General features: G+C 54.4%; 51 protein-coding genes and 1 pseudogene (2 of these 52 cut by a window edge). 24 read left to right on the top strand and 28 right to left on the bottom strand.

Annotation, left to right across the window (positions count from 1 at the left end):
- Positions 1 to 1,360: the 3' portion of an amidohydrolase family protein gene (locus tag ACN9MQ_RS17435; protein ID WP_182268866.1), read on the top strand. Its footprint begins 20 nt before the window's first position; only the last 1,360 of its 1,380 coding nucleotides appear in the window; the start codon falls outside the window, past its left edge; its stop codon occupies positions 1,358 to 1,360.
- 18 nt (positions 1,361 to 1,378) lie between these two features.
- Here the strand turns inward: ACN9MQ_RS17435 and ACN9MQ_RS17430 are convergent, their stop codons facing one another.
- On the bottom strand, positions 1,379 to 2,299 hold the full coding sequence (locus ACN9MQ_RS17430; protein ID WP_426021192.1) for a LysR substrate-binding domain-containing protein: 921 nt from the start codon (positions 2,297 to 2,299) through the stop codon (positions 1,379 to 1,381).
- 281 nt (positions 2,300 to 2,580) lie between these two features.
- Here ACN9MQ_RS17430 and ACN9MQ_RS17425 point away from each other — a divergent pair, with 281 nt between their 5' ends.
- The 5 genes from ACN9MQ_RS17425 to ACN9MQ_RS17405 all read left to right on the top strand — a co-directional run bounded on the left by ACN9MQ_RS17425 (position 2,581) and on the right by ACN9MQ_RS17405 (position 7,362).
- Positions 2,581 to 3,912, top strand: a complete 1,332-nt coding sequence (locus ACN9MQ_RS17425; RefSeq protein ID WP_068794943.1) for an MFS transporter — start codon at positions 2,581 to 2,583, stop codon at positions 3,910 to 3,912.
- Positions 3,913 to 3,948: 36 nt separating this feature from the next.
- On the top strand, positions 3,949 to 4,698 hold the full coding sequence (locus ACN9MQ_RS17420) for an SDR family NAD(P)-dependent oxidoreductase (protein ID WP_014171297.1): 750 nt from the start codon (positions 3,949 to 3,951) through the stop codon (positions 4,696 to 4,698).
- Positions 4,699 to 4,710: 12 nt separating this feature from the next.
- Complete coding sequence (locus ACN9MQ_RS17415) at positions 4,711 to 5,556, top strand: transketolase (RefSeq protein WP_020883879.1); 846 nt, start codon at positions 4,711 to 4,713, stop codon at positions 5,554 to 5,556.
- Positions 5,556 to 6,554, top strand: a complete 999-nt coding sequence (locus ACN9MQ_RS17410) for a transketolase family protein (protein ID WP_014171295.1) — start codon at positions 5,556 to 5,558, stop codon at positions 6,552 to 6,554. Before ACN9MQ_RS17415 ends, ACN9MQ_RS17410 begins: the two co-directional genes overlap by 1 nt.
- Before the next feature lie 73 nt (positions 6,555 to 6,627).
- Complete coding sequence (locus ACN9MQ_RS17405; RefSeq protein WP_410377356.1) at positions 6,628 to 7,362, top strand: class I SAM-dependent methyltransferase; 735 nt, start codon at positions 6,628 to 6,630, stop codon at positions 7,360 to 7,362.
- On the opposite strand, the gene ACN9MQ_RS17400 is transcribed toward ACN9MQ_RS17405, so the two are convergent.
- Entirely contained in the window at positions 7,356 to 7,958 is a 603-nt protein-coding gene (locus tag ACN9MQ_RS17400; protein ID WP_025203409.1) for a short chain dehydrogenase, read from the bottom strand. The genes ACN9MQ_RS17405 and ACN9MQ_RS17400 overlap by 7 nt on opposite strands.
- A gap of 97 nt (positions 7,959 to 8,055) precedes the next feature.
- Here ACN9MQ_RS17400 and ACN9MQ_RS17395 point away from each other — a divergent pair, with 97 nt between their 5' ends.
- The 3 genes from ACN9MQ_RS17395 (at position 8,056) to ACN9MQ_RS17385 (ending at position 10,815) form a co-directional block, all read left to right on the top strand.
- A complete protein-coding gene (locus ACN9MQ_RS17395; protein WP_032680434.1) occupies positions 8,056 to 8,964 on the top strand; it encodes a LysR family transcriptional regulator in 909 nt (302 codons plus the stop codon).
- Positions 8,965 to 9,029: 65 nt separating this feature from the next.
- Entirely contained in the window at positions 9,030 to 10,211 is a 1,182-nt protein-coding gene (locus ACN9MQ_RS17390; RefSeq protein ID WP_223398827.1) for a PLP-dependent aminotransferase family protein, read from the top strand.
- Between the two features lie 85 nt (positions 10,212 to 10,296).
- Positions 10,297 to 10,815, top strand: a complete 519-nt coding sequence (locus tag ACN9MQ_RS17385; RefSeq protein WP_032680436.1) for a DUF6622 family protein — start codon at positions 10,297 to 10,299, stop codon at positions 10,813 to 10,815.
- Positions 10,816 to 10,817: 2 nt separating this feature from the next.
- Here ACN9MQ_RS17385 and ACN9MQ_RS17380 read toward each other — a convergent pair whose 3' ends face one another.
- Positions 10,818 to 11,237, bottom strand: a complete 420-nt coding sequence (locus tag ACN9MQ_RS17380; RefSeq protein ID WP_020883886.1) for a hypothetical protein — start codon at positions 11,235 to 11,237, stop codon at positions 10,818 to 10,820.
- Positions 11,238 to 11,306: 69 nt separating this feature from the next.
- On the opposite strand from ACN9MQ_RS17380, the gene ACN9MQ_RS17375 reads away from it, so the two are divergent.
- On the top strand, positions 11,307 to 12,065 hold the full coding sequence (locus tag ACN9MQ_RS17375; protein WP_333177557.1) for a helix-turn-helix transcriptional regulator: 759 nt from the start codon (positions 11,307 to 11,309) through the stop codon (positions 12,063 to 12,065).
- Here ACN9MQ_RS17375 and nudI read toward each other — a convergent pair.
- From nudI to ACN9MQ_RS17350, 5 genes are all read right to left on the bottom strand, one after another.
- Positions 12,037 to 12,462, bottom strand: coding sequence for a nucleoside triphosphatase NudI (nudI, locus tag ACN9MQ_RS17370; RefSeq protein ID WP_410377357.1), 426 nt, complete (start codon positions 12,460 to 12,462; stop codon positions 12,037 to 12,039). The genes ACN9MQ_RS17375 and nudI overlap by 29 nt on opposite strands.
- Before the next feature lie 170 nt (positions 12,463 to 12,632).
- Complete coding sequence (locus tag ACN9MQ_RS17365) at positions 12,633 to 13,802, bottom strand: HlyD family efflux transporter periplasmic adaptor subunit (protein ID WP_410377369.1); 1,170 nt, start codon at positions 13,800 to 13,802, stop codon at positions 12,633 to 12,635.
- A 10-nt stretch (positions 13,803 to 13,812) separates the two neighbouring features.
- Entirely contained in the window at positions 13,813 to 16,008 is a 2,196-nt protein-coding gene (locus ACN9MQ_RS17360) for a type I secretion system permease/ATPase (protein ID WP_063156767.1), read from the bottom strand.
- Positions 16,005 to 17,408, bottom strand: a complete 1,404-nt coding sequence (locus ACN9MQ_RS17355; protein ID WP_426021193.1) for a TolC family outer membrane protein — start codon at positions 17,406 to 17,408, stop codon at positions 16,005 to 16,007. Before ACN9MQ_RS17355 ends, ACN9MQ_RS17360 begins: the two co-directional genes overlap by 4 nt.
- A gap of 79 nt (positions 17,409 to 17,487) precedes the next feature.
- Positions 17,488 to 28,662, bottom strand: coding sequence for a BapA/Bap/LapF family large adhesin (locus ACN9MQ_RS17350; protein WP_426021194.1), 11,175 nt, complete (start codon positions 28,660 to 28,662; stop codon positions 17,488 to 17,490).
- A 769-nt stretch (positions 28,663 to 29,431) separates the two neighbouring features.
- Between ACN9MQ_RS17350 and ACN9MQ_RS17345 the strand changes: the two genes are divergently transcribed.
- The 3 genes from ACN9MQ_RS17345 to ACN9MQ_RS17335 are packed head-to-tail and all read left to right on the top strand — an operon-like array spanning position 29,432 to position 31,285.
- Positions 29,432 to 29,959 (top strand): tetratricopeptide repeat protein, encoded by a 528-nt coding sequence (locus ACN9MQ_RS17345; RefSeq protein ID WP_032678808.1) that lies wholly within the window; start codon positions 29,432 to 29,434, stop codon positions 29,957 to 29,959.
- A 7-nt stretch (positions 29,960 to 29,966) separates the two neighbouring features.
- On the top strand, positions 29,967 to 30,500 hold the full coding sequence (locus ACN9MQ_RS17340) for a sigma-70 family RNA polymerase sigma factor (RefSeq protein ID WP_426021195.1): 534 nt from the start codon (positions 29,967 to 29,969) through the stop codon (positions 30,498 to 30,500).
- Positions 30,497 to 31,285, top strand: coding sequence for an anti-sigma factor family protein (locus tag ACN9MQ_RS17335; protein WP_426021196.1), 789 nt, complete (start codon positions 30,497 to 30,499; stop codon positions 31,283 to 31,285). Before ACN9MQ_RS17340 ends, ACN9MQ_RS17335 begins: the two co-directional genes overlap by 4 nt.
- Here the strand turns inward: ACN9MQ_RS17335 and ACN9MQ_RS17330 are convergent.
- From ACN9MQ_RS17330 to arsH, 7 genes are all read right to left on the bottom strand, one after another.
- Positions 31,277 to 31,834, bottom strand: coding sequence for a YceI family protein (locus ACN9MQ_RS17330; protein ID WP_059306110.1), 558 nt, complete (start codon positions 31,832 to 31,834; stop codon positions 31,277 to 31,279). The two genes, ACN9MQ_RS17335 and ACN9MQ_RS17330, sit on opposite strands and share 9 nt — an antisense overlap.
- 68 nt (positions 31,835 to 31,902) lie before the next feature.
- Complete coding sequence (locus tag ACN9MQ_RS17325) at positions 31,903 to 32,247, bottom strand: cupin (RefSeq protein ID WP_221716798.1); 345 nt, start codon at positions 32,245 to 32,247, stop codon at positions 31,903 to 31,905.
- 87 nt (positions 32,248 to 32,334) lie between these two features.
- Entirely contained in the window at positions 32,335 to 32,691 is a 357-nt protein-coding gene (locus tag ACN9MQ_RS17320; RefSeq protein ID WP_014171277.1) for a hypothetical protein, read from the bottom strand.
- Positions 32,692 to 32,911: 220 nt separating this feature from the next.
- Entirely contained in the window at positions 32,912 to 33,352 is a 441-nt protein-coding gene (locus ACN9MQ_RS17315) for a carboxypeptidase-like regulatory domain-containing protein (protein WP_426021197.1), read from the bottom strand.
- A 318-nt stretch (positions 33,353 to 33,670) separates the two neighbouring features.
- Entirely contained in the window at positions 33,671 to 33,985 is a 315-nt protein-coding gene (locus tag ACN9MQ_RS17310; RefSeq protein ID WP_262485910.1) for a hypothetical protein, read from the bottom strand.
- A 768-nt stretch (positions 33,986 to 34,753) separates the two neighbouring features.
- Entirely contained in the window at positions 34,754 to 34,972 is a 219-nt protein-coding gene (locus ACN9MQ_RS17305) for a hypothetical protein (protein WP_010434242.1), read from the bottom strand.
- 300 nt (positions 34,973 to 35,272) lie between these two features.
- Positions 35,273 to 35,971, bottom strand: coding sequence for an arsenical resistance protein ArsH (arsH, locus tag ACN9MQ_RS17300; RefSeq protein WP_367980020.1), 699 nt, complete (start codon positions 35,969 to 35,971; stop codon positions 35,273 to 35,275).
- 85 nt (positions 35,972 to 36,056) lie between these two features.
- On the opposite strand from arsH, the gene ACN9MQ_RS17295 reads away from it, so the two are divergent.
- From ACN9MQ_RS17295 to arsC, 3 genes are read left to right on the top strand one after another with little or no spacing between them, the layout of a single operon-like run.
- Entirely contained in the window at positions 36,057 to 36,377 is a 321-nt protein-coding gene (locus ACN9MQ_RS17295; protein ID WP_032938043.1) for a metalloregulator ArsR/SmtB family transcription factor, read from the top strand.
- A gap of 44 nt (positions 36,378 to 36,421) precedes the next feature.
- Entirely contained in the window at positions 36,422 to 37,711 is a 1,290-nt protein-coding gene (locus tag ACN9MQ_RS17290; RefSeq protein WP_426262662.1) for an arsenic transporter, read from the top strand.
- Between the two features lie 12 nt (positions 37,712 to 37,723).
- Positions 37,724 to 38,149, top strand: coding sequence for a glutaredoxin-dependent arsenate reductase (gene arsC / locus ACN9MQ_RS17285; protein WP_024274588.1), 426 nt, complete (start codon positions 37,724 to 37,726; stop codon positions 38,147 to 38,149).
- Positions 38,150 to 38,452: 303 nt separating this feature from the next.
- Here the strand turns inward: arsC and ACN9MQ_RS17280 are convergent, their stop codons facing one another.
- The 3 genes from ACN9MQ_RS17280 to ACN9MQ_RS17270 form a co-directional block, all read right to left on the bottom strand.
- A complete protein-coding gene (locus ACN9MQ_RS17280; protein ID WP_024274587.1) occupies positions 38,453 to 38,857 on the bottom strand; it encodes an H-NS family nucleoid-associated regulatory protein in 405 nt (134 codons plus the stop codon).
- Between the two features lie 562 nt (positions 38,858 to 39,419).
- Entirely contained in the window at positions 39,420 to 39,647 is a 228-nt protein-coding gene (locus ACN9MQ_RS17275; RefSeq protein ID WP_048260112.1) for a hypothetical protein, read from the bottom strand.
- Positions 39,648 to 39,915: 268 nt separating this feature from the next.
- On the bottom strand, positions 39,916 to 40,134 hold the full coding sequence (locus tag ACN9MQ_RS17270) for a cold shock domain-containing protein (RefSeq protein ID WP_032938040.1): 219 nt from the start codon (positions 40,132 to 40,134) through the stop codon (positions 39,916 to 39,918).
- 278 nt (positions 40,135 to 40,412) lie between these two features.
- Between ACN9MQ_RS17270 and cspF the strand changes: the two are divergent.
- The 3 genes and pseudogenes from cspF (at position 40,413) to ACN9MQ_RS17255 (ending at position 49,609) form a co-directional block, all read left to right on the top strand.
- Positions 40,413 to 40,625: pseudogene (gene cspF / locus ACN9MQ_RS17265) on the top strand (cold shock-like protein CspF).
- 75 nt (positions 40,626 to 40,700) lie between these two features.
- A complete protein-coding gene (locus ACN9MQ_RS17260) occupies positions 40,701 to 40,871 on the top strand; it encodes a YnfU family zinc-binding protein (protein ID WP_305955329.1) in 171 nt (56 codons plus the stop codon).
- Positions 40,872 to 41,026: 155 nt separating this feature from the next.
- Entirely contained in the window at positions 41,027 to 49,609 is an 8,583-nt protein-coding gene (locus tag ACN9MQ_RS17255) for a GH36-type glycosyl hydrolase domain-containing protein (protein WP_426262661.1), read from the top strand.
- 19 nt (positions 49,610 to 49,628) lie between these two features.
- Here the strand turns inward: ACN9MQ_RS17255 and ACN9MQ_RS17250 are convergent, their stop codons facing one another.
- Positions 49,629 to 49,862: a hypothetical protein gene (locus ACN9MQ_RS17250; RefSeq protein ID WP_004132711.1), complete on the bottom strand. Its 234-nt coding sequence runs from the start codon at positions 49,860 to 49,862 to the stop codon at positions 49,629 to 49,631.
- A gap of 93 nt (positions 49,863 to 49,955) precedes the next feature.
- Here ACN9MQ_RS17250 and ACN9MQ_RS17245 point away from each other — a divergent pair, with 93 nt between their 5' ends.
- The 5 genes from ACN9MQ_RS17245 to ACN9MQ_RS17225 all read left to right on the top strand — a co-directional run bounded on the left by ACN9MQ_RS17245 (position 49,956) and on the right by ACN9MQ_RS17225 (position 53,705).
- Positions 49,956 to 50,192, top strand: coding sequence for a YnfU family zinc-binding protein (locus ACN9MQ_RS17245; RefSeq protein WP_350308983.1), 237 nt, complete (start codon positions 49,956 to 49,958; stop codon positions 50,190 to 50,192).
- Positions 50,193 to 50,261: 69 nt separating this feature from the next.
- Positions 50,262 to 50,534 (top strand): hypothetical protein, encoded by a 273-nt coding sequence (locus tag ACN9MQ_RS17240; protein WP_016247220.1) that lies wholly within the window; start codon positions 50,262 to 50,264, stop codon positions 50,532 to 50,534.
- 202 nt (positions 50,535 to 50,736) lie between these two features.
- Complete coding sequence (gene lpxP / locus ACN9MQ_RS17235; protein ID WP_032938037.1) at positions 50,737 to 51,645, top strand: kdo(2)-lipid IV(A) palmitoleoyltransferase; 909 nt, start codon at positions 50,737 to 50,739, stop codon at positions 51,643 to 51,645.
- Between the two features lie 773 nt (positions 51,646 to 52,418).
- Positions 52,419 to 53,408 (top strand): glycosyltransferase, encoded by a 990-nt coding sequence (locus ACN9MQ_RS17230; RefSeq protein ID WP_032938035.1) that lies wholly within the window; start codon positions 52,419 to 52,421, stop codon positions 53,406 to 53,408.
- 3 nt (positions 53,409 to 53,411) lie between these two features.
- Positions 53,412 to 53,705 (top strand): hypothetical protein, encoded by a 294-nt coding sequence (locus ACN9MQ_RS17225; RefSeq protein ID WP_227010061.1) that lies wholly within the window; start codon positions 53,412 to 53,414, stop codon positions 53,703 to 53,705.
- Between the two features lie 240 nt (positions 53,706 to 53,945).
- Here ACN9MQ_RS17225 and ACN9MQ_RS17220 read toward each other — a convergent pair whose 3' ends face one another.
- The 9 genes from ACN9MQ_RS17220 to ACN9MQ_RS17180 all read right to left on the bottom strand — a co-directional run.
- Positions 53,946 to 54,320, bottom strand: coding sequence for a TA system toxin CbtA family protein (locus ACN9MQ_RS17220; RefSeq protein WP_032938032.1), 375 nt, complete (start codon positions 54,318 to 54,320; stop codon positions 53,946 to 53,948).
- Between the two features lie 38 nt (positions 54,321 to 54,358).
- Entirely contained in the window at positions 54,359 to 54,718 is a 360-nt protein-coding gene (locus ACN9MQ_RS17215) for a type IV toxin-antitoxin system YeeU family antitoxin (RefSeq protein ID WP_032938030.1), read from the bottom strand.
- A gap of 22 nt (positions 54,719 to 54,740) precedes the next feature.
- Positions 54,741 to 54,962 carry a DUF987 domain-containing protein gene (locus tag ACN9MQ_RS17210; protein ID WP_032938028.1) on the bottom strand — a complete coding sequence of 74 codons (222 nt, stop codon included), beginning with the start codon at positions 54,960 to 54,962 and terminating at the stop codon, positions 54,741 to 54,743.
- A 13-nt stretch (positions 54,963 to 54,975) separates the two neighbouring features.
- A complete protein-coding gene (radC, locus tag ACN9MQ_RS17205) occupies positions 54,976 to 55,458 on the bottom strand; it encodes a RadC family protein (protein ID WP_032938026.1) in 483 nt (160 codons plus the stop codon).
- An 89-nt stretch (positions 55,459 to 55,547) separates the two neighbouring features.
- On the bottom strand, positions 55,548 to 55,688 hold the full coding sequence (locus tag ACN9MQ_RS17200; RefSeq protein WP_227010060.1) for a hypothetical protein: 141 nt from the start codon (positions 55,686 to 55,688) through the stop codon (positions 55,548 to 55,550).
- Between the two features lie 10 nt (positions 55,689 to 55,698).
- Positions 55,699 to 56,178: an antirestriction protein gene (locus ACN9MQ_RS17195; RefSeq protein ID WP_075206252.1), complete on the bottom strand. Its 480-nt coding sequence runs from the start codon at positions 56,176 to 56,178 to the stop codon at positions 55,699 to 55,701.
- Between the two features lie 79 nt (positions 56,179 to 56,257).
- A complete protein-coding gene (locus tag ACN9MQ_RS17190; protein ID WP_039077576.1) occupies positions 56,258 to 57,079 on the bottom strand; it encodes a DUF932 domain-containing protein in 822 nt (273 codons plus the stop codon).
- 110 nt (positions 57,080 to 57,189) lie between these two features.
- A complete protein-coding gene (locus ACN9MQ_RS17185; protein ID WP_032938024.1) occupies positions 57,190 to 57,402 on the bottom strand; it encodes a hypothetical protein in 213 nt (70 codons plus the stop codon).
- Between the two features lie 109 nt (positions 57,403 to 57,511).
- Positions 57,512 to 57,671: the 3' end of a hypothetical protein gene (locus tag ACN9MQ_RS17180; protein ID WP_032938022.1), read on the bottom strand. The gene runs 314 nt beyond the window's last position; the window shows 160 of its 474 coding nt (coding positions 315–474); the start codon falls outside the window, past its right edge; the stop codon is at positions 57,512 to 57,514.

Below are 57,671 nucleotides of genomic sequence, written 5' to 3'. Positions count from 1 at the left end.
ACGCGAGTTTATTAGCCAGAGCGGCAAAATGGTTACCGCCTGCGCCCTGTTTGGCACCACTGGCTCCGTCGCGTATGCTGCAGAGACTGCGAAACCACGTTGTGAGACAGGCAAACCGATGAACATTACCGCCAGACACTACTACCTGGATAACGTGCTGCTGGAGGCCGGGTTCAACGTTGACGGCGGCGTGGCGATAAGCACCCGCACCGAACTGAAAACACTCGAAATTAATGACGGCAAAATTGTCGCCCTGCGTGATAACAAAAGCCATGCCGATGCCACGCTGCCACACTATGATGCAGGCAGTAAGCTGATGCTGCCGGCGATGCGCGACATGCATATCCACCTGGATAAAACCTTTTACGGTGGTCCCTGGCATTCCCTTAACCGCCCGGCGGGCACGACCATTCAGGACATGATCCGTCTTGAACAAAAATTGCTGCCAGAGTTACAGCCCTACACGCAGGAGCGTGCGGAAAAGCTTATCGATCTGATCCAGTCGAAAGGCTCCACCCTCGCCCGCAGCCACTGCAATATTGAGCCGACATCTGGCCTGAAGAATCTGGAAAATCTCCAGGCCGTCTTAGCGCGCCGCAAGCCGGGGTTTGACTGTGAAATTGTCGCCTTCCCGCAGCACGGCTTGCTGTTGTCGCACTCCGAAACGCTGATGCGCGAGGCCATGCAGGCTGGCGCGCACTACGTGGGCGGTCTGGATCCGACTAACGTGGACGGTGCGATGGAAAAATCCCTCGACACGATGTTCCAGATTGCGCTGGATTATGACAAAGGGGTGGACATCCACCTGCATGAAACCAGCCCGGCAGGCGTCGCGGCGGTGAACTACATGGTAGAGACCGTGGAGAAAACGCCCGCGCTTAAGGGCAAACTGACCATCAGCCACGCCTTCGCGCTGGCCATGCTCAACGAGCAGCAGGTCGATGAAATCGCCACCCGTATGGCGGCGCAGCAGGTGACCATTGCCTCTACGGTGCCGATTGGCACCCTGCATATGCCGCTGAAGCAACTCCGTGACAAGGGGGTGTTCGTCATGACCGGCACCGACAGCGTCATTGACCACTGGTCGCCGTATGGACTGGGCGATATGCTGGAAAAAGCCAATCTTTACGCCCAGCTCTATATTCGCCCGAATGAACAGACGCTCTCCCGCGCGCTGGGTATCGCCACCGGTGATGTTCTGCCGTTGAACGACAAAGGCGAGCGCGTGTGGCCAAAAGCGCAGGACGATGCCAGCTTTGTGCTGGTGGACGCTTCCTGTTCCGCCGAGGCCGTGGCGCGGATTTCACCGCGTACCGCGACCTTCCATAAGGGCCATCTTGTGTGGGGCACCGTCTCCTGACGCCACGTCGGGGTATTGCTACAGGTGATACCCCGACAGACGCAGCTCGCGATCAATCCACTCAACAAACTGCTGGATCTTCCAGGTGCGCTCGTTCATGTGCGGCATCACCAGATGATGCGCATTAATGGCGATCCCCGTTTCATCTGGTAGCACCTGCACCAGGGAGCCATCGTTCAGGTGATCGGTGGCCATCATCTTGCTTTCCAGAATAAATCCCAGCCCCATGCGTGCGGCTTCAAAGCTCATGTAGGAACGATCAAAACTCAGGCTGAAGTTGAGCCAGGGGCGGTCGATATTGTGCCAGGCAAACCATTTTTCCCAGTTGACGAGGGTGCTGGTCGACGAGATAAGCGCCTGTGAAAGCAGGTCCTGCGGCGTGTTGACGGGATGTGCACGCAGATATGCCGGTGACGCCAGCACCACCAGCGCATCGTTTTTAATGGTCATGACCCTGTAAGCGTCCCAGTCCGGGATGCCGTGGCGAATATCAATATCGATGTTATCGCGTGCAAACTGCAGGTTCTCATAGGAGCAGGAAAGATTGACCGTAATCTCCGGGTATTCACTGCGAAATTTGCCGAGCCGGCGCAATAACCACGTCAGGCCAAACGTTGGTGAAGAGTGAACGCGCAATACCGGATTATCGGCCTCTTTCATCACCTGTTCAGTTGCACGGCCGATGGCGCTCATCGCTGCGGAGACGTCGCGCAGATATTTTTCCCCCGTCGGGGTCAGGGTCACGCCTTTGCCGCTGCGGATAAATAACTTCTTCCCCATCCAGGATTCCAGCGAGGCGATCTGATGACTGACGGCTGACGCGGTGACATTAAGCTGTTCGGCTGCCAGATGGATACTGAGAGAGTTGGCCACGGCGATAAAGGACTGAATATTTCGCAGCGAGGGTATGGGGAGGGTCTGGCGATCCTGCGCGGGCATGGCCCACTCCTTTTAAACGAGACAATTTTAAAAAACATAACATTGCGGCATCGCGTCAGCAATTTTTACCCGGCTGAATGGATTAAACATGATCCTGTTCACAGTGTTTTATCGATGAATATTGATGAGGGTTACATTTTATTTTTATGACCTGCATCGCGTATCAAATTTATCTCAGCAATAAATGAGTTTTATTGAATGGTGTTTCGTTCGATAGCCGATATATTGACGTTGAACGCATAAATAAAACGACTCACGTTGTTCGAATAATGAGGTAAAACATGTCTCGTATAGAACAAGTTGCCCCCTACATAGCGACAAAGAAAACCAATTACCGTTTCGTTGTGCTGGCATTAATTTTTATTGTGTATGCCATTAACTATGCCGACCGAACAAATATTGGTGCTGTACTTCCTTTTATCATCGACGAGTTTCATATCAATAATTTCGAAGCCGGTGCGATCGCCAGTATGTTCTTTTTGGGATACGCCCTGAGCCAAATACCGGCGGGCTTTTTTATCGCCAAAAAAGGCATTCGCGGGATGGTGGCGCTGTCGATATTTGGCTTCTCGGCGTTTACCTGGTTGATGGGGACTGCGACCTCAGTGCTGGGCCTGAAGTTTATCCGCCTGGGGCTGGGGTTAACCGAGGGACCATGCCCGGTGGGGTTGGCATCAACGATCAATAACTGGTTTCCACCAAAAGAGAAGGCCACGGCGACCGGCGTCTATATTGCTGCCACCATGTTTGCCCCCATTCTGGTGCCGCCGCTGGCAGTGTGGATTGCCATGACATGGGGCTGGCGCTGGGTCTTTTTCTCTTTTGCTATTCCGGGGCTGATCATTGCTGTCCTGTGGTATTTACTGGTACGTACCCGGCCTTCCGAGAGCCCTTTCGTGTCAAAGGGCGAACTGGAGACCATTACCGCAGGTCAGGCGACACCGGATGCCAGACGGGAAAATATCGTGATTTCCCCCGGCTTCTCCCGCCTTGACCGTCTGATCCGCGTACGGGATCTGTCGCCCATCAGCACGGTAAAAGGTCTGTTCACATCGAAAAATATTCTCGGTGACTGTGTGGCCTACTTCATGATGGTCAGCGTGCTGTATGGCCTGCTGACCTGGATACCGCTTTATCTGGTGAAAGAAAAAGGCTTTACGTTCATGAGCATGGGCCTCGTCGCGAGTATGCCGTGTATCGGCGGTTTTATCGGCGCGATTTTTGGCGGCTATGTCTCCGATAAATGGCTCGGGCGCAGGCGTAAACCGACCATGATGTTTACAGCCATCAGCACCGTACTGATGATGGTCATCATGCTGAATATCCCGCAAAGCACCGTTGCGGTTTGTGTCGGCCTCTTTTTTGTTGGTCTCTGTCTGAATATAGGCTGGCCCGCCTTCACCGCTTATGGAATGGCCGTTGCGGACAGCAAAACGTATCCCATCGCCGCATCAATTATTAATAGCGGCGGTAATCTCGGCGGATTTGTTTCGCCGATGCTGGCAGGTTATCTGCTGGATAAAACTGGAAGCTTTAATTCTGTCTTTATTTATTTCGGTATTTGCGCAGCAATTGGATTAGTCATGATTATCTTGCTGGAAGAACCGAAATAATAAATAAAACCTCTCTTACAATACTGGAGTAAATATATGCTTCTGAAAGATAAAGTCGCCGTGATTACCGGCGCGGCTTCTGTGCGCGGTTTGGGTTTCGCCACGGCAAAATTATATGCCGAGCAGGGCGCGAAAGTGGTCATTATTGATTTAGATGCCGAGGCCAGCCAGCGTGCGGCTGCATGTCTGGGTGAAGGGCATCTGGGGCTTGCGGCAAACGTCAGCAACGAGTTGCAGGTGAACGCGGCCATTGAGCAGGTTCTGGGTAAATATGGGCGCATCGACATTCTGGTGAATAACGCCGGGATAACCCAGCCGCTCAAACTGATGGATATTAAGCGCGACAATTACGATGCCGTACTGGATGTCAGCCTGCGCGGTACGCTGCTGATGTCCCAGGCGGTGATTCCCACTCTGCGCGCGCAGAAGTCCGGCAGCATTGTCTGTATCTCTTCAGTTTCGGCACAGCGCGGCGGCGGTATTTTTGGCGGCCCGCACTACAGCGCTGCAAAAGCCGGCGTGCTGGGGCTGGCCAAAGCCATGGCCCGTGAGCTTGGGCCGGATAACGTGCGCGTGAACTGCATCACCCCGGGGCTTATCCAGACGGACATCACCGCTGGCAAGCTGAGCGATGAGATGAAAACCGCCATTCTGGCGGGTATTCCGCTCAACCGTCTTGGTGATGCACAGGATGTTGCCCGTGCCGCGCTGTTCCTGGGGAGCGATCTCTCTTCTTATTCCACCGGTATCACGCTCGACGTGAACGGCGGCATGCTGATCCATTAAGGGGAGACGAGAATGACGAATACGACAGTTCAACAGGTTGCCGCGGCCGCGTGGCGCATTCGCCGCTACGCGCTGCGAATGGGCGAAGTACAAGGTCAGGGCTATATCGGTCAGGCGCTGGGCTATGCCGACGTGCTGGCAACTGCGTTTGCGCACGGTATGACCTTCAGGGCTCAGGAGCCGGAGTGGGAAGGCCGCGACCGCTTCCTGCTCTCCCACGGACATTACGCCATTGCGTATTATGCGGCGTTGATCGAGGCGGGGATCGTTCCTGAAGAGGAACTTGAAACCTACGGCTCGGATGACAGCCGCCTGCCGATGTCCGGCATGGCAACGTATACGCCCGGCATGGAGATCTCCGGCGGTTCTCTGGGGCAGGGACTCAGCATTGGTGTGGGAATGGCGCTGGGGCTGAAACACAAACAGAGCACGGCGTGGGTAATTAACTCCATGTCTGACGGTGAGCTGGACGAAGGTTCGACCTGGGAAGCCGCCATGTCAGCCGCGCATCATGGGCTCTCGAACCTGATTGTGCTGGTGGACATTAACCGGCAACAGGCGGACGGTAATTCACATAACATCCTCGGTTTTGAGCCGCTGGAAGATAAGTGGACCTCCTTTGGCTGGTATGTACAACGCGTTAACGGTAACGATATCCCCGCGCTGGTGTCGGCGTTTGATAATGCCAGACGCTATCCCGAACAACAGCCGCGCGTCATCTTGTGCGACACGCTGATGGGCAAGGGCGTACCTTTCCTCGAGCAGCGTGACAAGAACCATTTTATTCGCGTGGATGCCGATGAGTGGCAACAGGCGCTCGCCGTGCTCGATGCGAATAAACCAGAAGGAGTCCTGTAATGAGCCAGCCCGTCGAAAATAAACCGCGTTTAACCACCTCCGCCATGATTGCCTCGATTGCAGAGGAAGGGCAGGAAACCCGGGCCGCGCCGTTTGGCCACGCGCTGGTGAAACTGGCGGCTCAGCGTCAGAACATTGTCGGCATGACGGCAGATTTATCGAAATATACCGACCTGCATATCTTTGCTCAGGCATACCCTGACCGTTTCTTTCAGATGGGAATGGCGGAACAGCTGTTAATGGGGGCGGCAGGTGGGATGGCCAAAGAGGGCTTTATTCCCTTTGCCACCACCTATGCCGTGTTTGCCACCCGCCGTGCCTACGATTTTATTCATCAGGTCATTGCTGAGGAACACCTCAACGTCAAGATTTGCGCCGCGCTGCCGGGGTTGACCACCGGCTACGGGCCAAGCCATCAGGCAACGGAAGATATTGCGATCATGCGCGGCATTCCGGGCATGACCATTATCGATCCTTGCGATGCGATTGACACCGAACAGGCGGTGCCTGCCATTGCCAGCCACGAAGGACCGGTTTATATGCGTTTGTTACGCGGTAAGGTCCCGGTGGTGCTGGATCAGTACAATTATCGGTTTGAAATAGGCAAAGCCGCGCTGCTGGAAGAGGGCAGTGATGTGCTGATTATCGCCTCAGGGCTGATGACCATGCGCGCACTGGAGGCGGCAAAGCAGTTGCGCAAGGATAATGTCAGCGTGGCGGTACTTCACTCACCCACGATTAAGCCCCTGGATGAAGCGACCATTCTGGCGCAAGCCGCGAAACCCGGACGTCTGGTTATTGTGGCTGAAAACCACAGTAGCGTTGGCGGGCTTTGTGAAGCCGTGGCGTCGCTGTTGATGCGCCATCGCGTTAACGTCGACTTTGATACCGTTGCGTTGCCGGATGCGTTCCTTGATGCGGGTGCGCTACCGACCCTTCACGCGCGTTACGGGATTTCGACTGCCGCCATGGTGGAGAAGATCCGGCGCAGGCTCTGATTTTCAGACGGGTATGTTGTCAACGGGCGAGGGGTGTTTTACCCTCGCCTCTGTTGCGATAAAGGAGTCCGTCATGGCACAAAACATCTACGACAACCCGGCGTTTTTTGAAGGCTATGCCCGGCTACCGCGTTCGGTGCAGGGTCTGGACGGCGCACCGGAATGGCCTGCGCTGAAAAGCATGCTGCCACCGTTATCCGGCAAGTCAGTTATCGATCTTGGCTGCGGTTACGGCTGGTTCTGTCGCGCTGCACGCGCGCTGGGGGCGGCAGAAGTGACCGGCGTTGATCTCTCCGAAAAGATGCTCGCCCGGGCGGCTGAACTGACGGACGACGTGCAAATACAGTATCAGCGCAGCGATCTGGCATCTCTGGCGTTACCTGAGAACAGCGTTGATTTGATCTACAGTTCACTGGCGCTGCACTACCTGCCGGCGCTGGAGACCCTGTTTGAAAAAATCCGGCGGGCGCTTAAACCCGGCGGCAGCCTCGTCTTTTCAATGGAACATCCGATTTACACCTGCGCCTCACGTCAGGGCTGGCTGACCGACGATAACGGCGAGCGTTTCTGGGGCGTTAATCGCTATCAGGATGAGGGCGAGCGCGTCAGCAACTGGCTGGCGGACGGGGTGATCAAATACCACCGTACGCTGGGTACCACGCTCAATGCGCTTATTAAGGCGGGGCTGACAATAACGGAAGTGAACGAATGGGGACCAACGCAGGCACAAATTGATGCATGGCCCGCGCTGGCCGAAGAGGCGGAACGTCCGATGCTGGTCCTGATTTCTGCCGCTAAGGCTCAGTAACCCACTTTATACACTCGTCCATTCTGCACTCCTTCCACGCTGCGACGATAGGCCTGCGCCACCGTTGCGGCGGGAACACTTTCAAAGCCCGGGAAGAAGCCTTCGTACGCTTCCGCTGATTCGGTAAGTACCGTCGGGCTAATCAGGTTGATGCGGATCCCGCGCGGCAGTTCACAGGCCGCAGCGCGGACAAACCCTTCCAGAGCGGCGTTCACCGTGGTGGCATTCACCCCCTGAGCGATAGGCTCATGCGCCACGATCCCGCTTATCAGGGTGATGGAGCCGCCTTCATTGAGGTAATGCTGGCCGGTCAACGCCAGACGAACCTGTCCCAGCAGCTTATCCTGCAAGCCCTGATTGAAATCGCTGTCTTTCATGGTCGCGAGCGGGCCGAAGTGCAGGCCGCCACTGGCAGAGACAATCGCATCCACCGCTCCGATGTTTTCAAACAATGCCTGCACGCTGGCCTGAGAGGTGATATCCACCTGGTAGTCGCCCTGCGTGCGACCCACGCGGATCACGTCGTGGCGACGGCTCAGCTCTTCTGTTACCGCACGACCGACCGTACCGCTGGCACCAATAATCACGATTTTCATAGCTGACTCCTTAGGTTGTGAGCCTTCATTCTTTAATAAATCAAAACTCAGATAAACTGGGCTAAAGTTAGAGGATTGCTAACCAAAGGTTTGGAATATGGATAAGCTTCGCAGCATGGAGACCTTCATTGCTGTCGTTGAGAGCGGCAGTTTTACCGGCGCGGCAGGCCGGCTGGAGATGTCGGCGGTGATGGTGGGGAAGTACATTGCGTTGCTGGAGTCTCAGCTCGGCACCCGGCTGCTGGAGCGAAACACGCGGCGTCAAAGTCTGACGGACGCCGGGCGGGTCTATTTCGACGAGGCAAAGCGGGTGCTGGAGCAGGTCTCTATCGCCGAAAGCGCGGTTGAGCGACTGCGTGCCGCCCCAGCCGGGACTTTGCGGGTCACGGCGCCCACCTCGTTTGGCGGTTGTGTGATAGCCCCCCTCACGGCGACCTTTTTGCAGCGCTACCCGGACGTGCGCGTGGAGCTGGATCTGACCAACCGGATGGTGGATCTGGTGGATGAAGGGGTCGATCTGGCCATTCGAATTGGTGACATTCATAACGACGATCTGGTGGCGAAATACCTCTGCCCGTACCGAATGGTGATCTGCGCGGCCCCGGCGTATCTGGCGCGTTACGGCATGCCGCGAACGCCTGCCGATCTGGCGGATCATCTCTGCCTGTCACACACGGTGTGGACCGCACGTAACGAATGGCGGCTGCCGGGGGTTGAAGGCGAGATGCGCTGGAAGCGCGATGCCATTCTGCGCTGCAACGATGGCTATGGGCTACGGATGGCAGCGAGAGCGGGGGCGGGATTATTACTGCAACCCGAAGTGCTGGTGGCAGAAGAGCTGGCGAGCGGCAGGCTGGTGCAGGTGCTGGAGAACTACACGCCTGCGCCACGACCGGTACATTTGCTGTGGCGCCAGGATTTACGTCCGCTACCCAAGCTCACGCAATTTGTCGCGCATATTCTGCAGGGCGCGGAATATTTCGGCCATGCAGTTGAAGAAAAGTAATTATCAAAGCCGCAGACTTATGCTACTAAGATTAGGCACATTATAAAAAAGAAGGTAAGCAAAGAATGTCTGTGAATAAACTCGCCAGCAGCGCACAGGGCCTGCAATCATCTGCCATCCGTGAATTATTAAAACATAGCAAAATGGCCGGGGTGATTTCGCTGGGTGGCGGTATTCCTAACCCTGCACTGTTCGATCATGAAGGCCTGAAAATTGCCGCTGATGCCGTATTATCACAGCATTTTGGTGAAGCTTTTCAGTACGGTCTGACCGAAGGCATCCCGGGGCTGCGTGAAGAAATTAAGCTCATCTGTGAAGGCCGTGGGATCGCCTGCAAGGCCGATGACGTGGTCATTACGTCCGGTTCGCAACAATCTCTCGACGTGCTGGCGCGGGCGTTAATTAACCCGGGCGATACCGTCGTCGTCGAACGTCCAACGTATCTCGCGGCACTGCAGGTATTTGGTCTGGCACAGGCCAAATTTGAATCCGTGGGCACCGATGGCGACGGAATGAAAGTGGATGAACTTGAAGCGCTGGTGGCGAATAAAGCCATCAAGGCGGTTTATATTGTTCCGACATTTGGTAACCCGGGTGGGGTAACGCTTTCTGAAGTGCGTCGTAAACAGCTGGTGGAATTATCGAAGCGCTATGACTTCGTTATTATCGAAGACGATCCGTACAGCGAAATTAATTATACCGATGAAGTGTTCCGCCCGTTAATTGCCCATGCCAAAGATATCGGCAATGAAGAGAACGTCGTCTATACCTCGACCTTCTCCAAAATCCTCGCGCCGGGCACTCGTGTGGGCTGGGTGCTGGTACCGGAGTGGCTGAAACGCGCGGTGGTTAATCTCAAGCAAACCACCGATCTGCACACCAGCACGCTGTCACAGCTGATGACCTACGAGTACCTGAAAACCGGTCGTCTGGCCGATCAGATTAAAATGATCCGTGAAGCCTACCGCCAGAAATACCAGACCTTTGCAAATGAGCTGGAGGCGGAACTGGGTGATGTCATGTCGTTCCATAAGCCGAAGGGCGGAATGTTCCTGTGGGCCAAAATGAACAATGGCATCAACACCACGCGCTGGCTGGAAAAAACGTTAAGCAACGGCGTGGTTTTTGTGCCGGGTGAGTTCTTCTATTGCAATGAGCCAGACCATACGACGCTGCGCATGTCGTTTGTCACGCCAACCGATGAAGAGCTGAAAGAGGCGGTTCGTCGCCTGAAAAAATCGCTGTAACAGACCTGCGCATAATGGCACCTGTGCTGTTATGCGCATTACTTGTGCAGTGCGGCCAGCGCCGCAAGCGTTCATGGTGAATCCCATGTTTGAATTTCTGATCGGTATCCTCACGCACACCCCCGTCTGGGTGTGGGTTCTGTTTATCTTTCTTATCTCACGCGGCCTCAATGCCCGTAAGCCTGCCACCGTTACGCTGGAAAGGCTGGCCATCATTCCTGCCATCTTTCTTATCTGGGATATCTACGATCTGGTGGTCTATCGCGATCTTACTCTCGCGACGGTGGCCCTTTGGGTTGCGGGGATTGTGGCGGGCGCGGCGCTGGGGTATGTGCTGATTAAGCAGACGGTCATCACCCGCACCGACGCGCCGCGCACCCTTTATCGCCAGCCTGACTACACGGCACTGCCGTTTATGATGCTGGCATTTGGGGTGAAATACGTGCTGGGGGTGATGAACGCCCTCTCTCCCCAGGCGTTGCAACAGCCCGCCATGAGCGCGCTGGCGATAGTCTCCGGCGGGGTATTTGCCGGGGTCTTTATCGGGAAGTTTACGCGCTATGTAGGGGTATATCTCAGCAGCGCACCGCAACCGGCTGAGTAACGTTAGCCCGTTGCATGGGCCAGCGCGCGAGCAGAAGCTTCACCGTTGGCTACTCGCGTGACTTCGTGGATCCGGCAGATTTTTCCTGCGCATAGCGTGGCAAACATATAAACCTCTATTTCAGCCTGATGGCCTTCGGGATACGTGACGGTCACGATATGCCGGTCAGCCAGCAGTGTGTCATGACACCCTATCTGTTCCACGCGGAAGGCGATATCGCGGATCTGCGAACGCACGTGCTCCAGGTGCTGAATAAAGCCAGAATAATCAAGAGAGTGACCGTCCGTGATCTGCTGATACTCTGGCGAAAAAACGTCTTTCGGATCAATCTCGCCTTTAAACAGGCCGGTCAGTAAACGGGACATTTCCTCACGCAAAATAGCATTGTCAGACTGGGTAATCAGGCGGGTGATGATGTTCATGATGACTCCTCGTTGCGTTGAGCCGCCATTATCCTTGACAGACAGAGACGTAGTTTCTGTAATAAGCCAATGAATACCGATTTTCGGCCAAATAACGTGGTCAGCTTTGAGACACTTTTGCATCCAGGTGGATACCATACGCCGTGGCATAGCCATCAGGCCGGTCAGCTCTGGCGGATTACGACGGGTCTGCTGGTTGTCGAAACAGCGTCTGGGCGTTCGGTTGTACCGGCGCAACATATCGGCTGGATCCCGCCCGGTCAGGAGCATGCTGCCTTTTCCGGGAGTGCGATTGACGGTCATGCGATCTATCTGGATCCCGCAGGGTGTGAAGCACTGCCCGGTGAAACGACGCTTTTCGAACCCGACGAGCTCACCAGCGCGCTGTTTTCACGCTTAAACGCTGAAGGAAGCGGGTACGATCCGCGAAAGCTCACCCTGCTGCTGGATGAACTGGCGCGGTGCCGTCAGGTGCGCTATCTGCTGCCCATGCCAGCCGATCCCCGATTAAAGAAGGTAGCTAGCCATCTGATGCTACGTGTGGACGACAACCAGACGGTTGAGCACTATGCCTCCCTTGCGGGAATGAGCGTGCGGACATTCCACCGTCGGTTTAGCGCGGAAACGGGAATGAACGTTGTTAACTGGCGGCAACTTGCCCGCGTCATGCGGGCAATGGAGTGGCTGGCAGCAGGTAAACCGGTTGGCTGGATCGCGCTGTCGTGCGGCTACAACAGTATCAGCGCGTTTATTGAGGTTTTCAGGGCCTTTACCGGCAAAACGCCCGGGCAGTGGGCGCTTAAAGAAGCCCCTTCTGTACGAAGGTAATGCGCGTGGCTTCGTTCAGATCCAGTGCTTTAAGTGCTTCCGGGCGAGCCCAGGCAACCTCCTGAAACTCGTCGTTAAACGTTACCTGCCGATTTGTGCTGATGCAGTCGAAAATCAGGTAAATCATATAAATCTCTTCCGTGGTGCCATCGGCATAGGTTTTCACCCGAATGTCATCGCGAAACGCCCAGGGTTTGACCTCCGTGATCTCCAGCGCGTCGCCCAGCTCTTCGCGAATTTCACGGCGCAGCGCCTGCTCCATGGTTTCTCCCGGCTCCATCCCGCCGCCCGATAATGCCCACTGGCCGGGAAATACGCCGCGGTCATCGGCCATTTTGCACAGCAGATACGCCCCGTCGTTCTGAATGATGGGGCAGACAATAGTTCGTTGACGCATGGTTTCTTCCTGAAAAATGAGTTTGGGCTATTTTAACAGAAGGCGGAAAGGGAAAAGGTAAACGAGGTCAGACTTTCGCCGCTGGCTTAAGCGGTATTGTTGCGGGTTATGGATGCCATGACTCCGGCCCTCTTCCACGAGAGAGGGCCGGAGAAACAAACCGCCAGTGATTAGCGCTCTCGCAGCGCCTCTTTCGCCCGGTTGAACGGCTTGATCATGTAATCCAGCACCGTTTTCTCACCGGTTTTAATGTCCACCGTCGCAATCATCCCCGGCACGATTGAGAAGTGCCTGCCTGCTTTATTCACCAGGTAATCCTGGCTGGTGCGGATAAATACCCGGTAATAGAACACCTCCGGCTTGGCTTCGTCCTGAATGGTGTCCGGCGAAATGGTTTCAACCACGCCGTGCAACCCGCCATAAATGGCGTAATCGTAGGCGGTGATTTTTACCAGCGCTTCCTGATTCGGATGGATAAAGGCGATATCGCGCGGGGAGAGGCGGGTTTCGATCAGCAGGTGATCGTCCACCGGTACAATCTCCATCAGCTCGCCGTTAGGCGGGATGACGCCACCGATGGTGGTGACTTTGATGTTTTTCACGATCCCGCGCACCGGAGATTTCACCGTTAAGCGGGTCACTGAATCCTCGCGGCCTTTGAGGATCGCCGAGACCATATCCACTTCAGCGTTGGCCTTGGATAACGCCTCGCGGGCCTGCACATAATACTGGGATCGCACGTCGGTGAGTTTCAGCTCCAGATCGCTTTTCTGCCGCTGCAGGCGCAGTACCTCCACGTGGCTGGCGGCGCCGGTTTTCACCAGACGCTGAGTGATCGCCAGCTCCTTATTCGCAAGATCCAATGCCGCACGCAGCTCCCGCTGGGTATCTTCCAGCTGCGCACGGCGTGAGTTATAGAGCCGGGTTTCGGCGGCGGTCAGGTCGGTCCACTTCGCCAGCGAAGGGGGAAATTTCAGCGGCAGATCGTTTACCTCGGCGTACAGTCGCACGCTGGAGGCCAGCGAGGCACGGTAGCGCGCCGCGCTTTCACCAACATTAGATTCTGAACGCGTGGGATCGAGCCGCGCCAGCACTTGTCCGGCCTGCACCTGGTCACCCTCATGGACGTTCAGCTCGGTGAGGATCCCCCCGTCGAGCGATTGTAAAACCTGCTCGCGCGAACTGGGGATCACTTTGCCCGTGCCGGTTGAGACTTCATCCAGCACGCCAAACCACGCCCAGACGCCAAGTACCACGAACATCAGTAAAGAGAAGATAACAATCCGCCGCACGCCGGTGTAGCCGCTTTCGGAGTCGAGCGCATTGTCCAGGTCGTTCATTGCGGCGACGTCACGCTGACTGATTTTCATTTTTCCACTCCCGTCCGGTTGCTGCCTGCTGCTGTTGCTGCATGCGGCTGTTGTTCAGCGCCTGCGCTTTCGGCGCGTCCATCACCAGCATTCCCTCTTTGAGCACCACGACCCGCTCCACCAGTTCCAGCACCGGCACGCGATGCGTGGCGACAATCAGGGTGCGGTTGCCAAGCCAGGCGCTCAGACGCTGGATAAATTCCCGCTCGGTGTGCTCATCGAGCGACGCAGTTGGTTCATCCATCAGCACAATATTGGGGTCGCGAAGCAGCATGCGCGCCAGCAGAATGGATTGCCGCTGGCCGCCGGATAACCCCACGCCGTTCTCCATAATTGGGTAGTCCAGACCCTTCGGCAGTTTCTGCACAAAGCCCGCAGCGCCGGTTAACTCCAGCACCTCGAAAATCTCCTCATCGGTGGCGCGCGGCATGCCGAGGGTGATGTTTTCGCGCAGGGTGCCATAAAAGAGCCGGGCGTTCTGGGTCATAAAGCCGACGTTACGCCGGACATCGGCGACATCGAGGTGCGGGAGGCTGAAGTTATCGAGCCGCAATTCACCGCCGGCGAGATCCATTCCGCCCGCCATCGCCTGCAGCAGGGTCGATTTTCCGGCGCCGTTACGCCCGAGGATCGCCACTTTTTCACCTGGCTTAATCTCCAGACGGTTAATGCGCAGGGCCATGCGCGGATCTTCCGGGTGATAGCGGAACTGCGCCTGCTCGAAAAGATAGTGACCGCGCAGTACGTCCTGGCGGATCGGCGTCTCCTCACGCTGGTTTTCGGTGGGGAGCTGCATAATGCTGTCCAGTCCCTCTTTCGCCGCTTTGACCTGCTGCCAGCGCGCCAGCACGCCGCACAGGGTGGCCATCGGAGCGATCATGCGCGAGGCCAGCATCGAGGCGGCGACCACCGAACCGGTCGTCAGCGTGCCGTCGATCACCATCGGCGCACCGACCACGATCACCCCGGCATAGACCAGGCTCTGAATCGTCATTCCCCAGCTGATCAGGTTCTGGGTCAGTTCACGGGTGCGCAGGCCAGATTCAGCGGTGATCTGGATGTAGCTGTTCCACTGCTGCAAAAAGCGGTTTTCCGCCTGCATCAGCTTTATGTCCTCCAGCCCCTGCACGCTCTCCACCAGCACGGCGTTGCGCAGGGTGGATTCATGCGCCGACTGCTTCGCGAGCTCTGCCAGCTTTTTCTGCAGCAGCAGACCGGGCAGGACCATGATCACCGCGGCGACCGGTGCGATCCACGCCAGTTGGGGAGCGATGATCGCCAGCACCACCACGAACAGGAAAAAGAAGGGCAGATCGACAATTGTGGAGATGGTGGAGGAGGTGACCATCTCGCGGATCTGCTCCAGCTCGCGTAGCTGGGAGATAAAGCTGCCGGTCGAGCGAGGGATAGCGCTGTTGCGTAGCCGCAGGGCGTGACCGAAGACCCGATCCGATACGCGCAGATCGGAGCGTTTGCCCAGCAGATCCATAATGTGCCCGCGTGCCACGCGCAGCACAAAGCCAAACAGGGTGGCGATCAGCACGCCGATGGTCAGGACATACAGCGTCGGGTAGGACTGCGCGGGGATCACCCGGTCATACACCTGCATGGAAAAGACAATCCCCGACAGGGACAGGACGTTAATGAACAGCGCGGCGAGCATCACCCAGCTGTAGGGGCGCAAGTCGCGCATTACCAGCCGGTAAAGCCAGTCCGGACGGTATTTCGAAATATAGGCATCCACGCGGCTGTCTTTCAGCGCGGCCAGTGGGCGCAGGGCAATGACGTGGCGGATGGCGGGCAGCATGGCGGTCATCGAAAGCCGGTTGGTGTAGGTCTGATCGTCGAAAAAGCTGACCTCCAGCGTATCGTCGCCATCGAAATGTTCGATCACGCCGATCCTGCCGTCGTTCATTGCCGCCACGACCGGCAGACGCCAGCTGTTGATCGCTTGCTGATCCGCCGTCAGCAGCTGAAACGATAGCCCTGCTTCACGGGCCAGTTGAGTCAGTGCGGGCACCATCGGTTTGCCTTTTAGCCACGGCGCGCCCGCGAGCAGCGCACCGGGGGAGCAGGCGACGCGGTAGCGCGTGGCGACAAAACCAAAGGCCTGCGCCCACTGCGCCAGGGCCTCATCCGTCATGGTCTCACCTTGCGGGATATCGCGTTGCTTCATGGCTGGATCTCCACGGTCTGGATGGTGCGGTTATCAAGATCGAACGCGTGACGCAATTGCCCGGTGTTATAGAGGCAGTTGAGCTGCAGCTGGTGCAACTGTCCGAGGGTCTGCTGCTGGGTAAAACGCGCCTGATAGACCTCCTGCTCGGCGTTAAGCACATCGAGCAGCGGGCGCGAACCCAGATCGAGATATTGCTGCTGATAGAGTTCACGGGTGCGGGCGCTGAGCGCCTCCTGACGGCCCTGAATCTGCAGCGTGCTCAGCAGGCTTAATACCTGGCTGCGCGACTCCAGCAGTTTCTGGCGTACCTCGAGGCGGGTACGCTGAATGGTGGACTGTGCGGCTTCTACCGCGTGGCCTGCGGCGTTACGCCGGGCGGTGAGGCCGCCGCCCTGATAGAGCGGCATCTGCACTTTCACCCATGCAGAGTATTGGGTACGATCCCGCGTTTCGTTACCCGCATAGCGTTCGTTCAGGTAGTGGCGCACCTCCGGCTCCAGCGAGACGGTCGGTGTCATCTGGGCGTCGGCGTAGTCGAGATTGGCCTGGGCGACGTTAGCCTGCGCCCAGGCGGCTAATACTGCCGGGACCAGACGATCGTCCGGCTCGGCAATGTCGCAGCTGCGGGCCAGCTTTTGTGGAAAATCGTTGCTGATCGTGTTGAGGGTGTTCCAGCCAAGAAAGCTCATCAAAGTAGCACGGGCGCTGTCGAGGCTGGCCTGGTACTGCATCAGCTGGGCGCGCGCGCCTTCGATACGTGCATCGGTCTGCACCACGTCAGAGAGTGAGGTGGCCCCTTCGTCATTACGCTGGCGGGTGAGGGTACCAATCGAAGAGAGCGCCTCAAGCTGCTCTTTGGCGGTGTCGACCATTTGCTGCCAGGTTTGCACCTGCACCATCGCGATGGCGGTATCGTGAACGATGGTGTCGATGCTGACCAGCACGTTGGCCTGCTGCTGGGCGACGCCGGCACTTTCTGCACGCACCTGGCTTGCCACCTTGCCAAAGTCGTACAGCATTTGTGAGAGGGAGAGTACCAGCGACGGGGTAAAGCCATTATCGTCGCCGTCATGGGTATAACCGTTATCCATGCCGGCATTAATTTGCGGATAGTATTTCGATTTGGCGACGTCCACCTCTTCGCTTTGTTGGTAGAGTTTCCCCACGGCTTCACTGATGGCCGGGTGCCAGGTGACGGCGCGGTTGACGGCTTCGCCAAGCTGCAGCGTGCCGGGGGCAGCCTTGCCGACGACAGGTGCCACGCGGCCATTCAGAGAGGGGAGTTCCTGCGTTTCACGGAGTTGTCCGGTATTGATCATCGCCGCCGGCGTCGCGGAGAGGGCGGGCACAGATATCAGGCAGCACGAGAGCCACCAGTAAGGCATCTTCATTCCCATGTCTTATCCCTAATAAAAATGTACTGCTTTATTGTTTATGCCCGGGCGCTGTGCGCCCGGGTCATTTGTGCAGGTGCTATCAGGTAACGATGTGTTGCTGGTTCACTAACTCGTCGTAGGTGGTCTGGACGTTATCCAGCGTCACGAGCGTCGTATTAGTGTAGGTGCTCCCTGAACCATCACGGTCGATGGAGATCACGGTATTGCCATTACTATTAGTAACATGCAGATAATTACCGAGCGTTGAGCTGCTCCCGTTCCAGCCCACCAGCAGATCGCCAATATCGATTTTGTCCCCCTGCGTGAGCGAGAAGTTGGTCCAGTGATCGCCGGCAGTGCTGCTGACGTTGCCCGCGGTGGCGTTGCCTGCGGTGGCGTTCAGCACCTGGTAAATCAGGGTGTCGCCGTAGGCGGTGCCGGTAATGACGTCGTTATGTTCCGAGCTGATGAACTGCGGCGCCATATTGATGGTCAGCGTGGCACTGTCTGTTTTCCCGTCGGCATCGGTCAGGGTGTAGTTGAAGGTCTCCTTCGAGGTGATGGTTGAGAGCGACACCCCGGTGTTGAGGGTGTAGGTGTAGTGGCCGTCCGCAGCAATTGCCAGCGTGCCGTAATGGCCGACGACGTTGACCGTTGCGCTGCCGGTGTACGGATCCAGCGTGGTGGTCACGCCGTTGTAGCCGGTCACGCTGAGGCGGGTATCCACCGAATGCAACTGATCCATCGCCCCGGCAGAGTCGGTGCCATCGAAGATGTTGCCGTCAACGGTGTGGCCGCTGGTAGAGTCGAACTGGGTCAGCGAGTAGGTGGTACCGTTCACGCTTGGGGTAATGGTAATGTTCCCCACGCTGAGCCCCGGTACGCTACCGGTATAGCTCAGCGTATAGGTTCCGGCATTCAGGTCCAGCCCGGAGAGCGCGATGTCGATATTGCCACCCAACAGCGAACCGCCGCTGAAGGAGCCGCTGCGAACAACATTCGAACCGTCACTGATTGACCAGTTCACCGTCAGGCCACCCAATGCCAGCAGCGATGCCACGTTAAAGTGCAGTGACACGTTATGCAGTGCGGTGTTCGGATCCACCACGAAGGTTCCGCTCCCGCTGCCCTGGGTTGATGACAGCAGCGCGGTTGTCCAGCTGGCCGTCCCGACGGTGGTATCCGAGTAGGTCGTCGTGTGATGCACTGAGGTGACGTCCATCGCGGTACTGACATCGTTGACCGCATCCATCGCCCGCGCGGTTGGGGTGATGTTGAGCGATGCCGTATCCTTCGCCCCATTTGGTGCGGTGATGGTATAGACGAACGTATCCGGCGTACTGATCGCGTCAGCACCCACACCGGCTTTCAGGGTGTAGGTGTACTGTCCGGACGCATTGATGCTCAGCGTGCCGTATTCCCCCTGGATGTCGGTCAGGCCGCTGCTGTTCACCGCCACGCCGTTCACTTCTGATACCACCGCGCCGGTTGCGACATCGTTATCCAGCACATCTCCGGTGGTGGTCTCGCCCACGCTCGACACGCTGTAGACATGATCTTCCAGCACGTTCAGCGTGTAGGCGGTCAGGGCGGTGATCCCTGCAGCCGTATTCAGCAGGAAGAGGTACTCCCCGGCAGGCAGGTTCAGCGTCAGCTGAGACGAGGTACCGCCCAGCAACGGCGCACGCAGCCAGCCCGGTTCGACGCGCATCTGCTCGAAGGTCTGCGTCGCGTTATTGAACTTGTAGACATACAGGTCGAATACCGACGCCAGCGCCACACCGCCCACGGAAGCCTGAATGGTCATGGTGCGGGTGGTACCTTCCTCCACGTTATAGATGATCGGATTGCTCAGATCGTCCAGCAGGTTCAGCCCCAGCGTGTTGCCGAGATTGATCCCCACCACGGTAAAGCCGCCCTGCGACGAGGTGCCGTTATTGATTTCATGGACCGAGGTGTCAAAGGTCAGCGAGGCCGTGTCATCCACCGCCACAATACCGTTAGCGGTAGTACCGGCACCCAGCGACAGTACCAGGTTCGCCGACGCGCTGACGCCGTTATGGGTGATGGTGTAGGTGAAACTCTCTGTCCGGCCCACAACCGAGGCGCTGGTGTCGGTCAGGTTGTAGGTGTAGCTGCCATCGCGATTAATGGTCAGCGTACCGTACTGGCCCTGAACAACCGTGCCGTCGGCGTTCACGCTGGTGGTGACACCCAGTGCGTTGGTGACAGCAGAGACAGTAGTGCCTGCCGGGGCGTTGTCGCTGCCCGCGGTCGGGTCGGCGTCGAGAATTACGTTACCGTTCAGGCTGGTGTCGCCCGTCACGGTACCGGCGCTGGTCTCTTTCACCGCCACATCGAGGCTGGTGTAGGAGCCGGTCGCCAGCAGGTTAGTGTTATAGCTCAGCACCCGGTAGTCGCCGTTCGCCAGCCCGGTCAGGTTCAGCGATACGCCGGTGGCCCCGAGGGTCAGCAGATCGGCAAACTGGGGTTGTCCGGTATCCACGACGGTAGTCCAGGTACCGTTGACGCTGTCCCAGCGCTGTACCACCAGCTCAAGGGTATTGAGCAGGGAAAGCACCGCACCCGTGGCATTGGCGTTCACCACAATATCCGCATTGCCGCCGCTGCCCACCGTGAAGTCCACCTGGGCAGTATCATTACCCAACAACGTGAGAACGTTGCCTACGGCACCCACCAGCAGGAAGCCATAATCACTGTACTGGCTGTTGGTGACGGTGGCCGTGGTGCTGATATCCAGCTCTTCGACGTTATTGCTGGCGGAGAGCGGGACGACCGGTGCGAGGGCTGAGCCTGGCTGCGACGTATTACCTGCGGCATCGGTGGCGGTGATCTGCAGCGTCTGACCTTCCGTCTGTTTATTGAGGAAGGTATAGCTGTAGGTGCCGTTGCTGCCCGCGATTGTGGTCACCGTGCTGCCATCGCCAAGACGGATAGAGACGGTGCTGCCTGCCTCCGCGTTACCGGTCAATACGCTACCGTCAGCGTTAAAGGTTCCGGTTGGGGCCGTTGGCGCAGTCAGATCGACAATCACGCTGGTGGCGGAAGAGACCGGGCTGGTGCCCGAACTGTTCGTCGCCGTGGCGGTAAAGGCGTGAGAGCCTTCGCTTAACGCCGGGGTGGTGAAGGTCCAGTTGCCTGAACTATCTGCCACTGCCGTTCCCATCGACACGCCGTTGTTATACAGCGTGACGGTGGTGCCTGGCAGGGCCGTACCACTCAGGGTTGGCGTGGTGTCGTCAGTGGTTTTACCGTTGGTCAGGTTACCGGTGACGGTGCCGACGTTATCGTTGATGGTGGTGATAAGCGGTGCGTTCGGCACCGGCGTCGCAGGGGCAATCACCGACGTGCTGACACCGGCGTTACCCGCCTTATCGGTGGCATAGACCAGCAGTGATTCACCGTTGGTTTGGGCCGGCGTGATTGTCGCGTTAAAGTTTCCGCTGCCGTCAGCCGTCGCGGTACCGAGCACTGTTCCGGTACTGGTGGTGATGGTAACGGTGCTACCCGCTTCGGCGGTCCCGGTGACGTGCGTACCGTTGGTGATCACGGCAAGGCTTGCCGGCACGTTCGGTGCAGTCAGATCCACGGTAATGGTGGTGGTGGCCGATGGCGTACTGGTGTTGCCCGCGGCATCGGTGGCGGTGGCGGTGAAGTTATGCGTGCCTTCCGTCAGTGTGGTGGTGGTTTGCGGTAGCGTCCAGTTGCCGTTCGCATCGGCGGTGACCGTGCCGACAAGCGTCGTGCCGTCATAGATGCGCACCGTCGCGTTGGCTTCTGCGGTCCCGTTCAGCGCTGGACGCGCGTCATTAGTCGGGTTATTGCCGGTTACCGGTCCGGTGATGCTGCCGACATCATCGACAACCGCACTGATGACCGGCGCAGCTGGCGCGGCGGCATCCACGTTGATCACATAGGCGGTGGTCGGGGCGCTGGTATTGCCCGCGGCATCGGTGGCGGTAAAGGTCAGGCTGTGTGACCCGTTGCTCAGCGCCGGAGAAGGGGTAAAGCTCCATGCCCCGCCGGTCGCGACCGCGCTACCGATCTGGACGCCGTTATCGAAAATTTTCACCGTGGCGCCTGCTTCCGCCGTACCCGTGAGGGTAGGCTGCGCGTCGTTAGTCAATCCGCCATTGGCAATCGGCGTAGCCGCATTGCCCACATCATCCACAATGCTGCTCAGCACCGGCAGGGCTGGCGGCGTCGTGTCGATAGTCAGGCTAAAGGCCGCTGACGAAACGCTGGTATTACCCGCTGCATCCGTGGCCTGCGCCGTGAAGCTGTGCGCGCCCGTGGCTAAGGTGGTCGTAAGCAAGATACTCCAGTTGCCACTGGCATCCGCGGTGCCCGTTCCGACAAGCGTTGTGCCTTCGTAGATATTCACAGTCGCAAACGGCTCACTGGTCCCGACAAGCCGTGGCACGGTGTCGTCGGTCGTCTGTCCTGAACTGAGCGGGCCGGTGATGCTGCCCGCATCGTCAACGGCCTGGCTGATAACCGGCGCATTAGGGGCGCTGGTATCAACAACCAGCGTAAAGCCAGGCGAAGCCGGGCTGACGTTCCCCGCCGCGTCGGTCGCGGTCGCGGTCCAGGTATGGCTGCCATTGCTCAGCGCTGATGACGGCGTAAAGCTCCATGCTCCGGTGCCATCCGCCAGCGCGGTGCCGACCGGCTGTCCGTTCTCATAGATGGTCACCGTGGCGTTGGCTGCCGCGGTGCCCGTCAACGTTGGCGTGGTGTCGTCGGTACTTTGCCCGGAAGTCAGCGGCGTCTGTACGCTGCCTGCGTTGTCTCCCGCGGTCGTGATGGCCGGTGCCGCCGGTGGTGCCGTATCCACTGTCAGGTTAAACGGTGCCGTCGTGCTGCCGGTGTTGCCAGCCGCATCGGTGGCATTGAAGGTGATGGCATGAGGCCCGTCACTCAGGGCGGTGTCAGGCGTGTAGGTCCAGTTCCCCTGGGCATTAACCACCGCGGTGCCAATCTCGTTGCCATCCACAATGATATGCACAGTGGCACCCACTTCACCCGTACCGTTGAAGGTCGGACGCGCGTCGTTGGTGCTGTTGCCGGTAGTGAGCGTACCGGTGACCGGGCCGACGTCGTCAATCACACTGCTGACCAGTGGCGCAGCAGGGCCTGCTGCATCCACGGTAAAGGCAAAGACCGACGAGTTTGCTGACGCATTGCCTGTCGCATCGGTAGCGTAGGCGCGAAGGAGATAGTTGCCGTCGCTCAGCGGCGTGCTCGGGGTAAAGGTCCAGTTACCACTTCCGTCGACGGTCGCAAGGCCAATTTGCGTACCGTTATTCATTATGTGGATTGTACTGCCCGGTTGTCCGGTGCCGCCGATCGTCGGGGTGGTGTCGTTGGTGACTTGCCCGCTGGTGAGGTTGCCGGTCACGCCGCCAGGGGCATTGTCGTTAACTGTATCCAGCGTTGGAACCGTTGGCGCCGTCAGGTCAACCACGACGTTCCAGCCGTTAGACACCTGGCTGACGTTGCCCTGTGGGTCGGTGGCGGTAACGGTGAAGGCGTGAGGCCCTTCGCCGAGCGCGGTGTCAGGAGTGAACGTCCAGGCACCGGTGCCGTCAGCCGTGACCACGGCAATCTGGGTACCGCCGTCGAAAATTTTCACCACGCTGTTCGCTTCCGCCGTCCCCGAAAGGGTTGGCGTCGCGTCATTAGTCGGATCGCCGCTCACAATCGTGGTGGCAGCATTGCCCACATTATCCGTTACGTTGGTGATCGCTGGCGTGGTGGAAACCGTATCAACGACGATGGTGAAGCCTGTCGACAGACCACTTTCATTGCCCGTGGGGTCGGTCTCGCGGATGGTCAGAACGTTATTGCCCTCCGCCAGCGCGGGCGGTGTGAAGACCCAGGTCCCCGTATTGCCGACCAGTGCGGTACCCAGCAGGGTTCCGTTGCTGTAAACGGAGATGGTATCGCCCACCGTGCCGGAGCCGGTAAGGGTAGGCTGGTTGTCGTTGGTGGTCTGCCCATTGGTGAGTTGACCAGTGCCAGGGCCGACATCATCAATCACTGAGCCAATGGTCGGCGTGTCCGGTGCGGTGAGGTCAACGGTGACGGTTGCAACCGGCGAGCGGCCGCTGGTCGAGAGCCCGACCGTCGCGGTCACTTCAAAGGTGTGCAGCCCTTCACCCAGCGCAATCAGTGGGGTATAGCTCCAGTTACCGTCCGCATCAGCAATCACGTTGATCAGCGGAACCGCGATGCCGTCCTGGTAGATGGTGATAATGCTGCCCGCTTCGGCCGTACCCACGAGTGTCGGGGTAATGTCGTTGGTGGTTTTGTCTTTCACGTCGCCGGTGACAGGCGTTTCATCATCGTTAATCGCCGTAATGATGGGCACATCCGGAAGATTCGGCAGCGTACCGGTGACGGTGTAGGATGCCTCAGGACTGAGGTTGCCCGCGGCATCGGTCGCGGTCACCGTCAGCACAGCGCCATCCGTTTGGGCTGGGCTGAGCGCGATGGAGAAGGTGCCACCGGTGGCTACGCCTGTACCGAGAACATTACCATTGTTATCGGTTACAGTGATGGTAGCCCCCGCTTCGGCGGTGCCGGTCAATGGAGTACCTTGAGCGGCTATGCCAGTAACCGCGGGAGCAGCCGGATCCAGAGTATCGACGTTAACGCTAAGCGGTGCAGAGCTACCGGACGTATTGCCAGCCGGATCGACCGCGGAGACGGTGAAGGTATGCGGGCCTTCCGCCAGCGTGCTGTCGGCGGTCCAGCTCCAGTTGCCGTCCGGCTGTACCGTTACCGGCACCGTGGATGCTGTACCGTCTACGGAGACGATAACGGTGGTACCCGGTTCGCCGGTGCCCGTGAGGGTCGGCGTGCCGTCACGGGTATAAAGCACATTGCTTGTGAGCTGGCTGTCAGACACCGCGTTAATCAGCGGGATTTCTGGCGCAGTGGTATCAACGGTGACGGTGAAGACCGGGCTGAGGCCGCTGACGTTACCCGCAGCATCGACTGCCGCAACGGTGATGTTGAGTGGGCCATCAGTCTGGGTCGGAAGATCGAGAGACCACTCGCCATTGCTGCCGATTTCGACGCGCCCTACCTCAACGCCATTGTTATAAACGATGACCGTTTCGCCCGCAGGGCCGGTACCGCCCACACCGGGGGTCGTATCCGTGGTAACACCACCGTCTGGCTTACCGCCAACGGCGCTAATGACAGGCGTATCAGGTGCCACGTTATCAACGGTGATAGTGATCCCCGGTGACGCCGCCGAAACGTTACCGGCTTCGTCGGTGGCGGTGGCGGTAAATTCGTGGCTTCCCTCATCAATGCTGGCGTCAGGGCGCCAGCTCCAGTTGCCGTTGCTGTCTACGGTGACGCGACCCACTTCGGTGGCAGGCTGACCATTAATGCTGTCATAAATAATAACCACATCGTTCGCCGTGCCGGTGCCGCTCAGGACCGGACGCGGATCGTTCGTGGTTTCCCCGTCGGCAACCGGTCCGGTTATCTGGCTGACGCTGTCCGTAATCACCGGTGCTGCTGGCGTAGCTGGCGGGTCGGTGTCAATGGTGATGGTCACCGGCTGGGACGGGGCGCTTTCGTTGCCCGCGCCGTCCTTGTTGGTGACGGTCAGGGTGATGTCGTAGGTACCGTTGGCCAGTGGGATCTCCGGTGTCCATGTCCAGTTACCGTTGCTGTCCACCTCGGCGTCACCAATTTTGTCGGTGCCGTTGTAGATAGTCACGGTATCGCCCGGATTGCCGGTGCCGCTCAGCGTCGGCGTGGTATCGCGGGTGGTCTCTCCCGGGTTCAGCGGGGTTTCTGTTGTGCCGCCGTCAGGGTTCACGGTGATTTCTGGCGTCTCCGGCGTGGCGGGTGCCACGGTATCGACCACCAGCACAAACGGGCTGGAGACGGTCGTATTCCCGGCGGTATCGGTCGCATGAACTGTCAGAGAGTGCGAGCCGTTGGTGAGCGGGGTGGTAGGGGTGAAGCTCCAGCCGCCGGTACCGTCGAGTGTGGCGGTACCGAGCAGGGTATTGCCATCATAAAGCGTAATAACCGTACCTGCCGGCGCGCTGCCCTGCAGCAACGGTTGCGTGTCATCCGTGGTGTCGCCGCTGGTGAGCGGGCCCTGAACGTCACCGACGTCATCGGTTACGGTTGTGATGGTCGCCGCCGGTGGCGGGGTGATATCGACCGTAAAGGTGAAGCCGCCTGACGGCAGGCTGATGTTACCTGCCGTGTCGGTGGTGACGGCGGTCAGGGTATGCTCACCGTTACCAATCGGTGTGCCTGGCGTAAATGTCCACGCGCCGCCGCTACCGACCAGCGCGGTGCCGATATCAACACCGTCCAGACGAATGGTGACCGTTGAGCCCGGTTCGGCAGTGCCGTTAAGTGTCGGGGTTGGATCGTTCGTGATGGCACCTGCGGTGAGCGCGCCTGTACTTCCCTGAACATCGTCCACCACTTGCGAAATTACCGGTACTTCGGGTGCGGTACCGTCGACAGTGATACTCCAGGCATTTGATGGCCCGCTTGGGTTACCGGCGGCGTCAACTGCCGTTGCGGTCAGCACGTGGCCGCCATCAGCAAGTGGCGAGGATGGCGTGATACTCCATACGCCAGATGCCGGAACGAGTACCGTGCCGATGACCGTGCCGCCGCTGGAGAGCGTGATGGTTGTGCCAGGCTCGCCCGTTCCGTTTATGGTTGGTGTCCGGTCATTAGTGAGCCCGTTCTGGGCGACAGGGCCTGTAGTGGCAGAGGCATCGTCGTCCACTGAAACGATAACCGGCGTTTGCGCGGCGGTAATATCCGGCGCAATGGCAGGGGTTGTTGGCCCGGTATTGCCGGCGGGATCGGTGGCATCTGCGGTCAGGGTTTCACCGTTGGCTTTTGGTGGGGTCAGCGTGACGGTGAAGCTGCCGTCGTCATTGGCTTTCGCCTCGCCAACCGTGACGCCATTTTCACGGATGGTCACGGTGCTGCCTGGCTCTGCGGTACCTGTCACTTTGGTACCGTCATCTGAGACAACAACGTTGTCCGGAGCCAGTGGCGCCGTGGTATCTGGTGCATCGGCTGTAGCGGGCAGGCTGGCGTTACCGCTGCCGTCGGTTGCCACGACCGTCAGCACTTCACCGTTGGTCTGTGCAGGACTAATAACCGCCGTAAAGGTGCCATCGCTGTTGGCGGTGGTTTCACCGATGACCGCGCCGTTAGGATCTTTAATGGTGACGGTGCTGCCTGGCTCCGCCGTGCCGCTGACGCTCTGGCCGTTTTCTGCCACCTGAAGGTTGCCGGGGGCGACAGGAGGGGTTGTGTCCGTAGCCGTGACGGTCGCAGGCGTGCTCTGGTTACCTGCAGCATCAGACGCCACCACGGAGATCTGCTGGCCGTTAGTTTGCGCCGGCGTTAACGTGGCAACGAAGTTGCCGTTGCCGTCCGTTGTTGTCCGGCCAATTATGGTGCCGTCGCTGCTGGTGATGACAATGCTGCTGTTTGGCTCGGCAGTGCCGGTAATCTGCGTGCCTGCCGGATTAAGCGTGATGTCGGGCGTGTCAGGTGGCGTGGTATCGACAATGAAGTTGATTGGCTGCGACAACCCACTCTGGTTCCCGGCAGCGTCGGTGACCTGCACCGTTATTGAGTGAGCCCCCTCCGAAAGCGGTTTGTCCGGTGTGATGCTCCAGGTGCCGTTGGGCTGAACTTTAACGGTCGCAATGGGCACGCCGTTATCAAAAATCGTAATTGTCCCACCGGGCTCTCCTCTCCCTGCAAGAACAGGTTTAGCGGCATCAGTGAACAGGCCAGAGGTAATTGCGCCTTTGATGGCACCCGTTTCATCGTTCAGCACGATGGCGGTTGGCGCAGTTGGTGCGGTGAGATCGATGGTAACGGTGAACACCGGGGAAGCCGGTCCGGTGTTACCGGCGGCGTCGGTTGCCCGGACGGTGAGCTGATGCGTGCTTTCGCTGAGATTGATCGAAGGGGTAAACGTCCAGGTGCCGTTGCTGGCAACGACAGCGGTGCCAATCGCGATCCCGCCATCATAAATGGTGACCGTAGATCCGGCTTCCGCGGTGCCGGTAAGCTGTGGTCGCTGATCGTTGGTGCTACCACCGTTACTGACCGAGCCGGTGACCGGATTGGTATCGTCTGACACGAGCGTGATGGCCGGCGCTGTGGGGGCGACGGTATCCACCACAAAGGTCACGGCGCCGGAGGCTGGGCTGGTGTTACCTGCCGCGTCGGTCGCGGTGGTAGTAATGGAATGGCTTCCGTTAGCGAGATTTGTACCCGGGGTAAAGGTCCAGTTTCCGCTGGCATCAACCTTGGTCGTGCCAATTGGCTGACCATTATCGTACAGGGTGATGGTACTGCCTGCTTCGCCGATGCCGCTGAAGGTGGGGCGGGCATCATCGGTACGCTGACCGTTAGTCAGCGGTCCGGTTTCTCCGCCAACGTCGTCATTCACAATTACGATATCGGGCGCATCGGGTGCGGTGGTATCCGGTGCTGTAACATGGCCGGCCTGGCTGGTATTGCCTGATGAGTCGGTTGCTGTGGCGGTAAGTTGCTCGCCATTCGTCAGCGGCGTGCCCAGAACAATGGTGAATTTGCCGTCGCTACCGGTTTTACCTGTGCCGACCAGATTGCCGTCCGCGTCTTTCAGCGTAATCGTACTGCCGGGTTCGGCAGTACCTGTGACAGTTTTACCATCTGAGGAGAATTGAAGGTTGGAAGGTGCATTTGGCGGTGTGGTATCCGGATCGGAAGGATTGCCCGGCGTGCCGGGGTTCGTATTGTCATCATCATCGTCGCCCCCCCCTCCGCCGCCGCTGCTTGCCGCGACAGCGATCCCGCCTGCGACAGCAAGACCACCGAGTACCCATGGCCAGATGGCTGCGCCACCGGTATCACCGCCTGAGGCCGCCAGTAATACGTCCGTGGAGGCGATAGATTCGTAGGTAGCAGCCCCGGTAGGATCTTCAATCCACCACAGCGCACCGTCACTCTCTTCCAGGACCAGCTGACTCACCCCCTCCGCGTCGGTGACGTAGAAATTCTTCAGGGTAATGACCTCGCCAGAGTGCAGCGTGACCACCAGATCGTTACCACTGCGGGCGAAGTGGGAGACATCGGCTCGCTCTACATGAAGCTCAACGATAGAGGAATGGCTCAGCGTAACCTGTGTGCCTTCCGTGGTAGTTTCCACGCCAGTGAGTTTCGATATAACAGAGATTTGGCTCATTTAGGTATTACTCCAGCAGAGTTGTCGTGAACGGCGTGCAAGATGCGCCATCTCTGCGGAAGGTAAAGCACGCCCCCGGCGGAGTTGCTGTTATTTACGCAGCACTCACCGTTATTTTTTTTAGAGCGAACGATGCCCGCCATAATCCAGAGTGGCAACATCAGAGCGAATCTAATTACTCATGAGAGAGAATGTCGTTTATTTGTATTTTTGTGTTGTATAAAACCCTGTAATTAATGGAGGTATTGGTTTTGACGATATAAAAATGATATAGCCAGAAAAGTCTGAATGTGCAAATTAAGCATCTGTAAACACTGTGTGAAGCGTTGAAGGGGGCATTAATTCATAGCTGGCTATTATAATTTAAAAAATATAAGACATTGTTTTTCTTGTTATTTTATTTGGTTGTGAAATGTGTTTTTTTATCGCTTTGGCACGAATAAATATTTAACAGGGGAGTTTTTTTAGGATGGTGTTAAACGCTATTGTTTATGCCGGCTTAATATACGTTTAAGTTAGGGTAACGTTTTTGATATAACATATATTATGTTGGTAATTAATTAAAAATATATTCTTGTGCGGTGTCGGGATTCTGCTACTGAGAGAAAAATAATAACTAACAGGGAGTAAAGATAAAATATCCCGCTCAACATTTAATGGGGATACGACGTCAACATGATTCTGAGAAAAAAAAGAGGGGCCCGGGAATGAATAAAATGCATCGCTCACGCGTTTACTGACGTCATTCCCATTCACCCTGGAGCCTTTTATGAACACCACCTCTGTGCGTTTGATCCCGGTGCTGATTTTTTCCCTGTTGTCTCCTCTCGCGCTGGCGATGGGCGATAATAGTACCGAGAGTAAAACACCCGACTGTCCGTCCGGACAGGTGTATGACAGTGCAACTCAGAAATGTGTGCCCGATAAGAGCAGCAGCCTTAGCGATCAGGACAAAACCAACTATGCCTATCACCTTGCTAAAAAAGGCGAGTACCAGGCGGCGCTGAACCTTCTTGATTCGCTAAAAAATAACAACACGGCTGAAGCATGGAACTATCGCGGGTATGCCACCCGCAAACTGGGTCGTACGGATGAAGGTATCGGTTACTACCAGCGTGCGCTGGCTATCGCCCCGGATTATGCCAAAGCCCGTGAATACCTGGGCGAGGCGTGGATGGTCAAAGGACGTCCGGATCTGGCCAAAGAGCAACTGAAAGTGATTGCCGGTATTTGCGGCCAGTCCTGTGAAGAGTACCGTGACCTGCAGGCTGCCATTAACGGACATCCGGAATCCTGATTTTCTCGTGGAGGGAAAACACATCGCTACCCGTGAGGTTCGCCAACAGTTAGCCGCACACCTCTCACGTCTCTGGCGTTATGGGCTGGTGTTGTCGCGAAACAGGGATGTCGCCGAAGAGCTGGTTCAGTCCACCTGCGTCCGCGCGCTTGAAAAAAGCAGTCAGTACATGCCCGGTACGCGTATCGACAGGTGGCTGTTTGCGATATTGCACTCCATCTGGATCTCTGAGCTTCGGGCACGCCATGTTCGTCAGGGGCAGGGGTTTGTCGCCAGCGACGAGCTTCTGGCGCCGGATACCCGTGAACAGGATGAGACGCACCTGCATTACCTGAAGGTGATGCAGCGTGTCAACGTGCTTCCGGAAGCCCAGCGCAACACGGTTTTTTTGGTGTATGTCGAAGGTTTTACCTATCAGGAAGCCGCGAACACCCTGGCGGTGCCGATCGGTACCGTAATGAGCCGACTGGCGACGGCACGGGCAACGCTGGCAGCGTCGTCTGCCGATGCCTTGCCCCCGGTTAAGGAGAAACGCTCTTGAACGCGCACCGTTTTACAGCGCCCTTTAACGATGAGGCTATCGTGGCATGGATAGATGGCGAGATGTGTCATGCCGACGCGCAAAAATTTGAAGAACAGTTGAGACGTGACGAGCGCCTCTCCGGGCGGACCGCCGAGTTAATGAAAAGCAATGCGGATTATCCCGGCGCGTTTGCCGCTATGCTGGATGATGCTCCTCTGGAGAAGATGCAGGCCCGGCTGGCGGAACTGCCCGATCCGAAGCCCGCTACCCCGGCTGGCGTAAGCCGGCGCGCACTCATTGCCGCGTCGGTCAGTTTCCTGGTGGTCGGTTCCGGCGTGGGATATGGGTTGCGACCCGCTTTCGCACCTTCTGATGAAAACGCCCATATTCGTGACCTCGAAGCGCAATACATGTCGCTTTACAGCGTCGAGACATTGCTGGATATGGACAGCGCGCCGCATGTTCTGCAGCGTGGGCTGGAACGGGCAGCGCAGGATATCGGCCTGCAACTTCAGGCGTCACAGCTTATCCTCCATGGAGCAGAGCTTAAAATGGTCCGCATGCTGCGCTATGAAACCACCTCTATCGCGCAAATAGCCTGGATAAATGCCGACTACGGCCCAATGGCGCTGTGTATCTCCCCGACAGAGCAGACAACGACAGCCGCTCAACAGGAACAGCGGCACGACATGAACCTGGTGTGGTGGCAGAAAGCGGGATATCAGTTTGTGCTGATCGGCCGCAACCCGCTCCCACAGTTGCGGGGCAGTGCAGAGCAGCTGCAAAGCCTGATTTCAGGATGACGGGATACCGTTAGCCTGAATCGCAATGGTGATGGCAATCCTGTCATCAACGACCAGCGCAAATTTATCCATGCCGTAGGCCGCGCGCGAAATGGTCGTTGTCGCATCCAGCGTAAGGACCGGCGCGTGCGGATCTTTCACGATGGCGTCCAGAATGACCGGGCGGGCAATGTCGCGTACGGTCAATGTTCCGAACACCCTGAACGTTCCTGAACCTTGAGCGACCACGCGTGAGCTGATAAATTCGATAACAGGATAACGTTCAGATTCAAAAAACATGTCGCTTTTCAGTTGCCAGGTGAGCAGGCTGTTTGAGGCAACCAGGGTGGCCACGGGAAGGGTGACATGAATATGGTCATCGATATCCTTATCCGGGTTAAGCGTTACGGAACCCGTGACGCCACTGAATCTGGCCCAGGAGAGGATCCCCCCGAAGGCGTGCCAGGATAACCGTATGGCGGTGTTTTCAGTATCAATGGTATAGCTCTGCGGGGCGGCCTGCGCCAGCGGACAGAGCAACACGAACAGAATAACCAGGCGTCGCAACATCTCAGGATCTCTTTAGGGGTGGCAAGGCGTTAACGCGCAACCCCGGGGATCTATTCGGCTTTTAGGCGTCAGGACGTCTTAATAATATCCACCGAGATCTCGACGGCGGTTACCAGACCCCGGTTTTCCAGCCAGTGGACCGTGTTGTGATCTTCCGGCCAGCCGACACCGGGACCGTAATCAGTCGCAATACCGTGACGATGATCGGTGATGGTACCTTCAAGGATAAATACGGTGCCGGGTCTGTCGATATGATTATGCACCGGACCAAAGACCGCGCCGGGAGCGAGAGTGACCCTGCGCATGCGAAGCTGACGACCGGCCATGCCCGCTATTTCCGGACCCAGATCGACGACGGAGAGTAATTCAACGGTAACGCCCTGGGTTTCAGGTGCGGTGTGTTCGCTGTTCATGATGGAGTCCCCCTGAGACAAGTTTAGTCTGCAGGAAGAAGGGCAGGAGGGAATAAAAAAGGCCGCGTCTGCGGCCTTTCGAAGGGATTACTCAGTGACTTTCTTTTCCAGCTCGCTGGCACCTTCTTTGGTTTTATTCCAGCCTTTCTCAGCACCTTCTTTGGTGGCATCCCACCCTTTCTCGGTACCTTCTTTGGTTTTATGCCAGGCTTTCTGGGAATCTTCGCTGACCTTGCTGCCTAAGTTTTCGGTTTTACCCTCTGCAGCATGCTTCTGTTTCAGCTTCAGCTCTTCGCCTTTATTCTGCTCTTCGTGCAGTTTTTGCTTCGCGTCGTTGGCGTTTGCCTTCGCCGCAGCGACGGTATCGTCAGTTGCATGTGTGGTCGCAGCAAATACTGGGGAAGCCAGCAGAACGGCAGATAATGCGATAATTGTTTTTTTCATAATATCCTCATTTAACGTTATCGGTTATGAGCGTGATTCAGCATGGCACAGACGAAGCGGCGTGGCTTTAGGAAAAAACTGTAATGTTATTTTGGCGTTATACCGTGAAGCGTATTTAGTTACGCAGAGGAATTAATTATTTTCAGGTTCAATGCCGTGTACCAGGGGCGTGCATATACATATTACGGGTGGCTTTTGGCCATGAGTAAAGTTAATTAACTCACTGAGCTTCGCAAAATATATTTTGACTCTCCCCGCTTGTTGGGGAGAGTTCGCAGAACAGTTTCACGTTGTCGCTCCTGGAATAGCCTGAAAAAGGCCCGCCAAAGCGTCGGGAGGTGTAAATATCGCGTTTTTGTCCCTGAGGGTCGATTGTTGTCAGTGTCCAGCTACTCAGGCGATCTTGCGATCCGACGGGTATAAAAACATGCCAGTCTCCCTGCGGTACGAAAGAAAAATACCCATTATTATCCGTTTGTGTCGTGGCAATTTGTCGGTCGAATTCTACTAACGAAACGGTTACCCGGGGCAGCGGTTTCCCTGCGTTATTCAATGTGCCCTCAATACGAGGGGAGGGATAATCATGGTAAACGCAGCCGCTGAGCAATAACGTGAGAGCCACGATAGCCTGGCTTGCGATGCGGTTTGAGGACGCTGTCATGGGTGCGAATCCTTTTGCGTTGAGGTGTTTTTCGGTGGCGTGAATGCAGTATACGCGGGTGGTGTAATTTCGGAACTATAGATTCTGTTAAGGATGTTGATTTACTGAGTATTTCCAGACTTATGCCTGGATAAATAAAGTGTGTGAATGGACGCGTGCAGAATGTAGCTTTACGAGCTACATAATAAGAGGTCTTGTCGGGGCCTTTACAATGTTAACGTACTGACGTTGCGCTTTGCAGAAAGTCGCATCAACGAACTTTCTCTGGCGCAGGAGTGGCTGAAATCGTCATGTATTTTTTCAGGCCAGCCTCTCGTTTTACACCTTGGGGTCTGAGCCAAAAGGAAGCCTTAAGCGCGGGGAGTCGACGTTGTTCACTGTCCAGAGAAAATTACCAATGAATCTGAAATTGATACTAGCTACGGCAACGGATAATACCTCAAAACTTCCCGTAGAATACTCATTACCCAAACGGACGATTTCTTTAACGCCATCCTTAGCATCGATAAGAGCAATTGTCAGTGACTCCTCGAAAATAATGTCATTCGTTAAAAAAGATATAGTGATGATCATTAACCTGAACAGCTGCTTCCAGTATTTGCCCTTGTACAATAATGCCTGTGCTATTGCCATTGATCACTACGTTAGACTGCGCCTGGGATAAATCTGTCGCTTCCTGACCCTTTACCAGAGATATTGAATTAACCTATTGCATAATCAATTCCACACACTCCCCATCTCCCATACTGCAAGAGCACCGCTGACAAAACCACCAATAAGTACACAAACAGGTGCATCTGGCCCATACATCAATCCCGCCATTACGCAGCCTGCGGCGTTTATCACTATTTGCCGCCCCGATTCTGAGACCTTATTCTCAGCGGTATAAATTTCGTAAACAGAAATTGCAATCGAGGGTACGACGAGCCCTTTTCCTAAACGCGAGAGCTGCATCGATTTCTCTGGATTAAGCTGGTTGCCCTCGGACAACGATAGACACAAAAAAGCCCGCAGGGCTTGCGCCGTGCGGGCTCTTAGGACTTCATCGGATGACTCTGGTAATCGCTGGCGGAGTCTGAATTGGTTGTGTAATTCATTGAATTAATTTGAATAACTGCTAGTTCAACTTTTCTTAGGGGCCTATTTGGGTGCCTAAAAGTTTTTTCTCCTTTTGATGAGAAAGAAGACGAGATAGGGACTGTGGGTGGTGATATCTAGTTGAGTCGTCACACTGAAAAACAGATTTGACCTGGTAACCATTTCTTGCGCAGCAAACGCGCCGCGCATATACGGTTTGGGCTTACCTTTTATCAAACGCTTAGACTACTATTCGCCTGCGAAATTTTTTGGATAAAAGCCATCATCACCAATGCAGCATCGAAAAATGCTAATTAAAAATGCTCACGCCTGCATCCCCTTACCCCGTGCCAGGTTAATTCTTTCAACGCATTCCTTAAACGCTTTAAGTTGCTCCGTAGAGAGTTCAGATTCATCAATTTTGACCAGAAGAGCGTTGAGAGAGCGTTCAATATCATTTTTAATTAACCGTAAGCAGATAACCTTAACCCAACGTGGAGAGAGCTTACTGAGGCCAATTGCTCTTGTGATTTGTAATTTCATGCGATGCCTCTCAACCGCCAGTGTGCCGGTTTTCAACCTCGGTTATAACACGCAATGGACAGGACTTCTGTTATTCCTTCGCCTAAAATTTAGCATGAAGCGCTTAGCTTGGGTGCAACCAGGATTTCATTAAACATCAAAATTAGTTTTGCATCATGACGCGCAAGCGCCACGTCATAACCAGAGTTACTAGTTCACCTCAAGGTAGTTTTTCATATTCTGACACAGGATGGGATATCTCCTTTGTGCCATAGTGGATGTTATTAATCTCATGCAGTATGGATTCACGAAAAATATACGTTAAATTTTGTCCTGATTGACACGGGATGAAAGCTCCTGATAGCTCTCTTTTCTCTCGCTGTAACGATCTGCAAGATAACCAGTTTGTCCCTTAAGCAGCACCGTGATTTTAAACAGCTCCTCGGCTACATCGACGATACGGTCATACCATGACGAAGGTTTCATTCGGCCGTTTTCGTCGAACTCTTGCCATGCCTTAGCAATGGAGGACTGGTTGGGGATAGTGAACATCCGCATCCATCGGCCCAGAATGCGCATTTGGTTCACCGCATTAAAGGACTGCGAACCACCGCAGACCTGCATCACTGCAAGTGTCTTGCCCTGCGAAGGACGAACCGCTCCTTCACTTAAGGGTATCCAGTCTATTTGCGCCTTCATCACCGCGCTCATCGTCCCATGCCGCTCAGGGGAACTCCACACCATCCCGTCACACCATCTGACCAGGCCGCGTAGTTCGGTGACCTTAGGGTGCGTGTCTGGCGCATCATCAGGCAGGGGTAAACCAGAGGGGTTAAAGAATTCCACCTCCGCGCCCATTGCAGTCAGAAGACGACCGGCTTCCTCCGCGGCAAAGCGGCTGTAGGAGCGCTCTCTTACTGAGCCATACAGGATAAGAACCCGTGGTGGCGCTTGCAGGTTCAGGCGTTCAGCGATGTGTTGATCAAAGAATTCAATATTAAGGGCAGGAAATTGTTCCATTTTTCTCCTCCGGAGAGAGTAGATGATTTCAAATTTAACACATATGATTTATCATATATATATTCTAAAGGGAACGGAGTGAAAAATGCTACAACCTGTTCAGCTTTTCAAAATCCTGTCGGATGAAACTCGGCTCGCCATCGTCATGATTCTCCGGGAGTCAGGAGAACTGTGCGTTTGTGATATCTGCGCAGCCATTTCCGAATCACAACCCAAAGTCTCGCGACATATGGCTATCCTTCGTGAGGCCGGGCTGGTTCTGGACCGTCGTGAAGGCAAATGGATCCACTATCGTCTGTCACCCCACATACCGGCATGGGCAGCTGAGACAATCACGACGTCCTGGCAGTGTATGCGGGAGGATTTGTGTAAATGGCTGGATAAATCAGCCTGCACCTCCTGCTGAGAAAAGAAAACAAATTCACATAATCATATATAACGGAGTCTGAGATGCTTTTGGCGGGGAGTATATTTTTACTGACGTTGATACTGGTGATCTGGCAACCCGGAGGCCTGAGTATTGGCTGGAGTGCGAGTATCGGGGCTGTGCTGGCGCTGGTAACTGGAGTCATCCATATCGCTGATATTCCCGTTGTCTGGAATATCGTCTGGAACGCGACAGCGGCATTTATTGCGGTCATCATCATCAGCCTGCTGCTCGATGAGTCCGGCTTCTTTGAATGGGCCGCACTGCACGTCTCCCGCTGGGGTAACGGACGTGGCCGCCTTTTGTTTAGCTGGATAGTCTTGCTTGGGGCTGCTGTTGCTACACTGTTTGCCAATGACGGAGCCGCACTGATCCTGACGCCGATCGTAATTGCGATGCTGCTCGCACTGGGATTCAGTCAGGGCACGACACTGGCCTTTGTCATGGCCGCAGGATTCATTGCAGATACGGCCAGCCTGCCGCTCATTGTTTCTAACCTGGTGAATATCGTCTCGGCGGACTTTTTCGGTCTGGGCTTTACGCAGTATGCCTCCGTGATGATCCCCGTAGATGTGGCCGCGATTACGGCCACGCTGGTCATGCTGCATCTCTTCTTCCGCAGGGATATTCCGGTGACGTATGACGTTTCGCTGCTGAAGACGCCTGCCAGTGTGATAAAGGATCCGGCAACGTTCAGGGCGGGCTGGATTGTCCTGTTTTTGCTGCTTGTCGGTTTCTTTGTTCTGGAACCTCTTGGGATCCCGATAAGTGCGATAGCCGCTACTGGCGCAGCAGTACTGTTCATAGTGGCGAAAAGAGGTCACGCCATCAACACAGGAAAAGTCCTGCGCGATGCACCATGGCAGATAGTTATTTTTTCACTGGGCATGTACCTGGTGGTCTATGGCCTGCGCAATGCAGGGCTCACGGAGTCTCTGTCTGACGTGCTAAACCTGCTGGCAGAAAAGGGGTTATGGGCAGCAACGTTCGGCACCGGCTTCCTGACCGCGTTCCTGTCGTCGGTAATGAATAACATGCCGACGGTGCTGATTGGTGCGCTGTCGATTGACGGAAGTACGGCGACAGGCGTCGTCAAAGAGGCAATGATTTATGCCAACGTGATTGGCTGCGATTTAGGCCCGAAAATCACTCCGATTGGCAGTCTGGCAACCCTGCTGTGGCTACATGTGCTCGCACAGAAAAACATGACCATCACCTGGGGATATTACTTCCGCACCGGCATAATCATGACCCTGCCCGTGCTTTTCGTCACTCTGACTGTGCTGGCGTGGCGGCTCTCTGTCACCTTGTAGCGAGATATTGATATGAGCAATATTACCATCTATCACAACCCGGCCTGTGGCACCTCACGTAACACGCTGGAGATGATCCGCAACAGCGGCAACGAACCGACAATAATTTATTATCTCGATACTCCCCCGACCCGTGATGAGCTTATTAAACTTATTTCAGATATGGGGATTACAGTGCGCGCCTTGCTGCGTAAAAACGCTGAACCTTATGAACGCCTGGGTCTTGATGAAGAGAAATTTAGTGATGAGCAGTTGATTGATTTCATGCTTCAAGATCCAATCCTGATTAATCGGCCGGTAGTCGTTACGCCGCTCGGTACTCGTCTTTGCCGCCCTTCGGAAATAGTGCTGGATATTCTTCCGGAAGGTCAGAAAGGAGCGTTTACCAAAGAGGATGGCGAGAAGGTCATTGACGAAACGGGAAAGCGGGTTAGGTAATCTGTCCACTTCAAGATATCGGACGCCTGTTTAATCTACGAGGGCGTCCGCTTGCCGTTCACTAAAGACCTCCAGCCTACTAACCCCGTCCGCATTATGCTATGAGAGGAAAAACTGTGGTGTTGGCTGCATTACAACTGCGTAATGTCACCATTAATACCTTCTTTACCCAGTTTATAGCGCAACATAATCTCTTCATGAAACACCTTGTTGAAGCCGGTTACGAACCAGATGCTTCTCGACGATCCTCTAAGGATGGTTGTGGGCTATCCGTAAAAAGAGCCGGGTATGCCCGGCTCTTTTTTAGCTGATTTCGAAATCTTTTAATTCTCCACCTTCAGCAATCAGATTTGAGATCCGCTTCGGCATTCGCCCCTGACCTGACCATGTTTTTGACTCTCCAGTTTCGTCAGTATATCGATACTTCGCGGGGCGGGGGGAGCGCGTCCTTTTAGCCTTACCCGGAGAGCCAATAGCAGCTAAAAGTTCGGAGGGGTCGATACCCTCATCAAGCATCATCTGACGAAGTGTTTCCAGTTTATCGCGGCGCTGACTTTCATTTGCAAGACGTAATGTCTCTTCTTCTCGTCGTTCTATAAGAATAATTTTAAACTTTTCCAGAACATCTTCCAGTACATCTAATGACATTTCACGAGTCTGAGAACGTAAGGTACGGATATTGTTTAACTGTGTAAGAGCATCTGACATAAAGAGACCTTTTAAAGTTTTTTCCTTGTTCAGCAAATACCAATGTCGACGGTTGCTCATCAACCCGATTTTTCTTACTGAGCATTTTTATCCGATTGGTACATATTGTTATTAACGAGGTTTAGACTACTTATATAAATCTCTTATCGCAAGACAAAATTAAGAAGAATGTGCAAGAACTAAATTACAACTCCTACGAAATGTCCATGCATTTTTGAAGGTACTTAAAACTATGATGCCAGGAGTCATCCGGAGAGCCTTTTTATACCCTCATAACTTATTGCTTCAGTCACACCTGATGAGATTTAAAATGAGGAGAGACAGCGCCGCCACTTAGCAAGGTTTTCACAAATGGCAAGATGGCACGCAGGGGGGAGACACCTGCATTTTGTCAGAGGGTAGCGAATTACTCTCTCTTTATAGAGACGTTTCTAAAAAAGTGTAATGTAAAAAAAAGCCTGCTGTTAGCAGGCCATAAATGCTTTTAACTCATTTTTTGTTCGATTCTGATAAATAGGGTAAGCATGCAATTAAACGTGGAGCAGAGAGCATGACAAAAATTCTATAAATATTTCCTGGCCGCATCAAGTATCTCCTGTGACGTTAACTCCCTGTCAGTAGCCACGTAAAGAATACCATGATCGCCAGTTAAGGAAGGAAAACCTGCAGACATAATCCGAAGATGTGTTTCTTCACCGTTTGGATATTCCTGCCTGATAGAGGATATACCTTCCAGAACGGTCATGACTTTACAGGATTCAGCATTAAAGAAAACAAGGACTTTAATCATATTCTATTACCCTGTTCTCTCGTGGATATTAACTGGCAGATGCCATTAAGGTCAAAGCCATTACGCACTTCTTATTTAACATGTGGTTAGCTTGTGCTTTTAGACTTTTTATGCAGTAGTACTGCACTTCATCACATCGCTTAGCATACTCATAATTTTGAAAAATATGCTGATCAGATATTAAGAATAAACGACTTTCATCTGATTTAAGTTATGGATCTGTCTACTCAGGAATAATCCTTCATCGTTATCGCAGACCCACAATGATTTATTTATCGCAAAGTGTTACATTTGCAGCAACAGGACCCTTGTCTCCGCGGTGAATGGCGAATTCAACTTTCTGACCTTCAAATAAAGTTTTAAAGTTGTCGCCATTAAGTGCAGACAAATGGACAAAGATATCTTTGCTGCCATCAAGAGGAGAGATGAAGCCAAAACCTTTGACTTCGTTAAACCATTTAACCAGGCCCATAATTCTCGAGGTCATACTGACTCCGTTATACATGATTGTATTGATAGTAAACGTATAAGATTAAACGTATGGACTCAAAAGAGGGGATATCAACGATAGCGCCTGGTAATGAGAACTGCCCGGAAAATTTCTAACTTTCATTAGTACATCGAACTGATGGGATTCATTAAGACACAGGGAATCGATATAAGCAAATTATCTTTTAGCCGTCCAGAGGTCCTGTAGGGAAAATAAAAGTGGCTGAATGCCATTTTCAATGTATAGTCTTTAAGTGTTTTCAATAAGGAATTGACTTGTCCCATAAAATGACAGGAATTGTCAAAAGCTTTGATATTCTTAGTGGTAAAGGCCTCATCATCCCATCTGATGGACGAAAAGACGTTCTGCTTCACATTTCAGCCGTTAACTCTCGCTAATCAGAATTACTCATCCCTGGAAGCCGCATAGAGTCTTGCCGGATAAACGGTCTCAGGGGGCCTGTGGCTGCGAACATTTATCTTTCCTGATTTTCAGTATGTCAAAATAGATAGATTAAAACTTAACCACATGTGGTACGGTGAAGCTCATTCATTGAAAGGTTAATGGTTATGTCTGTTATCAATTACGCAATGAAATTCTTCAGCAGTGCGTCTACTGCCACTGCTGCCTGTCCTGTTTGTGGCTTAAAATCAGTACAACCGTTGTCAAAAATCCGGCTCAACCAAACCATGCTTTGCCCCGGATGTAAGGCTCTGTTTATCTCCCGACGCTAGCTCGACCAAAATCGCAGAACAGAGCTCATGTCCTATACTTATGTTAGATTCCGGCAGCTGTTAAATCCCTGATGCCTGACGCCCATCCTGAGAGAACGTTTCTGAACTGATTTCGCAACTGCTCCTGCGCGCTAACGTCGCATCAGAGCAATGCTATGAAAATGATCCCCAGAGCGTGGTTTAACCGCTCCCGTATTCTGATGAATGCTGCCGAAAACATAACGTTTTCGGCGAACGATCCTGCCGGTGAAAGCTCGCCGCGGTCAGAACTCTTTTCGACCGTCCAGATGGAACGCTACGGCCAGAAGCTGGCGCGGACTCATAAAGTATCACCGGATAGGCATCCTTATTATCTTCTGAAACGGCTTGGCGACAATGAGGCCGTCATTACCCAAAACTGCTATGAGCTTAACGCGGGTAAAAAGACCAGTATCATGCCCGCCGGTGAATGGCTGCTGGACAATTATTATCTGATTGAGGAACAAATCCGCACTGTCCGCCAGCATCTGCCGAAAAGCTTTGGCAAAGGTCTTCCGTCGCTGGTATCGCCGTTGAATTGCCCACGAATTTATCATATTGCATCAGAGGCCATTGCTCACGGCGATGGCCGCTGGGATGCCGCCAGCCTGACCAGCTATCTCACTGCCTATCAACAGGTGACGCCGCTGACGCTGGGTGAAGTCTGGGCGTTACCGGGAATGCTGCGCCTTGCGCTGATTGAAAATCTTCGTCGTATCAGTATGGAAGTGATAAAAGCGCAGCAGGACAGAAACCTTGCTGATACGTGGATAACAAGGATTGTCGAATGTGCAGAGAGTGCGCCTGGTGATTTAATCATGGTGGTTGCCGATATGGCGCGCTTCCGACCTCCGTTAACCAGTGCGTTTGTCGCAGAGCTGGTGCGGCGCCTGCAGGGGCATGGCAACGCGCTGTCGTTACCTCTGACCTGGGTTGATCAGTGCCTTCGGGAACAGGGGATCACCACTGACGTTCTCATAGATAGTTTCAATCAGCAGCTTGCCGCCAGCCAGCTGTCCGTCAGTAACAGCATCGCGGGCCTGCGTTTATTGAGTGAAACGGACTGGGCTGATTTCGCCGAAACGATAAGCGTTGTCGAACAGGCATTACGCAATGATCCTGCCGGCATCTATCCCCGGATGCATTTCAATACCCGGGATCATTACCGGCACGTAGTTGAGGTTCTGGCCAGAGACAGCGGTCTCAGCGAGCCTGAGGTTGCTGAGAAGGCGCTGGCGTTTTCAGAGGAAAAAGCGCCTGATACACCGGAACATCATGTTGGTTATTATCTTGCGGGCGAAGGTCGACAGGCGCTGGATATTCATCTCCTGGCAGACGCCTCAAGGCTCATACGCTTGCGGCACAGTTTCAACAGAATAACCCTGCTGTCATGGCTTGGAAGCCTGGCGTTGCTGACAACCGCAGCGACCGCAGCAATATTGCACGAAACCGCCATGCAGGGCGCAGACTGGCTATTGATCGCGGTGATATTACCTCTGATTATCGCATTAACTCAGTTAATGAGCGATTTGCTCAGTGATGCAACCACCCGTTTTCGCGTTCCTCGACCCTTGCCGGGGATGGATTTTTCAGCCGGTATTCCCGCTGACAGTGCCACCATGTTAGTCATTCCCTGCATGTTGACCAGCCACGAAAGTTTCAGCCAGCTCCTCACCAGTCTTGAAGTCTGCTGGTTGGGGAATGAAAACGAAAATCTCAGGTTCGCGCTGCTCACTGATTTTGCTGATTCTGAAAATGAACCCTCGCCGGAAAGTCACGCACTGCTCAGACAGGCTATCGCCGATACGCAGGCGCTTAATCGCCGCTACCCCTCCGGCAGACCACGTTTTTATCTGTTACATCGCCAGCCTGAATGGAACCCCTCGGAAGGCGCGTGGATGGGCTATGAACGCAAGCGGGGAAAACTGGCGTTACTGAACAGCTGGTTGCGCCATCCCGGAACGCAATTCGTCAGCGTTGCAGAGATGCCTGCCCACCTTTTACCGGGTCACATAAAATACGTCATTACCCTGGACAGCGATACGGTGCTCCCGCGCGATACGGCACACAAACTCGTCGCGACGATGGCGCATCCGCTGAATACGCCTGAGTATGATCCGGTACGCCAGAGGGTTGTCAAAGGATTCGGTATTTTACAGCCCGGTCTTGCGGAGGAGATACCACGCAACGGTCAGGGGCGTTACGCAGCCCTGCGCAGCAGCGTACCGGGCAATAACCCTTATTCGATGATGTCTTCGGATATTTATCAGGATCTCTTTGGGGAAGGCTCGTTTGTGGGCAAAGGGATTTACGATGTTGATATTTTTATGCAGGCCACTACGAACATCTGCCCGGAAAATCTGGTACTCAGCCACGATCTGCTTGAAGGATGCTATGCACGTTCGGGTCTGCTGAGCGAGGTGTTACTGTACGAACAGTACCCTAATAATTATCTGTCGGATGTTGCACGACGTTCACGCTGGATCCGGGGTGACTGGCAACTGCTTAACTGGCTAAAACCACGCGTCAGAAAAGCCGATGGAACCCGGGTCAGGAATCCGCTGACCGCGCTTTCTTACTGGAAATTACTCGATAATCTACGTCGCAGTCTGGTCGCCCCCTCCTTACTGATATTGCTGTTCTTCACTCTGCTTTGGGTACCCAATCCGGTTTACTGGCTGGGCATACTGTTGCTGATATGGTTGTTGCCAGCCATCCTCTGCATTAGCCACGACCTTCTGCATAAACCTCTGCGTCGCCGCGTGAAGTCGCATCTGTTACTGGTGGGGGCGGGCGCGCTAAAGCGTCTGTCAGGTATCAGCCTTAATTTTGCGATACTGCCGCACGAAGCCGGATATTCGCTGAAAGCGATCGCCGTGACGCTATGGCGACTGGGGATAAGCAGGCGTCACCTCAGCCAGTGGGTCAGCCACAGCCAGGACAGCAGTCAGGCCAGACCCACTGTTGCACGTTTTTATCAGGCGATGTGGCTGAACGCTGCCGGTGGCGTGGCGCTGACAATACTGACCGGACAATTTGCCCCACAGCTGCTGGGGATTGCGTTACCGATCGGTTTGGTATGGTGTGTGGCACCGCTGCTGATGAGCTGGCTGAGTCGCCAGCCTGTGCGAAAGGTTTTTTCGCCTAATCAGGAACAAAAACAGCTGTTACGCCAGACAAGCCGTGAAATCTGGGCTTTTTTTGAAACATTTGCCACAGCAAAAGAGAACTGGCTTCCGCCTGATAATTATCAGCAAATACCACAACCGACGGTGGCACACCGAACTTCTCCTACCAATATTGGTCTTTCACTTATGGCTAACCTGACGGCATGGGACTTTGGCTACCTGCCTGGCGGAGAGGTGCTCCGGCGCGTGTCGCTCACGCTCGACACGATGGATAAAATGGAGCACTACCGGGGCCATCTCTACAACTGGTATGACACCCGTACGCTGGTCCCCCTCAGTCCACGCTATATCTCCAGCGTCGACAGCGGCAATATGGCCGGGCATTTATTGACCCTGCGTGCAGGCCTGTCCGCCATGCGTCATCAGCCTGTTTTAAGCAACCAACAGATACTGGCAGGACTGAACGATACGCTGGATATTCTGGAAAAACAGTGGGGTAAGAACCCACCTGACAGCCTGAGACTGCTGCGCAAGCATTGCCTGAACGCGGTGTCGCTCTATCCGCAGGCGCTTTTCAGCGAACTGAAAAGCATGCGCACCCAGTGCAACCATCTGACCAGCGCATGTCATCAGGGATCTCCTCTTCAGATGCGCTGGGCTGGACATCTGGAGCATCAACTGGTTCAGCTTTGCCATGAGTGGTCTCTGTTGCTTGGCTGGTTGCCTGCATCCTGGAATGAACAGACGCTGCCGACGCTGAGCGAGCTTGCCCGTCCGACATTAACCGGTACAGGAACGCCTCCGGCGTCGGTGGCGGAGCAGGCCCGAATGCGACTCAATATTATCACCGAGCTGGAACAGCGGCTGGATGAGCATGCCCGGATGGATTTCGCCTTTCTGTACAGTGAAGCAACCAGTCTGCTCAGCGTCGGTTATAACTGTGACACCAATATGCCTGACAAGAGCCACTACGATCTCCTGCCGTCTGAAATCCGCCTGACCAGTTTTCTTGCCATTGCGACTAATCAGCTGCCTCTTAAAAGCTGGTACGCGCTGGGTCGATTGTTTACCACGATTGATAATGAAACTGCCCTGATGTCATGGAGCGGATCCATGTTTGAATATCTGATGCCGAATCTGGTGATGCCCACCTGGCCCGGCAGCCTGCTCGATGAAATGAGTCAGTCGGCGGTTATGCGCCAGATTCACTGGGGGAAAGAACGCGGGGTACCATGGGGTGTTTCAGAGTCTGGCTATCATGCTTTTGATGTTCAGCATAATTATCAGTATCAGGCATTTGGCGTACCGGGGCTCGGTCTACGCAGGGGACTTGCCGATGACATGGTTGTCGCTCCTTACGCCACGCTGCTGGCGCTGATGGTTTCCCCGCAGAAAGCTTGTGAGAACCTGTTCAGGCTGCAAAAAAATGGTGCATGCGGAGAATACGGTTTTTATGAAGCGCTGGACTATACCCCCTCACGTCTTGCAACCGGTCAGCTCTATGCGGTGGTACAGTCCTGGATGGCGCATCACCAGGGTATGGCATTTCAGGCGCTGGCTCATGTGCTGCTTGATGCCCCCATGACTGAACGCTTTATGTCCAGTACGGTATTCCGGTCAGCGAGTCTGCTGTTACAGGAGCGCGTGCCGGATGCGGTCGATCTGTACAGTCCGCGCCGTCATTTTGAATCTCATGAGGGCATGGTCAAACCCGTTCGCTATGAACCCCGTATTTTCTATAGCGTGGATACCCCCGCCCCGGATATTCAACTCCTGTCCAACGGCCATTATCATCTGATGTTGACCGCGGGCGGCGGCGGTTACAGTCGCTGGAATGATATTGCACTAACGCGCTGGCGCAGTGATACCACCCGTGATAACTGGGGAGCTTTCTGCTACATCCGCGATACCCAGACGGGAGATGTGTGGAGCAATACCTGGCAACCAACAGGTTACACCAGCGGACAAGACGAGGAAGTGTTGTTCACCGATGCGGGGGCAGAATTCAGACGCAGCTTAGGGGGACTCAGCGTCAAAACTCAGGTGGTGATCTCTCCGGAGGATGATGTTGAATTGCGACGGCTCACACTGATTCATCGTGGTCGCAAGCCTCGCTCTCTGGAGCTGACAACCTATGCTGAAGTGGTACTGGCACCTGATGCCAGCGATCTGGCACACCCGGCATTCAGCAATTTGTTTATTCAGACTGAGCTGGCTCCTGAGCGTGACGCTATTCTTTGCCACCGGCGCCCGCGCTCACCGGATGAACCGGGCCCTTGCCTGTTTCACATGATGGTGGTGCACGGCGATAACCGACATAACGTGTCGTTTGAAACGGACAGGGCAAGGTTTATTGGACGTGGCAGAAACCCTGCGAATGCACAGGCAATAGAGACGGGAGGGATGCTAGGCAACACGTCGGGCTCGGTGCTGGATCCGATACTGGCAATTCGCAACGCCATTATTCTGCAGCCGGGGCAGCCGGTTACGATTGATATCATTTATGGCATCAGCGAGACCCGTCAGCAGAGCCTGGCGTTGCTGGAGAAATATCGCGATTACCCTATCGCCGATCGCGTCTTTGAACTGGCCTGGTCTCACAGTCTGGTGGTATTGCGCCAGATGAACGCCAGTGAAGATGATGCCACGTTGTTCAATAGTCTCGCCAGCGCTGTGCTTTACCCTGTCCAGGAGCTGCGCGCCGAAGGCCAGGCGATCGGCCGCAACCGACGTGGCCAGTCCGGACTGTGGGGCTGGGCAATTTCAGGGGATCTGCCGATAGTGCTGCTGAGTATAACCAGCGAGGAAAGTATCACCTCAGTGACCACACTGATTCAGGCACACCGTTACTGGAGACAGAAAGGGCTGGATGTTGATTTAGTTATCCTGAATAACAGCCCCGGCGGCTACCAGCAGGGATTACAAAATCAGATTATGGAGTTAATTTATGCCGGGTCTGAAGCCAGTCTGCTGGATAAAAAGGGCGGGCTTTTTGTCCGCAACGGTGAGCATCTCTCCGCTGAGGATAAGTTGCTTTTGATGAGCGTGGCCTGTCTTTATCTTGATGACCGCGCAGGGGGGATTAATGAGCAGCTTAACCAGCGTATTCATACCCTGAAATCGCCGGCAAGGGCATTCATTCCGCGTGCTGTGCGCGAGCGTAATCAACATACGGACTGGAGCCCTGATACCAGTCAGTTATGCCATTTCAATGGGTACGGTGGATTTTCTCAGGATGGGCGGGAGTATCAGATCGTCCTTCGGGAAAATGCGCTTACACCGGCTCCCTGGTCGAACATACTGGCAAATTCTCGTTTTGGCAGTGTGATCTCAGAGGCAGGGCAGGCCTATACCTGGTATGAGAATGCCCATGAATACCGGTTGACGCCGTGGGAGAACGATCCGGTGAGCGATCGCAGCGGCGAGGCATTTTACCTGCGCGATGAAGAGAGCGGGGAGTGCTGGTCGCCGACGGCTTTACCTGTTCGCGGACACGGTGATTACCTGACCCGCCATGGTTTTGGCTACAGCGTTTTTGCCCATCGTGAGAGTGGTATAGACAGCGAGTTGACGGTCCTGGTTGCTGAAGAAGATCCGGTTAAACTGGTGCTCCTGACGCTCAGCAACTCTTCGGGACGGACACGTCAACTTTCCGTCACAGGCTATGTAGAGTGGACGCTCGGAGAAACACTAACGCGCTCAGCCCCTCACATTGTGACACATGTGGCCAGAACGCCCGGCGGCTGCGGGATACTTGCGAATAACTTTTATGGTGATAATGGTGGCGGCCGAACTACATTTTTTGCCGTCAGCGGTAATGACTGTTCTCTGACAGGGGACCGCCGGGAGTTTATTGGCCGTAATGGTTCCCTTCACGCCCCTTCGGCTATGAAACTGCAAAAGCTTTCTGGTAAGACGGGGGCCGGTCTGGATCCCTGCGGAGCGGTGCAATCGGCGGTTACATTAATTGACGGGGACCAGAGGACGTTTATTTTTATCCTCGGCGCAGAGGAGAATGATGTTTGTGCTCAGGAGACGCTGGCCCGCTACATGAACGAGGATACGGTCCGCCAGGAGCTGAACCGGATTCATAATCACTGGCACAATGTTCTCGATAAAATCGTAGTTAACACCCCCGACACGTCCGTAAATTTACTGGTTAATGGCTGGCTGTTGTATCAGACGGTCGCCTGCCGTCTTATGGCCCGGAGTGGCTACTATCAGTCTGGCGGTGCATTTGGTTTTCGCGATCAGCTGCAGGATACGCTGGCTCTGAGCCACGCTGCTCCGGACCGGATGCGTGAACAGATAATACTCTGTGCATCACGGCAGTTTATCGAGGGGGATGTGCAGCACTGGTGGCACCCGCCACACGGCAACGGTGTGCGTACCCGCTGTTCCGATGACTATCTTTGGCTGCCGCTTGCTGTTTGCCACTATGTTGAAACGACGGGGGATAGGGATGCACTGGAAATACGCATTCCTTATCTGGAGGGACGCTCGCTTCAGCCTGGTGAAGAGTCTGTCTATGACACGCCGGTCATCAGCGGCACCGAAGAGACACTCTGGTTACACTGCGTCAAAGCTATTCACTATGGACTTCGCTTCGGGGAGCATGGCCTGCCGCTGATGGGGGCTGGTGACTGGAATGACGGGATGAACCGGGTGGGTATCGAAGGCAAAGGTGAAAGCGTCTGGCTGGGCTTCTTCCTGTACGACATTTTGCAGCGGTTTGCAGCGCTGGCGGAGCGCAGGCTGGATGAAAGCGTCGCCGCGATGTGCCGTTCACAGGCTCTGCGCCTGCAAAGTAATCTCGAAGCCCACGCCTGGGATGGGGAATGGTACCGGCGCGGGTATTTTGACGATGGTACTCCCCTGGGATCGAAAACCTCACAGGACTGCCGGATTGATGCGATTGCGCAGAGCTGGTCTGTATTGTCCGGCGCCGCGAGCCCGGGACGGTGCGCAAAGGCCATGCAGGCGCTGGATAAGCACCTTGTGGATAACGAAGGAGGGCTGATCAAACTGTTAACGCCTCCTTTCGACGGACACGGTCCAAATCCGGGCTACATACAGGGGTACCTGCCCGGCGTGCGGGAAAACGGAGGGCAGTATACGCATGGCGCCATCTGGGCAGTGATGGCCTTTGCCCGAATGGGGAATGCCGGACGAGCCTGGCAACTCTGGTCAATGCTCAACCCTATAAATCATACCCTGAATGCGGACTCTGTCGGGATTTATAAAGCTGAGCCTTATGTCATGAGTGCTGATGTCTACAGCGTCGCTCCCCATACCGGACGTGCAGGGTGGAGCTGGTATACCGGTTCCGCAGGCTGGGCCTGGCGTTTACTTACCGAGGAATTACTGGGGATAAAACGTTCCGGCACTGACTTTAGTGTTCATGCCAGGTTACCGGATGAGTGGTCGTCTTTTTCTATGGCATATCAATATGGTGAAAGCCATTATCAGATTAGTGTTTCACGCGGCGATGCAGAATATTGCGTGACGCTGGATGGTGTTCTCCTCCCTGATGACAGAATACCGCTGAAGGATGATGGACAAAACCATACGGTTGAGATCATTCAGAACTGACACTGATCCCGGAGGTGCATTAACGTCTGCCGTTAATGCGCTGATTATCCCTGAGAACATCAATCGCAGTCTGCATGGCGATTTTGTCATCCCGCCTTTTTTGTTTGTCCTGCATGACCTGAAGGTATTCCAGCAAGGTGCGGGTATTAATCGGTCGGCCCTGTTTACCCACAGCCAGTACGGCTTCGCCAAGAATAATTTTCACAGGCGGTAGTTGTGCCGGATACCAGTCAAGGGTGTCTTCTGATTTCATCTTAAATTTCTCACGGAAGGGTAGTGTATCATAAATAAGACGTTCAATTTTCAATATCTGATATCCTGATTCAGACACAACTTAACATAACTTATGCCAGTTATTTTTATATTAAAGCGTATAATAATTACTGTATTCCTCAGAGAATTATTTATGTCTTATACAAATGGGCTCAGGTATTTTAAAGAAAGACCGGTTCATGTTGCCTGCCCGGTATGTGCACACAGAGCCGATCAGAAAGCAGGTAAACTAAGAAAAGATGCGGTTCTTGAGTGCCCTGCCTGCGGACTGTTGTTCAGACCTTCAGAATGCTGGTGTATCGGCGGCTGATCACTTAACGTCAGTGATGTCGGAAAATGACAACATTCCTCCTGTACTGCTGTTGTCGAGGGTATGATAATGAAATCTAAAAAATCTGTTTTTATTGAAGGGCATATCATGTCGAACAGCTGTCACGGACAGCCTGGCCAACCTTTCTGTATTCACCGAGTCAGGTTTAGTAATGGTAAATATGCGATTATTCGGGTGGCATCCGGGATATGTTTCAAACCAGGCGAAATTATTCAACGAAACGATTGTGAGTGGTTTTATAAACTTACCAAAATTCGGCTTCTTTCTTTTGAGTACCTTGATGATGATGAATCAAGAAGACAATTCCTTGAGTATCAATGATAAAACCATGGATTTATAACAGAATAAATTTGCTGGCTTACAATTCACCCTTGGCTCTTTAAATTATTCACCAGTCATTGAAAAATATTTTTTCCTGAATTTAGATGAATTTAAATTATCTAAAACAAAATGTATCGCTAAAGACGAATTGCCTCATTGTTTTCCTTTTGCGTTATAACCTTCATTAGCATTAAGGAAATTTATGGCACAGACTTTTACTCATAATTTACTTCATCCTCGCCACTGGCTTACCTGGTCTGGTTTGGGTCTGCTGTGGCTTCTCGTTCAACTTCCTTACCCGGTTTTACATATTCTGGGCTCTGGCCTTGGAAAAATATCCAGACCCTTTCTGAAACGCCGGGAACGGATTGCGATTAGAAATATCGAACTGTGCTTTCCCGAGATGACACCGTTTGCCCGGAGCCAGATGGTCAATAAAAACTTTGTTTCTCTCGGGCTGGGACTGATGGAAACAGGAATGGCCTGGTTCTGGAGCGATGCGAGAGTCAAAAAATGGTTTGATGTCGAAGGGCTTGAAAACCTGACCGGTGCGACAAGAGGAGTAATGGTTGTCGGGATTCATTTTATGTCCCTTGAGTTGTGTGGAAGAGTAATGGGGTTATGCCATCCTATGATGGCAACGTATCGCCCACACAATGATCCATTAATGGAATGGGTACAGACAAAAGGGCGTATGCGTTCAAATAAAGCTATGATTAATCGACGTAATTTATCTGGTTTTGTTCATGCGCTAAAAGCTGGTGAAGCCGTTTGGTTTGCACCAGACCAGGATTATGGGTCTAAAGGAAGCGTTTTTGCACCTTTTTTCTCGGTAAAAAAAGCAGCAACGACGAACGGAACGTATGCCCTTTCAAAACTCGCTGGTGCACCCTTGATCACACTTAGCATGATTCGACGTAGCGATAAAAAAGGTTATCACATGTATATCAGCAATCCGTTATCAGGCTATCCAGGGGAAGACAAGGTCGCCGCAGCGGCTTATATGAACAAGATCATCGAGCGTGAAATTCTCCGTGCCCCTGAGCAATACCTGTGGATGCATCGCAGGTTCAAAACGCGTCCTGAAGGCGAAGTCTCTTTATACAAATGAACAACTCTACTTGTCACGAGCCAGAATCCATCTTTCTTGCCACTGCGTATTTGTAAAAAATGGGACAGGGGATTATTCGATCGGCTTCATGTTAACGATGGCGTAACTGACAACCAAGGTTAATCAATTGAACCTGTTCGGATTTGAAGGTCCGCTTCTCGCTTATAGCTGCCATTCAAAGCGATAATAATTTTTGTATATTTTCTCTTCCACATGATGTCAGTTATCGGGAATGGTTTGACTATCCAGCAGGCATAGCATCCTTTACAGCTCGACAAACCGAACGCTCCGATAGGGTATGCAGGCACACGGATGGCGTGTAAAGCAGAGTGAAAAAGATGATCGATTAAACCGATCGATTTTATAAAATTGATCTGCAAAATGAATTATCCGGCACGCTAGTGCCTGTGCTAAATTCCCAGCAATTCATTTAACGTATTGTTTATTAGTTTATTTCCTGTCTTCTGGTGGGCGCCCTTCTTTTGTCCTGCGGGCACGGCATGGGAATGCGACAGCAGGTGATGGAATGAAAAGATGTGCCCGATGTAACAAGAAAAGAAGCATTCTGGACCGTATTTTCGGGCTGGATAAAGAATTTTGCGATGGCTGTCTGATGGTGGTTAACCTGGAAATCAGAGAAAAACGAGTGGTGTCCACACCAGCACGAAAATCACCGGGACGCTCTTCCTGACAATGTTTCGTACCCGGCAGGTTATTGCCTCTGATGGGGTAACAACTCTGAAGCTTCCCTCTGTTTACATTCCCTTTGATCAATGAAAATCAACATCGATATCAGCGTCATCATTCCTGCCTTCAATGCAGTTGACAGCATCGGGGCTCTGGTCCATACACTGCTTGGCGAAACAACGCTCAGTACTGAAATCATTGTTGTGGATGACGGTTCAACCGACGAAACATGGACGCTACTCAGCGCCATTACAGATGAACGGCTTATTCTCATTCGTCAGGAAAATCAGGGCGTGTATGCTGCCCGTAATGCTGCACTGGCGATTCACCGTGGTGAATGGGGGGTGTTCCTGGATGCGGATGACCGGGTTGCGGCAGATTTTCTGCAGGAGCGGCTGCGCACAGCCCGCGAAGCACAGGCCGATGTCGTCCTTTTCAATGCCCGGCATACAGACAGCGCCGGACATCTGCGGCATACCGTTCACCGCAGACAGCCTTACGGTCAGACGCTGACGGGTCAGCAGTGGATACGCCATTGCGTCAGTCAGAGGGAATGGCCGCATTATCTGTGGCTGCAGATAATCCGTTCAGCGTATATTCGCGAGCATGACCTGCGATTCCAGGAAGGGAAAAGCCACAAGGACATTCTCTGGACGATACAGCTTGCCGCCGCAGATGGCCGATTTTATTTCTCTGACAGACAGGATTACCTGTGGGTGAATAACCCGGCGTCAATTACCCACCGCCCGGATTATTACGATATCCGCGCGTTCAGCTATTGCGACGTGATTGCAGATATTCTGGCACTCAGTACACAGACGCAGTACCGATCTGTCAGACGAGCGCTGGTCAGGCATGCGCTGGTGGAAAGCCGCCATTTTCTGGGTCTGTACCGGCGCAGGGTGAATGACCGGCTGGCGGTCCGGGCGCGTTTTCGTGCGCGGATAGCCTTTCGCCATCTGGTATCCGGCGTGAGCAACCTGAGCGATGTCTTTTTCCTCCTGAAGCTGGTCCGCAATATTTATCTGCCTGGTGTCCGCAATACTCCCGCAGCCGTTTCGCAGGTGCGGCGTTAATCCATGGATATCGCAACGCTTCTGGCGCGGTCGTGGCAAACTGCGACAACGGGTGATGACTCCATTCGCTCCGCCAGGGATATCGTCGAACACTGGTATGATAAAGGCGGTGACCTCACCCGACGGACCCGACGGTTTATGCTGCGGGAATGCCTGTGGATAGCCGCACATTACCGGGACACTGAAACGGTACTCACCCGACAGTTTCGCCTGCTGGCCGTGTTACTGTATCTGGGCGGTTATTTTCCGAAAGGAATGTCGACGGTATGCTCCCGGAGAAATGTTTCATTTTACTGAACGCCCCGGAATTAAGCCCCATCCTGACAGACGATACGGCCCCTGATGTTCTGGCGGCGTCCTGCCACACCCTCTTCTACCTCAGACGGATATCTCCGTTAAGGTGTTACCACCATACGCGCTGTCTGAGCGAACATCTTTTTCAACTAATGGAGATCTGATAAAAGCGCCAGTCTTTGTACTGGTACCTGAGGGGCTGATCGCTGACGGTGTTGGCGTCAACGATCAGGGCTAACGTCATTATTTCCCTCCGCTGAATCTGCCACCTGTGATGTCAGTAACGGTTTTATATCCCTTGCGGGTCATCAGCCCGGTAGCCTTCCGGTCTCGGAGCATATCAAGGCTGCCGATAAACGGAGACTGCTCTTTCACGCTGAAGCCGTGACGGTCAGTACGCACCAGGTCGTACTTTTCCACGATAAAATTCACAGCGTCACACAGTGAGATTCCCGCATCAATGTGTTTCTGGATCACACTGTCGTTGCCAAACGGTGTGTCGTTGAGGGTAAGGCCGTAGTGTTGCTCCAGCAGATACTCCAGTAATTTTTGCCAGATTTTGACTGATGACAGACGTGACGATGCCGCCCTTTGAGGGGGCAGGGATTGTATTTGCATGGTTTGCACTCTTTTGACGAAGGAAAAGCGTCCGGGGTTTATGCGGTTGTTGCAGACGCCGGATAAATTACGATATACAAATAGCCACAGGAACCGAGCGTATCGGCCTTACATATCAGCCCTTTTGCATGGAGCGTGATGCAGCGCTGAATGCGGGGCATGAGTTCGCTGCTGGTCAGCATGAGCTCCATCTGCTTCATCAGTAACGGAAATGCCTGGTCCAGATGGCGTAAATCTGCGTCATTAAATGTCCCGGTGGTGCTGGCGCGGTCAGCAAGGTAATGCAGGCGGTTACCCTCCTGTACCAGCCGGGCACCAAAACATGGCGTGACGTTGCGTCTGAGGCCCCACCAGGGTTCCGCGATGTTATGTTTGATTACACGGGTTGCTTTCTGCATGTAAGTACTCCTTAACGGTGAGTTAATTCAGGGTGACGCTGCGCAGGATCACATACGGACCGTTGCGGTCCTGTCGACGTTCAGCAAACACGGCCAGTACACCCCGGATATCCTGCACTTCCCTGCCGTAGTAATGGCAGATACTGCCGGACCACTTATATTTCCCGGTACAGAAGCGAAACAGCCGGGACTCAGAATGCTGGCGGTATATCGCCATTGCCTGACGTTTGCTGATGATTTTCATCGTTATTCTCTCCCTAAAGCCAGCCACGCTCGGCAAACGAGACGATGTCCATGCCTCCCACTACCAGGTGGTCCAGCAGACAGATATCCACGAGTTTAAGTGCCTGCTTCAGATGGTCAGTAAGCAATCTGTCGGCATGGCTGGGTTCGGCATAACCTGACGGATGATTGTGTGAAAGCACGATGGCAGCCGCGTTGTATTTCAGTGCTGCCTTTATCACTTCACGGGGATGTACCTGCGTATGGTTGATGGTGCCGGTGAAGAGCGTTTCATGGGCAATAAGACGATGCTGGTTATCGAGGAAGAGCACCATGATTACTTCACGCTCCAGTGTGGCGAGCTGCAGGCGAAGCCAGTCGCGAACTGCATGGCTGGAGGTAAATGCCTCGCCGGGCTCGCGTAACTGGCGTTCCAGCAGGGTCAGAGCGCGTCTGATGGTGCGCTGCGCGGTGGGAGATATTCCCCCGCTGTCAGGGGGACACGTGGTGATATTCATTTGCTTTTCCTGTCTGTTGACGCGTTGGGAGGAGATGTGTTGTACAGTTTTTCGGCAACGACGAACTCGTCGTGCAGGGATTCAAACCATCACCAGATATGGAAGAGAGGGGTACCCGTCAGGAAATGCAGGAAGGGTTCGTCGGTCACAAGGTCACCGTCCTCATCCCTGACCGTTGTATTCCTCAGCGTATCCCACAGGGCATTAAGGTGAGACAGTTTATACGGCATGGCGGGATGCTCAGTCGATAATGCGCATGATGGCGCTGCATTCTGCGTGGTTCAGCGCATAGTCACGCAGACGCCAGTAATGTTCCGTCATGGAGTCGCATTCCGTGCGGCAAGCGTGATGACTGTAAGCGATAAGACAGACTGCAATCCCTGCAGCTTCGGCGCTCATGTCTGAGGCGTTGCCGTTCATGGCGTTGAACAGCGACCAGAAGACATCGTTGTCCGTTTCCGGAACCATGAAGGCCCCGCCGTTGCTGAGAGTATAAAAATTCCAGACACCGCCGCTGTAGTCAGCGCAGAACCGATCCATCCAAGCAAAGACCTGCGGTTCAAGGGTTATCCACTGCGGGATGTTTCCAAAGTGCTGCGGCCAGAACTCCACACGCTGTTCGTCTGGTACGGGCGCGGCTGTCAGAGCATGTGCAGAACCGTTATCGTCAGCCTGCAGAGGTAGCTGATTTTTATCGTTAATATTAATCATGTCGGTCATGTTAATTTTTCCTTATGCATGGAGATGTTGAATGGAAGACTCGGGCCGGGGATTGATTTCGGTGGCGGGGCGCGGGTTATTACCCGCCCAACAGGCCCATCATGTTTTCGGCCATCACCCAGAGCGCACGGTTTAACTTAACGTCGCCATCAATCCCGTTTACTGCGCGGGTATGAGTACGTTTACCCTGCGCGGTACGGCCACTTAGCCCGCCTTTCAGCAGGTTTTCCTGAATGCGCTGGTAGGTAGTCCACAGGTCATCGCTCTCGTCCTGCCAGCGGCGAGGTGCAAGGATTTGCGATTCAGTCACTGGCTGGTACTCTTCCCCAAAACGGTAGGCCAGCGCCGCTTTAGCAAGTGCATGCTGTGCTGGTGGCGGGAGTTGCAGGGACTGCATAGCGTCACGTTTCTCTTCCATCCGGTCAAAGACGCTGAGCACCTCATAGGCACCCTCAATCACCTTCCCGACGACATCCCCCCTGTGTGGCACGCGGATCTCGCCAAACGACTGTCCGCAGACGAGCGAATTAGTGCAGACACTTCGGAATATCCCCGGCAGTAACTGAAAACTCGACGCGCCATCGTGCGAATTCAGAATGATGATTTCCGGCACCTGCTGACCGTTTATCTGACCGGCACGACGCAGGCGCAGCATATGCTTTGTATGTTCCCGTCGGCTCTGGTCGCGCACTCGTGACTGACAGGCAAAGAATGGCCGGAACCCTTCGCGTTTAAGGTTCTCCAGCAGGGTGATCGTGGGTATGTAGGTGTACTTTTCGCTTCTGGAGTCGTGCTTGTCTTCCCCGAAGACGCTGGGGACATGCTGCATCAGTTCTTCGTGGGTTAAGGGACGGTCACGGCGAATCTGGTTCACCCGACCAAAACGGCTGGCTAATCGCATAGTTGATTCCTCATCTGATTAATCTGAAGGCATAAAAGCAAAAGCCCCTGCTCCGTGAGGAGGCAGGGGCTGGATGTGTTGTTCTCAATGAACGGATAGGGCGGGCGGGACTACAGCGTATCCAGAATCTTAAGTATCTGCGCCATCAGGGCGGTGATAAGTGCAGTAACCAGCAACGTGACAGCTTCTCTGGCCGTATCAATGCTGCTGTCATCGTAGCCAGCCTGACGGAAGCGGATTTCAATATACTGCCGGGCCTGATGCCCGCCGCACCAGGTCAGCACCTGACCTAAGGCAGTGATTAGAATTTTTAAAAAGGGCATAGGAAAGCCTCAACGCCACCGTAAGGTGGCATGCAAAACGAAATCCATGGGAATGTGAGAGCACCCGTTTCAGACGAAACGGGTGCTGGGACGGTGTATGGAGTTGATGCTAATCCGCCGTGAGGGAGGTACAAGCTGACATATCAGCAAGCACCTTATGAACATTACTGGCTGAGGGTGTGAAACTGGCTACTTTTTTGTCGTTAACCCAGACTTCAAATGATGTTGCTTTTTTGACAGCATCAATGAATGATACCCAGGCATTATCC

The organism is Enterobacter sp. R-25, from assembly GCF_049913205.1.
Lineage (GTDB): Bacteria > Pseudomonadota > Gammaproteobacteria > Enterobacterales > Enterobacteriaceae > Enterobacter > Enterobacter ludwigii.
The sequence above is the reverse complement of the archived record's forward strand: the minus strand, read 5'-3'. Positions and strand labels throughout refer to the sequence as shown.

Bases quoted from the DNA above. Each gene is read 5' to 3' on its own strand.
- ACN9MQ_RS17390 (WP_223398827.1), top strand. From the start codon at position 9,030: ATGTCTGTGAATAAACTCGCCAGCAGCGCACAGGGCCTGCAATCATCT.
- ACN9MQ_RS17425 (WP_068794943.1), top strand. From the start codon at position 2,581: ATGTCTCGTATAGAACAAGTTGCCCCCTACATAGCGACAAAGAAAACC.
- ACN9MQ_RS17220 (WP_032938032.1), bottom strand. From the start codon at position 54,320: ATGCAAATACAATCCCTGCCCCCTCAAAGGGCGGCATCGTCACGTCTG.
- ACN9MQ_RS17270 (WP_032938040.1), bottom strand. From the start codon at position 40,134: ATGACCTCGAGAATTATGGGCCTGGTTAAATGGTTTAACGAAGTCAAA.
- ACN9MQ_RS17185 (WP_032938024.1), bottom strand. From the start codon at position 57,402: ATGCCCTTTTTAAAAATTCTAATCACTGCCTTAGGTCAGGTGCTGACC.
- lpxP (WP_032938037.1), top strand. From the start codon at position 50,737: ATGGCACAGACTTTTACTCATAATTTACTTCATCCTCGCCACTGGCTT.
- ACN9MQ_RS17330 (WP_059306110.1), bottom strand. From the start codon at position 31,834: ATGTTGCGACGCCTGGTTATTCTGTTCGTGTTGCTCTGTCCGCTGGCG.
- ACN9MQ_RS17260 (WP_305955329.1), top strand. From the start codon at position 40,701: ATGGTTATGTCTGTTATCAATTACGCAATGAAATTCTTCAGCAGTGCG.
- ACN9MQ_RS17360 (WP_063156767.1), bottom strand. From the start codon at position 16,008: ATGAAGCAACGCGATATCCCGCAAGGTGAGACCATGACGGATGAGGCC.
- ACN9MQ_RS17380 (WP_020883886.1), bottom strand. From the start codon at position 11,237: ATGAACATCATCACCCGCCTGATTACCCAGTCTGACAATGCTATTTTG.
- radC (WP_032938026.1), bottom strand. From the start codon at position 55,458: ATGAATATCACCACGTGTCCCCCTGACAGCGGGGGAATATCTCCCACC.
- ACN9MQ_RS17250 (WP_004132711.1), bottom strand. From the start codon at position 49,862: ATGAAATCAGAAGACACCCTTGACTGGTATCCGGCACAACTACCGCCT.
- nudI (WP_410377357.1), bottom strand. From the start codon at position 12,462: ATGCGTCAACGAACTATTGTCTGCCCCATCATTCAGAACGACGGGGCG.
- ACN9MQ_RS17315 (WP_426021197.1), bottom strand. From the start codon at position 33,352: ATGACAGCGTCCTCAAACCGCATCGCAAGCCAGGCTATCGTGGCTCTC.
- ACN9MQ_RS17240 (WP_016247220.1), top strand. From the start codon at position 50,262: ATGAAATCTAAAAAATCTGTTTTTATTGAAGGGCATATCATGTCGAAC.
- ACN9MQ_RS17345 (WP_032678808.1), top strand. From the start codon at position 29,432: ATGAACACCACCTCTGTGCGTTTGATCCCGGTGCTGATTTTTTCCCTG.
- ACN9MQ_RS17305 (WP_010434242.1), bottom strand. From the start codon at position 34,972: ATGAAATTACAAATCACAAGAGCAATTGGCCTCAGTAAGCTCTCTCCA.
- ACN9MQ_RS17230 (WP_032938035.1), top strand. From the start codon at position 52,419: ATGAAAATCAACATCGATATCAGCGTCATCATTCCTGCCTTCAATGCA.
- ACN9MQ_RS17275 (WP_048260112.1), bottom strand. From the start codon at position 39,647: ATGATTAAAGTCCTTGTTTTCTTTAATGCTGAATCCTGTAAAGTCATG.
- ACN9MQ_RS17225 (WP_227010061.1), top strand. From the start codon at position 53,412: ATGGATATCGCAACGCTTCTGGCGCGGTCGTGGCAAACTGCGACAACG.
- ACN9MQ_RS17350 (WP_426021194.1), bottom strand. From the start codon at position 28,662: ATGAGCCAAATCTCTGTTATATCGAAACTCACTGGCGTGGAAACTACC.
- ACN9MQ_RS17255 (WP_426262661.1), top strand. From the start codon at position 41,027: ATGAAAATGATCCCCAGAGCGTGGTTTAACCGCTCCCGTATTCTGATG.
- ACN9MQ_RS17375 (WP_333177557.1), top strand. From the start codon at position 11,307: ATGAATACCGATTTTCGGCCAAATAACGTGGTCAGCTTTGAGACACTT.
- ACN9MQ_RS17295 (WP_032938043.1), top strand. From the start codon at position 36,057: ATGCTACAACCTGTTCAGCTTTTCAAAATCCTGTCGGATGAAACTCGG.
- ACN9MQ_RS17195 (WP_075206252.1), bottom strand. From the start codon at position 56,178: ATGACCGACATGATTAATATTAACGATAAAAATCAGCTACCTCTGCAG.
- ACN9MQ_RS17200 (WP_227010060.1), bottom strand. From the start codon at position 55,688: ATGCCGTATAAACTGTCTCACCTTAATGCCCTGTGGGATACGCTGAGG.
- ACN9MQ_RS17325 (WP_221716798.1), bottom strand. From the start codon at position 32,247: ATGAACAGCGAACACACCGCACCTGAAACCCAGGGCGTTACCGTTGAA.
- ACN9MQ_RS17210 (WP_032938028.1), bottom strand. From the start codon at position 54,962: ATGAAAATCATCAGCAAACGTCAGGCAATGGCGATATACCGCCAGCAT.
- arsC (WP_024274588.1), top strand. From the start codon at position 37,724: ATGAGCAATATTACCATCTATCACAACCCGGCCTGTGGCACCTCACGT.
- ACN9MQ_RS17355 (WP_426021193.1), bottom strand. From the start codon at position 17,408: ATGGGAATGAAGATGCCTTACTGGTGGCTCTCGTGCTGCCTGATATCT.
- ACN9MQ_RS17410 (WP_014171295.1), top strand. From the start codon at position 5,556: ATGAGCCAGCCCGTCGAAAATAAACCGCGTTTAACCACCTCCGCCATG.
- ACN9MQ_RS17395 (WP_032680434.1), top strand. From the start codon at position 8,056: ATGGATAAGCTTCGCAGCATGGAGACCTTCATTGCTGTCGTTGAGAGC.
- ACN9MQ_RS17280 (WP_024274587.1), bottom strand. From the start codon at position 38,857: ATGTCAGATGCTCTTACACAGTTAAACAATATCCGTACCTTACGTTCT.
- ACN9MQ_RS17385 (WP_032680436.1), top strand. From the start codon at position 10,297: ATGTTTGAATTTCTGATCGGTATCCTCACGCACACCCCCGTCTGGGTG.
- ACN9MQ_RS17290 (WP_426262662.1), top strand. From the start codon at position 36,422: ATGCTTTTGGCGGGGAGTATATTTTTACTGACGTTGATACTGGTGATC.
- ACN9MQ_RS17320 (WP_014171277.1), bottom strand. From the start codon at position 32,691: ATGAAAAAAACAATTATCGCATTATCTGCCGTTCTGCTGGCTTCCCCA.
- ACN9MQ_RS17420 (WP_014171297.1), top strand. From the start codon at position 3,949: ATGCTTCTGAAAGATAAAGTCGCCGTGATTACCGGCGCGGCTTCTGTG.
- ACN9MQ_RS17365 (WP_410377369.1), bottom strand. From the start codon at position 13,802: ATGAACGACCTGGACAATGCGCTCGACTCCGAAAGCGGCTACACCGGC.
- ACN9MQ_RS17190 (WP_039077576.1), bottom strand. From the start codon at position 57,079: ATGCGATTAGCCAGCCGTTTTGGTCGGGTGAACCAGATTCGCCGTGAC.
- ACN9MQ_RS17215 (WP_032938030.1), bottom strand. From the start codon at position 54,718: ATGCAGAAAGCAACCCGTGTAATCAAACATAACATCGCGGAACCCTGG.
- arsH (WP_367980020.1), bottom strand. From the start codon at position 35,971: ATGGAACAATTTCCTGCCCTTAATATTGAATTCTTTGATCAACACATC.
- ACN9MQ_RS17245 (WP_350308983.1), top strand. From the start codon at position 49,956: ATGCCAGTTATTTTTATATTAAAGCGTATAATAATTACTGTATTCCTC.
- ACN9MQ_RS17430 (WP_426021192.1), bottom strand. From the start codon at position 2,299: ATGCCCGCGCAGGATCGCCAGACCCTCCCCATACCCTCGCTGCGAAAT.
- ACN9MQ_RS17415 (WP_020883879.1), top strand. From the start codon at position 4,711: ATGACGAATACGACAGTTCAACAGGTTGCCGCGGCCGCGTGGCGCATT.
- ACN9MQ_RS17400 (WP_025203409.1), bottom strand. From the start codon at position 7,958: ATGAAAATCGTGATTATTGGTGCCAGCGGTACGGTCGGTCGTGCGGTA.
- ACN9MQ_RS17405 (WP_410377356.1), top strand. From the start codon at position 6,628: ATGGCACAAAACATCTACGACAACCCGGCGTTTTTTGAAGGCTATGCC.
- ACN9MQ_RS17310 (WP_262485910.1), bottom strand. From the start codon at position 33,985: ATGGCAATAGCACAGGCATTATTGTACAAGGGCAAATACTGGAAGCAG.